The organism is Pectobacterium sp. S5 (genome assembly GCF_051707265.1).
GTDB lineage: Bacteria > Pseudomonadota > Gammaproteobacteria > Enterobacterales > Enterobacteriaceae > Pectobacterium > Pectobacterium polare.
Map to the genome: position 1 here is coordinate 230,686 of NZ_JAULSZ010000002.1, position 57,671 is coordinate 288,356.

Genomic DNA, 57,671 nt, shown 5'->3' on the forward strand with positions numbered 1-57,671 from the left:
GCTTAGATGAAAACGCACGGAATTAACGGCGTCAGGCCGTTCAGCGCACTGATCGATGCGTGCTGGCGCGAAAAATATACGCTACAACGTTTTACCCACGACATTATCGCTGGCGTGACCGTCGGCATCATCGCCATACCGCTAGCGATGGCACTGGCGATTGCCAGCGGCGTTCCTCCGCAGTACGGACTGTATACGTCAGCCATTGCCGGGATTGTCATCGCCGTCAGCGGCGGCTCACGCTACAGCGTCTCGGGCCCGACGGCCGCCTTCGTCGTCATTTTGTATCCGGTGTCGCAACAATTCGGGCTATCCGGCCTGCTGGTTGCCACCTTGCTGTCCGGCGTCTTTCTGCTGCTGATGGGGCTCTGTCGCTTTGGCCGCCTGATTGAATACATTCCGCTTTCCGTGACGCTGGGGTTCACCTCCGGGATCGCTATCACCATCGGTACCATGCAAATCAAGGATTTCTTCGGCTTGCAGATGGCGGTAGTCCCCGAGCATTACGTCGAAAAAGTGGCGGCGCTGGCGCAATCGCTGCCGACCCTGCACCTTGCTGATACGCTGATTGGCGCAACGACGCTGCTGGTTCTCATCGTCTGGCCCAGACTCGGTATTCGCCTGCCCGGCCATTTGCCTGCGCTGCTGGCAGGCGTCGCAGTGATGGGAATCATGTCGCTGCTCGGTGAAAATGTGGCCACCATCGGTTCCCGATTCAGCTATATGCTAGCGGACGGTTCGCAGGGGCAAGGGATTCCGCCTATCCTGCCGCAGCTCATTCTGCCGTGGGATATTCCGTCGCCGGATGGGAAGACGATGACGCTGGATTGGCAAAGTATTTCCGCGCTGCTGCCTGCGGCGTTCTCTATGGCGATGCTGGGGGCGATTGAGTCGCTGCTGTGTGCCGTCGTGCTCGACGGGATGACGGGCAAAAAACACAATTCTAATGCGGAGCTGATGGGTCAGGGTTTCGGTAACATCATCGCGCCCTTCTTTGGCGGCATTACCGCGACCGCCGCGATTGCCCGCTCCGCCGCTAACGTGCGCGCGGGGGCAAACTCGCCTATCTCCGCCGTGATCCATGCGCTGCTGGTGTTACTGGCGCTGCTGATCCTTGCGCCGTGGCTGTCTTATCTGCCGCTGGCGGCAATGGCGTCGCTGCTGCTGATCGTCGCCTGGAACATGAGCGAAGCACACAAAGTGGTGGATTTGCTGCGCCACGGGCCGAAAGACGACATTATCGTGATGCTGCTCTGTATGTCGCTGACCGTGCTGTTCGATATGGTGATCGCGATTACCGTCGGCATCGTGCTGGCGTCCCTGCTGTTCATGCGACGCATCGCGCAGATGACCCGCCTGAGCGAACTGCCAGACACCAAAATACCGGATCATCTGGTGCTGCGCGTTAACGGCCCGCTGTTTTTCGCGGCGGCCGAACGCATCTTCAACGATCTGACAGTGCGCAGCGAAGGCTATCAAAACATCATCTTACAGTGGGATGCGGTGCCGGTGCTGGATGCTGGCGGACTCAATTCGTTCCTGCGCTTTAGTGAAACGCTACCCGAAGGTAAACAGCTTATCATCACCGATATTCCCTTCCAGCCGTTAAAAACGCTGGCGCGGGCGAAGGTTCATCCGATTGAAGGGCGGCTCAGCTTCTACGGTTCATTAGCACAGGCGATTGAGGCGACGACGGTGCGCTCAGAAACAGAATAGAAATAGTGTGCAGGCCACGCCGTGCTAGTGCTGCACGGCTGGCATCTTAAATCGGACGGACAGGCGTTCGTCCCGCAGCGTTAAATCCAGCGCGTCGTCACATTCACTGCTAATGGCGCTCAGTTGCTCGTTCGTCAGCGAATAAGGCAGTTGGATATCAAACGCGGTCAGACCTTGCTGGCGTGCCAGCGTAATCAGCCTGGTGATATTGGTTTCGTCACTCACCTGCGTAGAAAGCACCTGTAGCGCCAGTCCCTTCAGCCGCTCTTTCGGCGCGATCTGCCGAGTCGGTGCCATCTTGGTTACCATGCCAAAAATCGGCATCACGCCGTACATCGCATCCACGAAACGCCAACGTTTCTTGCACAATGCTGCTAAATAATCCGTGTAGTCCAGACAGAGTGGCTCACTGGAACTTGTAGACTCAGGGGACTTTTCCATATTCCCTTTTCTCCTCTTCGCCAGTGGTTTGCCGCGCACTACCCTGACGGGTATAAAACCGTAAACAATATGATGGTTAATTCAGGTATATTGTCACGCTTCGCCCCCTTTTGACTAGCGTGTTGAGGAGACCTAATTGTGACAACTTTTTCTTCTGCTCCCGTGTTAATTACCGGCGGCGCACGGCGTATTGGCCTGGCGCTGGCGCATTCGTTTCTGGCCCAGTCGATTCCGGTCATCATCAGCTATCGCACGCCTTATCCTGAACTGGAGACGCTACAGCAAGATGGCGCCGTTTGTCTGATCGCCGATTTTTCCACCACGGAAAACATCTATGCGTTTGCGGGGCAAATCCAGGCGCTCACGCCGCAGCTGCGCGCCATTATTCACAATGCCAGCCGCTGGGAGCCTGAAAGCCCCACCACACCGCCAGAAAAAACGCTGGCCGATATGCTGCAAATCCATGTCTATACGCCCTATTTACTCAACCAACTGCTGGAACCCTGCCTGCGTGGGCAAGGCATCGCGGGTGCAGATATCATTCATCTGACGGATTACGTGGTAGAAAAAGGCAGCGATAAGCACATTGCCTATGCCGCCAGCAAAGCAGCACTGGATAACATGACGCGGTCGTTTGCCCGCAAGCTGGCACCCGAGGTGAAAGTCAACGCGATCGCCCCCGGCCTCATCCTGTTTAATGAAAAGGATGACGAATCCTATCGTCAGCAGGCGCTGGAAAAGTCATTGATGAAAATTGCCCCCGGTGAAGAAGAAATTGTCCGGCTGGTGGATTACCTGCTCAGCAGCCGTTACGTCACCGGGAAAACGCTAGGCGTTGATGGTGGACGGGCTTTGCGTTAATTCCCTGAGTATCAATGTGTGAGGATAAGCCAATCACCACCAGCGACGTTCGCCAGCAGCTTACTGCTCATTTGACGCGCCTGTGGCGCTATGGACTGGTGCTGTCGCGCAGCCATGAGGTTGCCGAAGAGCTCGTCCAGTCTACCTGCGTTCGTGCACTCGAAAAGAGCGGGCAATTTACCCCGGGCACTCGAGTCGACAGATGGCTGTTCTCCATTCTTCATTCGATATGGATTTCCGAACTGCGCGCCCGCCGCGTGCGTCTGGGGCAAGGGTTTGTCGAAAGCGAAGCCCTATTGGCCCCGGATACCCAAGAGCAGAATGATGATTGTCGGCATTACCAGAAAATCATGCAGCGCGTCAGCGCGCTTCCAGAAGCGCAGCGCAATACCGTCTTTTTAGTTTATGTCGAAGGATTTACCTATCAGGAGGCAGCGGACACGCTATCGGTACCCATCGGCACCATTATGAGCCGACTGGCCACCGCACGAAGTACGCTGGCAAAACCAGCTGATGCTCTGCCTGCTGCAAAGGAGAAACGGTCTTGAAACCCATGCGTTTTACGCCCCCCTACGGCGATGAAGCCATCGTTGCCTGGTTGGATGGTGAGATGGATGACGACGATGCACAACAATTCGCGACACAGTTGGAAAAAGACGAACAACTTGCCGAGCGCACCGCCGAGCTGATGAAAAGCCATCTCGATCTTGAAGAGGCCTTCGCGCCGTTACTCAACAAAGCGCCTCAGGCGAAAATGCAGGCTCGGCTTGAGGAACTGCTGACGACGGATCCGGCGTCCGTAGAACCGCCATCGCATGTCGGTGTCAGTCGCCGCTCGCTCATTGCAGCCTCACTCAGTTTCTTGGTGATTGGTTCAGGGCTAGGCTACCTTGCCCGTCCTGTTTCGATTGTTCGCAACGACAGTGAGAAAATTCGCGATCTTGAAGCGCAGTACATGTCACTGTACAGCCCCGAAACCCTGCTTGATGCGGACAGTTCCTTACCCACCTTACAGCGTGGGCTGTCTCGTGCCACTCAAGAGATTGGGCTGCCACTCAATGTACGGCAACTGACGCTTCAAGGTGCGGAGCTGAAAATAGTGCGTATGCTGCGCTACGACAGCACAGCCATTGCACAGATTGCCTGGATGCACGCCGAATATGGCCCAATGGCGTTGTGCATTTCTCCCGATCGGGGAGCAACCGCCTCTGCGCTTAACAATGAACAACGCCATGATATGCATGTCGTCTGGTGGCACAATCGTGGCTATCAGTTCGTATTAATTGGCCGTAACCCTGTACCGCAACTGACTGAAAGCGCGCTCAGGCTGCAAACTTCTCTGGCCTAGCCATTGGTGCTCCCGCCACTCGCTGCTCCCCTGAGTGGCGGGAAATGTTTATGCGGTGTGTCGCGCTTTCGCCTGGATATCAATACTGATTGCCACGCGGTCATCAACCACCCCGGTAAAGCGATCCATATTAAAAGCCGATCGAGAAATCGCCGTGGTGGCATGGAGAGACAACGCGTCTTCGCCAGATGCGTTTCCGTCATGTTCTTCGAGCGTGGCGTCCAGAATAACTGGGCGTTGAATATTTTTTACCGACAGTGAACCAAAAACCCGAAAATGGCCATGACCTAGTGCGACCACCCTGCTGCTAGTGAAGGTGATATCGGGATAGTGCTCAGCATCAAAAAACAGGCTGCTTTTTAACTGGTAAGTCAGCAAGCCGTTGGAAGCCTGTAGCGTCGTGATGGGGATTTTCACATCAATACGGTCATTTATTTCCTTTTCCGCATCCAGCGTGATGTTGCCCGTCACGCCGTCGAGAGAAGCCTGTGAAAGGTGACCAAATGCTTGCCATGAAAGCGCAATGGCGGTTTTATCCGTAGCAATGGTGTAGTTGAGAGGCATAGCGTGCAACAGTGGGCTGATGAGCAGCCCGGCGGCCAGAACGGGAACGATGCGCGTCATAACAGGGTTCTCCTAAAAAAAGTAGACAACGTGTAAACGCACCAACGAACGAATTTATTCGGCCAATACTTATTATTTTTCTCGATGCAGAGAAAACACCGAGCATTGAGGGTGGACGGGCTTTGCGTTAAAGCCCCGCCACAAAGACATGGCCGGATATTTCACGCCATGTCTTCTTCTCTTGCATCTTGTGCAGCCGTTAAGTTAATGCTCTTAACGTGAAGAGGACAAGTATAAAAATCAGGGACACACTACGTGATTTTTTCCTGAGTGATTAACAGGTTTTCAATATTTCTTGCTGACAGTGAGCGATAAAAAAACCACCCTTGAATTAAGCAATCTGCGTCAATCCCTCTGGCAATCGCTAATTGCTCAGCATCTTCAACGCCTTCAAAAACAATGTCTTTTCCCATATCTTTAATGAGCAAACAGATCGCATGCAATATCTTTTCTTTATTCTTGTTATCCAGATTTTTCATTAACGAACCGTCAAGTTTAACTTCATCAAATCTGAAACCGGTAAGCCATGCTAAGTTCGAATTTGCCACGCCAAAATCATCAATCGCTAGTTTGATGTTCATGTTTGCCACACGCTCGGCAAAAAGCTGGATTTCCTTTTGCGATAGCTGGCAGCGTTCTGATATTTCCAACTTTACCTGAGCAGGCTCAACACCATGTGAAGCACATGTCTCAATCAATCGGCTTATGAAAGTCGGTTCGTTAATTTCATGATCGGTTATATTTATAGACAGCGTCAGTTCTCTGTTTTCATTGAGAACAGCAGCCATTTCTTTCACTGACGTTTTTATTACAAAATCAGATATTTTTGCGTAAAACCCAATTTTTTCCGAAACCTTTATAAAGACCTCAGGAGAAACAAAGCCATGTACGCTATCACGCCATCTGACTAGCGCCTCAAGACCCGCTATTTTCCCATCAATGGCGTTCACCATCGGTTGATATTCAAGAAAAACATCCCCTCTCTTAATGGATTTCTTCAAGCGGGACTTCAGCGATTGTCTTTTATCGACAATATGTAAACAGAAGAAAGTCAAAAACCCACCCAGCATCAATGCAACCGCCATGACAAAAGACAGGAGACCAGATGTGAGCGACAGCAGTCCGCTGCGCGCATTTTGAGCCATCACGCAAAACAGCCATTGGGGACTACAAAGACTGGTGTTGGCGGTAAATATTTTACTCAGTAACGGATTACCCGAAGCAATATATTCCTTCGAATTCGATTCAAAATACTTTTGCGATTTATCCACTGATGTCATAACGAAATATCCATCAGCGGCCGTATTCAATATACTTTCATAGGTTCCTCGCGCGACGAATACCGCAGCATGACCTTGATAGAGGGCGATATTGTTATACAGCGTTTTGCTATTGTTTTTCACTTCAATTAATGCTGGCTTATTATTTTCCGTTTCATTTTTCACAGTAATAGGCAGAGGAGGATTCACTTCCCCCCAAAAGGCACTACAATAAATACGATTTTCTTTTAAAGAAGCAACATCTTCAATATTGAGATGACGCCATCTTATCATTCTTAATTGTTCAATGTAGTTTGGCGAACAAATATCATCATCAATAGCGTTAATATCACCCAACGCAGACAGTGCCTGTTCTGCTAACATTTCAGCCTGAAAACGTAACTTTTCAGAGCGCAATGTTAATTTACTTTCCTGATGGTTAACCAATAATTCATTTAATGAAAATAAAAAAGACAATGAGATAAAAGCCATCATGAAAATGGTTATTGTTATCTTTTTAAATCCTGAAAAACGCATCGCAGTCCAATGTCAGTTAATACTCAAAAGAGCATTTAAATCCAGGCCAGCGATAGTAACCAGATGAAATTTTCGTGTCCAGTTCTTTCAAAAACACACCGTTAAAATTAGCACGTTTTTATAATTCACCGCGGTTAATAAATCAGCTCCATTTTATTAAGCAATATCGATTAAAAAACCATGCAAGTAACCATTTGATTACATAAAGAAATAACCGACCAGGTACACATTAATGTATTTTATATACATTATTAGCGAGAATTATTGCACCACCGCAGTCCACTGGCATGCACGCGCCCGAAAGCACGTGCACCGAGATAGCAGGTATTATTTCGTCTCTTTTTTCTTCACTCGCGCCTTACGCTGGTACGCTTTATTATCGGCGACATACGCCAGATAAGCCGCACGTGTCAGCCCGCCAGTACGCTGGGCAAAAGCATCGTAGGTCGTATCCGATGGAAAACCAAACTCGGCCAGTGCCTGTTCCCATGCTTCACGATGTTCCGGGTTGTGCAGCGTTTTATCGTAGCCAGGGAAGCCTTTATCAGCGAAGCATTCGGCTGATACGCTGCTATAAGCCCCATTATTCATATAGCTACGCCCGGCTTTAAAAGCGGTATCCTGACTGGCTTTATTGATCGAGCAAGGTCCCCACGACAGACGATAGTCGCTTTGCTGTGCACTGATGCTTGGGCCATAGCCAACGGGGAACAGGATGTCATCTTCCGACAACGTTTTCGATCCCACATACTCATAGTTACCGCGCAGAAACGAGTTATCCATAACAATCCAGCACTTCTCAGACAAGGACGATGCCACAATCTCCGACAGAGGGAGATTACGCTCGGTTGTGCGAAGAAGATAAGGTCGGACAAACAGCGGCATCGTCATCACATCATTCCAGATGCTGTGTTCTGCAAATAGCTCGTCCTTTTGCATCTGACGCAGGTTACCAATCACCAAAACATACCCATCGGTATGTAAGTCTATTTCGACCCGGAAGATGTCGCCCGGAACCGTTTTATGCTGCTGATTCTTCATACTCATCAGCCGTTCCAGCTTGTGCGCATAATCAGCCGGTAATTGTTCGCGATAAGATCGCAGCCACTCGACAATCTCTGCTTTGCTGGTCAAATGACGGCATTCCGGCAACGGTAGTCCGATTGAGTTGCGGTAATTGCTGGCGCTGATATAACCGTAGCTGCCCGAATTCAGCGTTCTGACACCCGCAGAAAACACAATGCCATCGGCCGTGACGCTAGAAACACTGGTGTACGTCAGCTTTTTTTCTTTACCGCGCGCGGTTCTCGGCAGAATAACGTCACGGCCACGCGTGTGAATAATGACATCTTCTTCCTGATAATCTAGCTCGGTGGCGGTAATCCGTTTGCGGATCGTGTCGCCATCAAAGCAGATAAAATAGCCGTCACGTACGGTTAAAATATCCCATTCAGACGAGAGCGGTTCTAGCCCAAAATAAGGACGTAAGGCTTCCTGCATCCAGCTGTTTATCTGGTCAATCGGTTTCATCTTCAGCGCGGTTCCCAGTGGAATAATCGGTCATATGTCGTGACTGCTCTCGTTAAATACCGAGAGTCAGGTGCGATATCGCCTAAAAAAAGCGCGCCCCGCAGCTTATCTAATTTGGGCAAGTAAACAAACACTTAACACCCATTTACGCTTCATTTCTCGTTTATCGCCTATCATCAGGCTATGCTATCAACAGTGAGTTGGGGATAACGTAGATACCATGCATAAGATTGTTTTTATAGAAGATGATACCGAGGTGGGAAAATTGATCGCCGCTTACCTCGGCAAGCATGACATTGATGTTCAGGTTGAAGCGCGGGGCGATCAGGCATTGGCCTTTATTGAACAGCAGCAGCCCGACCTTGTGCTGTTGGACATCATGCTGCCCGGCAAAGACGGCATGACAATCTGTCGGGAATTGCGGCCACAGTATAGCGGCCCGATTGTGCTGCTGACCTCGCTGGACAGCGATATGAATCATATTCTGGCGCTGGAAATGGGTGCCGATGATTACATTCTGAAAACCACACCACCCGCCGTGTTGCTCGCCCGCCTGCGTCTGCATTTGCGGCAATACGCTGCGGTGCCACAGGCCGTGACGGAAAATGCTGCGCCCGCCGCGTTACAGGTGCACAAATCCCTGCACTTCGGCCTGCTCTGTATCGATCCGGTCAATCGGGAAGTGACATTAGGGCAAGAACACATCGTGTTATCCACCGCGGATTTCGATCTGCTCTGGCAGTTGGCGACTCATGCGGGTCACATCATGGACCGGGATGCGCTGCTGAAAAATCTGCGCGGTGTGACCTACGACGGCATGGATCGCAGCATTGACGTCGCGATTTCTCGCCTGCGTAAAAAACTGTACGACAACCCGCTGGAGCCGTTCCGTATTAAAACGGTGCGCAACAAAGGTTATCTGTTTGCCCCCAATACCTGGGAGAGCGTCACGCTATGAGAAAGCTGTTCGTCCAGTTTTTTCTATTACTGTTCGCCTGCTTTGTCGTCATGACACTTCTGGTTGGGCTGGTCTATAAAGTCACGGCCGAACGCGCTGGACGTCAGTCTATGGATGATCTGATGAAAAGCTCGCTGTATCTCATTCGTAATGAGCTGCGCGCGATTCCGCCTCGTGATTGGCATAAAACCATCAGCCAGCTTGATTTAAACCTGTCATTCAAACTGCACATCGAACCGGTGAGCAAATATGCGCTGAGCCCCAAGAATCGGCAACGTCTGAATCAGGGAGAGATTATCGCGCTGGATGACGAATACACATTTATCCAACGCATTCCCCGCAGCCACTATGTTCTTGCCGTCGGCCCTATTCCTTATTTGTTCTTCCTGCATGAAATGCGGCTGCTGGATTTACTGCTGGTGATGCTGATTGGCCTGTCGCTGGCGCTGCCGGTTTTCCTCTGGATGCGGCCACATTGGCAGGCCATGCTAAAACTGGAGAATGCCGCACAGCGCCTCGGGGATGGTCATCTGGAGGAGCGCATTCATTTCGATAGCACCTCAAGCCTGTACCGGCTTGGTGTCGCCTTCAACCGCATGGCGGATAACCTGAACCAGCTCATCAACAGCAAAAAGCAGCTGATTGACAATATTGCGCACGAACTGCGTACGCCGCTAGTCAGGCTGCGCTATCGGCTGGCCATGAGCGACAACCTGACAGAAGACGAGCAGCAGGCGTTAAACCGGGATATTGGTCAACTCGAAGCGCTGATTGATGAGCTGCTGACGTATGCCAGACTCGACCGCCCGCAGGTGACGCTGCATCTTGCTGATATCGATATTCCTTCGTGGTTACAGGCAAAAGTTGACGATTTCCGCCTGATCCACCCTGACAAACACATCTCGCTGGACATGCGCCATTCGGCACGGATTGGGGCGCTCGATTTACGCCTGATGGAGCGAGTGCTGAATAACCTGATCGGCAATGGGTTGCGCTTCTGCCACAGCCGGTTGCATATCAGTCTGACATCCGACGCCGGGCACATCGCGTGTCTGCAAGTCGAAGATGACGGCCCCGGTATTCCGCCCGACAGCCGGGAAAGCGTGTTTGAACCGTTTGTCCGTCTGGAAGCGGGTATCGAGAACAGCAGCGGCGGATGTGGGCTGGGGCTGGCGATTGTTCATGCTATCGCCCGGGCGTACGACGGCAGCATTACCGTGGATGACAGCCCGCTCGGCGGCGCCCGTTTCCGTTTTTGCTGGCCGGTAAAAACCGCAACAACGCAGGCCGCAATCGCCGTTCAGCACTAGCACCGAGACGGCGGTAACCCCGCCGTTTTCCCCTGCCTTTCCCACTTTTTCTGGCTTGTACATTAGGTTACACGCCGAAACCAATCACTCACTGAAGCCGTCCGCTGTTTCTCCTATTCTCTCTCTACCGGCCCAACTGAGGGCTACGAAACGTGAATGAGATAACGAGGAAATGAAGATGAATAAAGTATTAGTTATGATCGCAGGTGCGGCACTGGGTCTGTCCTCTGTAGCGTTTGCCGCGGATACCGTAACCAGCGCACCAGCTCAGCCTACGGCGACCACGTCTGCTCCGGCTAAAGCCGCTCACCATAAAAAACAGGTGAAGAAAGTCCAACCAGCTCCTGCCCAGAAAGCGCAGGCCGCTAAAAAACACGTGAAGAAAGCCAAGCCAGCCCCTGCTCAGAAAGCACAGGCTGCCAAGAAACACGTGAAGAAAGCCAAACCTGCTCCTGCCCAGAAAGCGCAGGCTGCTAAAAAACACGTAAAGAAAGCTAAACCAGCCCCTGCTCAGAAAGCGCAGGCTGCCAAGAAACACGTGAAGAAAGCCAAAACGGCAAAACCAGCGACCACTACGCCAGCAGCGTAATCGGTAAGCACCACGCCTTCCCTACGGGGAAGGCGTCACTTTCGGTTAGCCCTATTTGAAATCTATCGCTAAGAGCTTGCCGTAGAACAATCATTAAACACCCGGTTTACCGGGTGTTTATTTCATGGGGGGACGAGAGAATGATGCGGCGTTACTCATTTGAAATTATGTTATCCCTCGTTCTGCTCTGTGGCATTGTCACCCTGAGTTTTTTTCTCTAGTCACAGGGCTTGCATCACGCCGTGATTAATCGCACCGCTATTAATCATGAGGTTATTGAACGTTAAAAACCGTAAACGTCAAAAATGCAGACCACTAGCCAAATAAAGAGTGTAGAGCAGTAAAGTTTTATCACTCAGCGCCGTTTATATCATTACACTCCGGGCAATACCGAGAACTGTATAATGAAAAGAACCCTGCAAATATCTGCCCTATTGCTGAGCACGCTGGCTGCGACATCGTATACCTTCGCCTCTTCTTCTTCATCGTCCGGTATCATCCGCTTTTCGGGTGCCATCGTCGAACCGGTCTGTGATGTGACAACACGCTCAAATAATGTGACCGTCAGCTGTGAACGACAAGGTGAAATACAAACGCTACACATGAAAAACAGCTCGCAACACGCTGTTTTGCCGCAAGGCATCGGCTCGGTGAGTTCGAAAACGTTAAGTTCAGATGCGCGTGTCGTGATCGTCAGCTACGAATAAAACGGATGTCATTCGCTGTACTGTTGATGTAAAAACGCGACGCCACTTCAGATCGTGGCGCCGCGTTTTGAGCATAGAGGTATTATGATGAAATAAGCGCAGTGATGTTATCCGACGCCTTTTACACTCGATAACATTTTAATTCTCAGTCCCTCACCAACAAATACATCTATAGTTAATTCAACGCGCTATATTTAGCGCCTCAAGATGACTTCTCTCATAAGGTTTATTCACTGCATGCGCATATCAGCCTGGTTGTTATGTTCATTATCATTTATCGCCCCGCTCAGTTGGGCTGAATCCTCACCGACGGACACCGCCGCGCAGAAGCAGCAACAAATCTTATTTTTCAACCATGACGATCGGGATAGCGTTCCCGACACGGCGGTCTGGCCGTGGCAAGCGATTGGGCAATTGGAAACCGCCAGCGGCAACCTCTGTACCGCAACGCTGATTTCCCCGCATCTGGCGCTGACAGCCGGGCACTGCGTGGTTACACCACCGAAAGGTGAGATGGATAAACCCGTCGCGCTGCGCTTTCTGGCGACAGAAAATGGCTGGCGGTATGAAACAACGGAAATTGAAGTGCTGGCGAATAAAACGCTCGCCAAAAAACTGAAAGCCGACGGCGAGGGGTGGATCGTTCCGCCTTCAGCTGCACCGCTGGATTATGCGCTGATTCGGCTAAAGCAAACGCCACCGGACATTCGTCCGCTCCCGCTCTGGCAAGGCAGCCGCCAGGAATTGATGCAGGCTTTGAAGGACAACGGTCAGCGCGTCACGCAGGCCGGTTACCCAGAGGATCATCAGGAAACGCTTTATCGCCATCAAAACTGTTTGATCACCGGCTGGGTTCACACCGCCGTTATGTCGCACCAGTGCGACACGCTGCCTGGCGATAGCGGATCCCCGCTGATGCTGAATTCAGCAGCAGGCTGGGTGCTTATGGGCATCCAAAGCTCCGCGCCCGATGCCAGTGAACGCGATAGAGCCGATAATCGCGCCGTTTCCGTTACCGCCATTCGTCAGCAGTTAGAAGCGTTGGCAAAACAGCAGGCAACAAAGTAACGCTAACGCCCCACAGAACCTCACCGTCAGGCGGAAATCATTATTCAGGATACCGCCTGACCTCATCGTTTTCCGCCAATTTCATGGTATAAAAAAATATCTGTTCTATTCTTATCAGAGAGATAGGTTAATCATCCATATTGTCACCCTACAATGGGTATAACAATTATCAGGATGCTATTTTTATCTTATGGAAGCGACCATTTTTTATAATTGGATTCCCCCTTTATTTGCAGAGTACTTTCTCAGCCAGACCGTTTACCTCTACTTGTAACTTACTGGGAAATATCATAAATCCATACAGCACACTGAAAACCGAAAACATGATTTAAGACAAAAAAACGTCCGAACCTTAACGGAAAGATAAAGGCGATATAATAAGTTACCTCAATTTTTAGCCTCTATGTTATTGTGTCGCCGTTAAATTAAATTGATGTTGTCGCGATTATTATTGCGGAAAGGAAGAGTCTACATGTTAAAACATTTGAGCCATGACGAAAAAAAACGCATGCAGACTCTCGACGAATTACAGAAAACCGATATATCTCAAGACGATATTCTTCACAAACTCACGAAACTGGCCTGCCAACTCCTTGAAACCCCGACGGCTCTCGTGACGCTAACTGGTTCCAAATCTCTGCATGTTAAAGCGAAGACCCATTTTCCTTTGGATGATATGGATAAAATCGGTTCCTTCGACCATTTTACCGTACAAACGGGTCAATCCTTTATCTGCCCCGATGCCACTCAGGACGACCGTTTTAAAGATAGTCCTTACGTAACCGGCGAACCTTTTATCCGTTTTTACGCTGGGGTACCGCTGAAAACCAAAGACGGCTATTCCATCGGTACGTTCAGCGTCATCGATTATGTCCCACGCACCTTCAGCAAGGTCCAACTGCGGCTCCTGCATGATTTAGCGACCATTGCGATGGTGTTAATGGAATATCGCAACGCGATTGGGCTGATTGATGCCGTCACGCTGTTGCCCAATCGCCAGCGCCTGATTGACGACATTAGCCACATTACCGACATTCACGAGCCCTACCTGCTTATTCTGATTGATACCATCGACATTTCTTACGCCTATGAAATGGGATGTGCGCTGGGTATGCCGACCGTAGAAGGCCTGCTAAAAGATATCGGGGTCTTTTTACGTCTTAGCTTAAATTCATCAGACAATTTGTACTCTGCCGCCGTAGGCCGTTTCGCGCTACTGGTGAAGGCCGATAGGAAAGATCAAGTTCTGGCGGAACTCGACGCCTGTGCTGAGCGGATCCATGAAAGTATCGCCAGCCATATTCCGCTCAAACTGGAACTTTTTGTTGGCTACACCGAATTCCAGATTCCGGCCAAAGAGCCGCAGCAAATCTTGCGTGAATCAATGAGTGCACTGCGCACTGCCATCACCAAGAATATTCACCAGTTTGCCTACGACCCAGAGGCCGATAAAGCGCAGCAAATCGCCTTTACCTTGCTCAATGAGCTGGCCGATGTGCTACAGAACAAGAAGCAGGGTCTCTATTTGGTTTATCAGCCGAAATTAAACATCAAGACCAACACTGTCATTGGTGCTGAAGCGCTGATTCGCTGGCGTCACCCTGAGTTAGGTGAGATTTATCCCGACCAGTTTATTCCGCTCGCGGAAGGTACGACGCTGATGCGTCCGTTAACGGACTGGGTCACCCGAGAAGCGGCATGCCAAGTAAAGCAGTGGCGTCAGGAGGGGTTGAATTTTCCCGTGTCGATTAACGTTTCTGCCAGAAATTTTTCCGAGAATGACTTTATCCCACGCCTCATCACCATTCTGGAGAACCACGGCCTCACCCCTCAGGACATTGACATTGAGTGTGTCGAGACGCAGAAAATCATCGAAAGCACCGAAACGCTCGCCACCATCCAAACGCTGCAACAGCTCGGATTTACTATCGCGCTTGATGATTTCGGCACGGGATATAGCAACTTGAGCTATCTGCGCAATATTCCCTCTACGGTGATAAAGCTGGATAAATCGCTGATTAAAGATATAAAAACCGACCGCAAAAGCCGCGTCATTGTGCAATCCGTTATCAGCATGCTGCACAAATTGAATTACATTGTGCTGGCGGAAGGCGTAGAAAATAAGGAAACGCTCGAATACCTGGCTCATTTTGGGTGTGATGAAGTACAGGGTTACTATTTCTCCCGACCTATCCCACCCGAGGCTTTTACCGCCTGGTTAGCGGCGCGCTCGTCACAAACGTCTGCATAACAATCCCGTCAGGCAGCAATTCAACCAACGGTACGGAGAACGCGCATGACTCTTCTTACTCAGCAGGATGCGCTCGCCATCAGACAGGCCATGGCGCTGCTAGAAGCCCCCTCTTTTACCATACAGGCGGCGAATCTGGTTGGAAAACCGATTGAATGGAGCCTGTCGAAATTACCCGTCCTGGTGAAAAACAAAATACAGGATGTGGTTCATTCCGCGCTCTACAAAGCGGTAGACGCCGCACTCTATACGCTAGAGGATGCGCCTGATCGCGTAGCATCACCAAAAACACACAAGCTGGCCGTCGCCGCTTCCGGTGCAGTTAGCGGTTTTTTTGGCGCGGCGGGTCTGCTGGTTGAACTGCCTATCAGCACCACCATCATGATGCGTTCCGTGGCGGATATTGCCCGCAGCGAAGGTTTCTCCCTCACTGATTTTTCCGTCAAAGCCGCCTGTGTGGAGGTTTTCGCGCTCGGTGGAACACAAGAAAGCGACGACGCTGCCGATTCTGCTTATTACACGTCACGCGCCGTTCTGGCCGATATCACCCGACATGCCAGCCGCGAATTAATCGGCATTGCTGGCAAGAAAAGCGCAGGGAAAGCGTCTGCCCGAATGAGCACCTCACAGGCAGGAAAAACGCTGGCAAAATTGATTGATGCGGTCGCCACCAGACTGGGCGTAACCATGACGGAGAAAATGGCCGCACAGATTGTTCCGGTGATTGGGGCTGCCAGCGGTGCGGCCATTAATACGCTGTTTATTCACCACTACCAAAACATGGCGAAAGGTCATTTCATCATAAAACGTCTGGAACAGCAGTATGGTGAAGAAGCCATCAGGTCGGCTTACCTTGAGATCAAAAAGCAGCCCTTGCCGACCTGATGTGATACCAAGGGAATTACCCTTCTACCTGCTCCATCGCCTGCAATACGCGCTTATCCGAGATCGGGAACGGCGTTCCTAGCTGCTGAGCAAAGTAGCTGACGCGCAGCTCTTCAAGCATCCAGCGCACCGCTTTCACATCGTCGTCGTCACGTCGCTCCGCAGGCAGTTTATTCCACCACTGTTGCCACGCCTGTTGAACGTGCTCCACTTTCAGCATCTGCGCTCGATCACGGTGGACATCCTGCGCCAGTTTCTCCAGACGCCGCTCTATCGCTTGCAGATAACGCAGCACGTCCGGCAGACGCTGCCAGCCGTTTGCGGTCACAAAACCACGGAACACCAGACCGGTCATCTGGCTCTTGATATCGCTTAACGCCAGCGCCATCGCCATATCGACACGCCCTTTCAGACGCTTGTTAATGGTGAAGACCGCGGTCAGGATTTGCTCAACCTGTTTGGCGATCTCAACCACCGTATCGTTCAGCTCCGCACGCACTTTTTCATGCAGTTGCTGGAAGGCCTCTTCCTGCCAGACCGGGCCACCGGATGATTCAATCAGCTTATCCACCGCGCAAGCGATGCAGTCGTCGATGAGATCCAACACTTTGCCGTACGGGTTGAAATAGAGGCCGAGTTTCGCCTTGTTCGGCAGCTTTTCATGCAGATATTTAATCGGCGACGGAATGTTCAGCAGTAACAGACGGCGCAGCCCTTGCCGCATGACCTGCTGCTGTTGGTGCGGCGTGTCAAACAGACGAATCGCCACGCTATCCTTTTCATCCACCAATGCCGGATAGGCTTTAACCGAGTAGCCGCCACGCTTCTGCTCATAGCAATCCGGCAGCGAACCGAAGCTCCAGACGTGCAGACCGCGCTGCTCCAGCCCGTCATCCACTACGGATGACAGCGTTTGCTGCACTTTATCCTTGAGCTGACCTTTCAGCGCATTCAGGTCTTTGCCTTCCCGCTGCGTCCGATTCTTCTCATCAATAACGCGGAACGTGATTTTCAGATGATCGGGCACCTGATCCCACTGCCATGCCTCGCGTGGTACCGTGACGCCCGTCATCAGCCGCAGTTCACGCTCCAGCGCATCCAATAGCCCTTTCTCTAATGGCGTGGTACGAGCCAGAAACGCTTCGGCATAGTTCGGCGCGGGGACGAAGTTACGACGTAACGGCTTAGGCAATGACTTAATCAGCGCGATCGTCAGTTCGCGGCGCACGCCGGGAATCTGCCACTCAAAACCTTCTTCACGCACCTGATTGAGAATAGGCAGCGGAATATGTACCGTGACGCCATCGGCGTCCGCGCCCGGTTCAAACTGATAGGACAGCCGCAATTTCAGGCTGCCCTGATGCCAGAAGTTCGGATAATCCAGCGCGCTCACCTTCTCCGCGCCGTCTTTAATCAACATGCTCTTTTCAAAATTAAGCAGGTCGGCATTATCCCGGCTGGCGGCTTTCCACCATGTGTCAAAATGGCGTGACGACACAACATCGTGCGGCAACCGCTGGTCATAGAAAGCAAACAGCGTTTCGTCATCCACCAGAATGTCGCGGCGGCGCGATTTATGCTCGAGATCTTCCACTTCCGCCAGCAATTTGAGGTTGGCGCGGAAAAAGGCGTGATGCGTTTGCCAGTCACCTTCCACCAGCGCGTGGCGAATGAACATTTCACGCGACAGCGTCGGATCGATTTGGCTGTAGTTCACCTTGCGCGCCGCGACAATCGGCAGCCCGAAGAGTGTCACCTTCTCCTGCGCCATCACCGTGCCCTGCGCTTTCTCCCAGTGAGGATCGCTGTAGCTCCGTTTAATCAGATGCTGGGCCAGCGGCTCGATCCATTCGGGCTCAATACGCGCGGCAATACGACCCCACAGGCGGCTGGTTTCCACCAGTTCAGCGACCATCGTCCACTTAGGCGGTTTTTTGAATAACCCGGAGCCAGGAAAAATCGCAAACCGTGCGTTACGCGCACCGCTGAACTCCTGTTTCTCAATATCTTTCTGCCCGACATGCGACAACAAACCGGTAAGCAGCGCGCAGTGAATACTCAGGTAATCGGCGGGCTCGCTGTTGACCGGCAGCCCCAGTTCTTTCACGACCTGACGCAGCTGCGTGTAGATATCCTGCCATTCACGCACGCGCAGGTAGTTAAGGAAATCCATGCGGCACTGGCGGCGGAACTGGCTGGAAGACAGCGCTTTTTGCTGGTCACGCAGATAATCCCACAGATTGACGAAAGCCAGAAAATCGGAGTCTTTATCGGCAAAACGGCGGTGTTTCTCATCCGATGCCTGCTTCTTATCCATCGGTCTTTCGCGCGGATCCTGAATCGACAGCGCCGCGGTGATGATCATCACTTCACGCACACAGCCGGTCTTACGCGCTTCCAGCACCATTCGCGCCAAACGTGGATCGATCGGCAATTGCGCCAGCTGTTGCCCCTGCGGCGTCAGGCGGTAATGCCCGTTCTCTGCCAGATTAATCGCACCTAATTCCTCCAGCAACCGCACGCCATCCTGAATATTGCGTTTATCCGGCGCTTCAACAAACGGGAACGCGGCAATATCGCCGAGTCCCAATGACGTCATTTGCAAAATAACGGAAGCCAGATTGGTGCGAAGAATTTCGGGATCGGTAAATTCAGGCCGCGACAGGAAATCCTGTTCGGAATAGAGACGGATACACACCCCAGCGGCGACACGTCCACAGCGTCCTTTACGCTGATTCGCCGACGCCTGCGAGACAGGTTCAATCGGCAGGCGCTGTACCTTGGTGCGGAAACTGTAGCGGCTGATGCGCGCGGTGCCCGGATCGATGACATAGCGAATCCCCGGCACGGTGAGCGAGGTTTCCGCTACGTTGGTCGCCAGCACGATACGGCGGCCGTGATGTGACTGAAAGACGCGGTTCTGTTCCTGATTCGACAGGCGCGCGTACAGCGGGAGGATCTCGGTATGCGGCAAGTCCAGACGGGTCAGCGCCTCTGCCGTATCGCGAATTTCACGTTCACCGCTCATGAAGACCAGAATATCCCCCGGCCCTTCGCGCGTCAGTTCATCGACTGCATCAAAAATCGCCTGTAGCTGATCGCGCTCGCTGTCATCAGCGTCTTCCACCACGGGACGATAGCGCACGTCCACCGGATAGGTCCGGCCGGACACCTCAATGATTGGCGCATTATTAAAATGGCGAGAGAAACGCTGCGGATCGATGGTCGCCGATGTGATAATTACTTTTAAATCAGGACGTTTTGGCAACAGCTGGCACAAATAGCCCATGATAAAATCGATATTCAGGCTGCGTTCGTGCGCTTCATCGATGATCAGCGTGTCGTACTGCATCAACAGGCGATCCTGCTGAATTTCCGCCAGCAGAATACCGTCGGTCATCAGTTTGACCAGCGTATTGTCACCCACCTGATCGTTAAAACGGACTTTATAACCGACACTGCCACCCAGCGGCGTTTCCAGCTCGGCAGCAATGCGGTCAGCAACGGTTCTGGCAGCCAGACGACGCGGCTGCGTGTGACCAATCAGACCGTGCACCCCGCGCCCCAGTTCGAGACAGATTTTCGGCAACTGCGTGGTTTTACCCGATCCCGTCTCACCCGCGACGATAATCACCTGATGATGACGCAGCGCATCCAGTATCTCGTCTTTTTTCTGGCTAACGGGTAGCTGTTCAGGATAGTGAATCGTCGGACAACTCGCCCGTCGGTTCTCGACTTTCTGGCGCGCGGCAGCGATTTCCCCCTCTATTTCCTGAGCGATCGCCGCCTGAGCCTGCGGGCTGCTGACCTTCGCCGCACCTTGTAAACGGCGGCGCAGACGTTGCCGATCGCGAAGCATTAGCTCACTTAACTGCGTAGATAATGCACTGAGAGGTGATTTCACGTTGCTCTTCCTTAATCGTTTTCTCTAATTCTTGTCTCTGCCGGGGCGATGCTCGCCGCCGAATCTGGCTCGATGGAGCCTAATCTACTTTCAAGGCACGAAATTTTTAAGCCGTGGATAGTAGCACATTGTCATAAACGGCTCTAATAGAGCCATTTTGTCTTATTCAAGAAAATCGAATAAAGACCTCGAATATTTGCACTTTTCTCTTTGCAGATCACCGCATAAGATGTGACGCATCAAGGGGCGTTATGTTGTCGCCCACTTCTAATCACTAAAGGAATTGGCAATGAGCAAAGTATTGGTTCTGAAATCAAGCATTCTGGCAGGTTATTCTCAGTCAAACCAACTGGCCGACCACTTCACCGCCGAGTGGCAGTCTGCACATCCAAGCGACAGTATCACCGTCCGCGACCTGGCAGCTCAACCGATTCCGGTTCTTGATGGCGAATTAGTCGGCGCACTGCGTCCTTCCGATGCTGCCCTGACCCCACGTCAACAAGAAGCCCTGACACTGTCCGACGATCTGATCGCCGAACTGCAAGCACATGACATTATCGTGATCGCCGCACCAATGTATAACTTCAACATTCCTACCCAGTTGAAGAACTACTTTGACCTGGTTGCCCGTGCTGGTGTGACGTTCCGCTACACCGAGCAAGGCCCGGAAGGTCTGGTGAAAGGTAAACGCGCTATCGTATTAACCAGCCGTGGCGGCATTCATAAAGGCACGCCAACCGATCTGCTGGAACCGTACCTGCGCGTCTTCCTGGGCTTCCTCGGCCTGACCGACCTTGAGTTTGTGTTCGCTGAAGGCTACGGCTACGGCCCGGATGTGGCACAGAAAGCCACCGACGCGGCGAAAACTCAGCTGTCTCAGCTGGTCACCGCATAAAGAATCCTTGTTCATACGAATAAGTGTTACCGACCTTGCCATTGATTGACTTGGTTTAATTATTGCGCGCCTTCCGGCGCGCTTTTCTTTATCTCATCGCCAGCCGCATTGTCCGACCTTTGCAGCAATTGCGTCGCCTCTTTATCCGCTTTGATGTGAATCTCATGCTCGATCTTCACGTTCATATTGATGGTGATCGGCTCTTTGGGCGCAGCCACTTCGATACGCGGCACGCATCCCGTCAGGAACGCGGCCGTGCAACCTACCGCCAGCAATGTCTCGCACTTGTTCATTGTTCTACCTTGAATTTATTCATTGGCCTGCTGCTCCAGCGTATCCCGCAAGTTATCGCCAAAACGCAAGCTGCGCCATAGCTGGAAGATATTCTCCTGATGGCGATAGTTAAGAATCACCTGGCGTTTCGCACTGAGCTGCGGGTTTTTCCCCTGCACCTGCGACGTTAATGTCAGCTCGCCCTGATTAGTCAGGTCAAGCGTGGCATAGGAACGCCCAATCTCCAGATAGCGCAGCCAGCCAATCGCCGCCCCGCCTGCCAGATTTTTACTCGCTAACTCATCGGCCAGTTGGTTATCCAGCCGCAGCGTCAGAAAACCATCATTGGTAATCCGTCCGCCTTCAATCAGCGTGGTCGGGTGATTAAAATTCAGCGGAAGCGTGCCGCTCACGCGCCCGGACAGGGCAAACTGCTTTTGCTTCAGCACCGTCATGAGTTCGCTAAGATCCACACTCTTAACGGTGAATAGCGCGGGTTCCCGCTGTGGCCAGCGTAGCGTAGACAGACCAATATGCCCATCCAATACATCCATATCGGCCTGAGACATAACCAGCGGCTGTCGCTCACTGTACGGGTAAAATCCCTGGAGATCGACGCGGATATTGCTCATCCGAAACAGGTTGTCCAGCACGTCAATTCGCAGCGCGACGGGCTGCTTGACGCCCAGTTGCCAACGCTGATCTTTCAGACGGTAAGGCAGGACAAAGTTGACGCCGCTCACCTCACCATCCTGTAGCCATAGTCCGCCATTTTTCACCACCCAGTGTCCGCCCGCACTGAATCCTTCTTTACGTGCGGCGGAGAATGCCGCCTGCGCGTAAAATTGTCCGGCACGAATGTTCATTTTTAGTAGCGGAGAAAGCAGAGGCTGAAACACCTTAAGCGGCTGTGTCGGCCACCACGCGCCCCCGCGCAGTCGCTCCCCATCCCAGCGGCCACGCAGCCTGACCGGCCCGATATCTTCAGCCTGTAACTGCCCCTGTAGCTGGAAATCATCCGGGCTACGCCCCTGCATCGCCAGCGTTAGCAACGAAGGCGGCAAGTAGCCCCCGTTGCTGAAGTGTGCCCGTTCGGAAGCCAGTTGCAGCGCGCCTTGAAAATGTTCACCGGAACGAGCACGCTGCCACCGGATCGGCTCAGTGATCGTCAGGCGGGGCTGGTGTACCGTCACAATGCCATAGCCCAACTGATCGAGGCCGCTCGACAGCTGGGTGACTTCTATCAGGGTATCCTGCCACTGGCCTCGACCGGCTACGTCCCACTGACCTTTCAGCGGCGGTAGCTGGCCATTGCCCCAATAACGCCATTGCCACTGCCCTTGATCCGGCCAGAAATCCTGTGCCTGACCGTCAAGGTGCAAACTGAAACGCCCCCAGTATGCTTCCCGCGCTTTCACAATCGCCTGTAGTCGCCCATTCACACCCGTTGCACTGACTCGGACGCCCGCCAGCGGCCAGCGTGCTTCTTCAAGATAAATTTGCGGCGCAGGCGTTCCCCAGGCACGCAGCAGCGCCCCGGGTAAAAGAGAGAGTTCGGGATTGAGAATAGAGCCCTGCAACACCCCCGGCAGCGTCGCCGTCAGGGAGAGTGCGGGTAAGTTTGCCTGCCCGGTAAGCTGAAAGCGTAATTCGCTGTTAAGCAGGCCAATATTGCCCGGTCCCAGCACCAACACGGCGTTCGCCTTGCCATTATGCCCTTGGGTCAGCATGTTCAACCGCGCATTAATCGTGGTGGCATCCAGCCCTTGTCGCCAGTGCTGTAATGTCATGGCTATCTGTCCGGAGAGGGGCTGATCGGCATAAGGCCAGCGCCAGACGCCGTTAGTCACCTGAATCACCTCATCCGTCAGTTGCCACGGCAGCGATATCAGCGGTGTCTCATCATTCGCCGCATTCAGTACCAGCTCACCCGCTTGATGATGCCAATCCAGCAGGAGCGAAAGCGGATCCGGCGTTTGCCCTGAATCCAGTTTTCCGGTGAGCCGCCCCTGCACCGGTGCGGCATCCAGCGTATCGGCCAGTTCCATCTCACCACTGACTAGCAGGCGCGCGAACCCCGCTGGCGTTGCGATTATGCTCTCATGCAGGGTCAGACGTTTATCGTTCAGTTCTGCCTTAAACGCCAGTTGATCGCCCTGATAGTCCAGCGTTTGTCGCCGCTTGCCGTCGCTGCTGAGTTGCACCTGTCCGGCGTAATCCTGCCAGGGCTGTAGCGTAAACGCCTTCACATCAATATCGGCAGCAGGCAATTGCTGCTGCCATTGCGCCAACTGCGCCGCTGGCTCGGTGCTGCTACTTGCTGGCACATACTGTAGGCAGTCGCTGTTTAACGTCACGGCATCAATATCGACATGCCATCGCCAGCTCTGCCAACGCAGCGTCATATTCCGTACGTCAACGAGCGTGCACTCCCCGGCCATAAGACTGAACCCCGCGCTATGCAGCCCACTGCCCTGCCAGCCAGGCGTCCCATTCACGGTCAAAGACATCTCCGTCGGGAGCCAGATGTTGGCAAGGCGCGGTAGCCACTGCGGCAGTGCTCGCCAGGAAAGAAACAGCAAGGCGGCGAGCAGGAAAGCAACTGAAAGTGCACGTTTTTTAATCATTGGCGCGAGTTAAGCATCCTGTTCAATAGCGGTAAAATTCGTCCTGTATGACTCTGCCGATTATTCATTCACAAATCGCTCTTTTTGTTAACAAACAATCCTATCCAACTCACATTTACCACTATTGTGCGTACTTACTCATTACCCTTTCGTGGTAAAATGTTTAAGTGAGGTTATATTTTGTAATGAATCACGTTATCTCATCATGAACAAAGCGTTTACGGGTGGATATCAGGATTATCTCCTTCTGCCCGCATCGCCTTAAAAAAGCAATGAGCAACCTGAACCATTACCGCTATCCGCTGATTCATTGTCGTGGGTATGCCTCATGTTAAATCAGTATTCGGACACAGCATATCAAGGACTGCTTTATGCGTAATAACACCCCTGTAACCGATCGCCAGCTCCCTCTTTCTGAAAAAACCAGACTCATGTCGGTCACCACGCCAGAAAGTCATATTACCTACGCGAACAAAGATTTTATTGATGTCAGTGGCTATACCACTGATGAGCTGATGGGGCAGCCCCATAATCTTATCCGACACCCGGATATGCCACCAGCCGCCTTCGCGGATATGTGGAAAACGCTGCGCGCGGGCAATATCTGGACGGGAATTGTGAAAAATCGGTGCAAAAATGGCGACCATTACTGGGTAAAATCCAGCACCACGCCGCTGAGAAAAGGCGGTGAAATTGCGGGTTATATGTCTGTGCGGACCGTTGCTTCACCCGAAGAGATTCGTCAGGCCGAGGCGCTCTATGCCAGTGCAAACGAAGGTAAACTGAAATATCGCACCTTCCATCATGGCCTGCTGATTTATACCGGGCCATTGCGCATCCTGAGTCTTTTTAAAACCATGCCGTTACGCTGGCGCATCCGCAGCTATTTTCTGCTCTTTAGCCTGCTTCCGCTCATCGCCGCCTATTCCCTGCTGGCGGGAACCGCATTGGCTTCCGTCCTCTTCCCGCTGCTTATTGCCTGCTGTTTTGTCAGTGGCGAACTTCTGGTGCACCATGTTGCCCGTCCTATCGAGCAAATTCTGGCTCAGGCCATGCGTTCCGCCGCCGGACAGGCAGACAACCTGACGCAGCTTAATCGCGTGGATGAAATTGGTATGTTAATGCGCGCGGTAAACCAGTCCGGTATGAATTTCCGCACCTTCGTGGACGATGTGAACACCAATCTGAGCGAGCTGAAAAACGCCTGTAATGAAATCGCGCAAGGCAACCATACGTTGGCACAGTGCTGCGAGGAAACGGAAGAAAGCCTGCAACAAACCGCCGCCTCCGTGGAACAGCTGACTGCAACAATAAAAAGTAATGCGGAAGCCTCACTTCAGGCCTCACTCTATACGCAGGATGTGAATCAGGCGGTGAACTCTGGTGAGCAGGCTGTCAGCCAGGTCTCCGATACGATGGAGACGATCACCCGTTCCAGCGAACGGATTACGGATATCGTCAGCGTGATGGATAATCTCGCGTTCCAGACCAATATTCTGGCCGTGAACGCTGCTGTTGAAGCTGCTCATGCCGGAGAACAGGGTAAGAGCTTTGCGGTGGTCGCCAGTGAAGTGCGTTCGTTGGCACAGCGTAGCGCTTCTTCCTCCAGCGATATCTCGACCATCATTGACGAAACGCTGAATAGTATTCGTACTGGTGAACAGCAGGTTTCGCACACGCATAAATCGATGAGCAATATTCTGTTGCAGGTTCAACACGTCACCAATTTGATGAATGAGATCAGCCTCGCAACGCAGGAACAATCTCAGGGGCTAGATCAAATTAATGAAGCGGTAAACCGCATCGATGAACTCACGCATCAGAATACCGCGTTAGCCAGTCAGTCGCATTCGGCCACCGATCACCTGCAACAGCAGATATCAAGCATGGTGCAGGCCGCCTCTGTCTTCAGCCTTTCCCGCTAGCTAATCTTATTCTCACGGGCGCTCACATCAGGGCGTCCGTCGCCCTGTTTCTTCATCATTTTCCCTTTCTTTAACATGCGTTGGCCACAGTGCAAATTCGCAGAGTCATAATATACTTAACAAATGAATGCTTTTGGTCAGCGGCGCGTGCTCTGGTAGCGAGTTGGGTTAGGCAACGACTTTTCTAAACAAAAATAACGATTTCATAAAGAAAAAATAACGGGCGAAACTAGTAAGAATATATAAGTCTACTCGCTAAGTATTTCGTGAAGATTGCCGTTAATTAAATAGCACCCATCGCTTTCCGTTAGTTAATGGATCTAAAAAAATTACGTTTATGCTTGCTTATACTAAAAGGATCAATAAATGCGTAAGAATTTTCCGGTCAGTGATATTCAGTATTTATTAGATGAAAAAGCCAAACTGATGTCGGTTACCACCACCGATAGCCATATCACTTATGCCAATGACGATTTTATTGATGCCAGTGGTTACGACTTTGAGGAAATCCTCCACCAACCTCACAATATCGTGCGCCACCCAGACATGCCCCCGCAGGCGTTTGCCGACATGTGGGCGACGCTGAAGGCAGGTAAAATCTGGACGGCCGTCGTCAAGAACCGCCGCAAGAATGGCGATTATTACTGGGTAAAAGCCAGTACGACACCGCTAATGAAAGAAGGAAAAATAACAGGATATATGTCGGTACGAACCCGAGTTTCACAGGAAGAAATTCGGCAAACTGAAGCGCTTTACCATCAAATGAATGAGAATAAATTAAAGAACCGCCGACTCTTTCAGGGATTGCTGATTTATAAAGGACCGCTAAAACTTCTTAGCTTATTTAACGTTATTCCCGTACGTTGGCGGATAAGAAGCTACGTATTCCTTTTCATGCTATTCGCGCTACTTTTCTTACTGGCTACCCTCCCACTCACCACACCGCTATTAATTTTTGTTTTGGCGCTACTCGCTGGCGCGGTAATAACCAGTGAACTATTAGTTCAACATCTGGCAAAACCACTGGAAAAGATTCTACGCCAAGCGATTAATTCCGCATCCGGGCAGGCGGATAACTCGTTTCAACTTAATCGCGTGGATGAAGTTGGCATGTTATTACGCGCCGTCAATCAATCCGGCATGAATTTCCGTACGTTTGTCGATGATGTCAACGGCAAGCTGGCCGAACTGCGCCACGCCTGCGGCGAAATTGCTTCCGGGAATTACACGCTAAGCCAGCGCTGTGAAGATACCGCGCAAAGTTTGCAATCCACCGCATCATCAATGGAAGAACTGACAGCGACGATCCAAAGCAACGCCTCGGCTTCGCAGTTGGCGACACGCTGTGCGAACGATGCCAATCAGGCCGTCGATGCGGGTGAGAAAGCGGTTAATCAAGTAACGGATACCATGGCGATCATGACCCGTTCCAGCAAAGAGATCACCGACATCATCAGCGTGTTGGATAATCTGGCGTTCCAGACCAACATTCTGGCGCTCAATGCGGCAGTAGAAGCCGCTCACGCCGGAGAACAGGGCAAAAGTTTCGCCGTGGTTGCGGGGGAAGTCCGTATTCTGGCACAGCGTAGCGCCGCTGCCGCCAAAGACATCGCGGCGATTATCGACACCACAATCGCGAACATTCACACCAGCGATAAATTGGTCAACCACACTAGCCAGTCGATGCACAATATATTGACTCAGGTGCAGCAGGTTACGCAGCTTGTGAATCAAATCAGCCTAGCGACACAAGAACAATCGCAAGGGCTGGGGCAGATTAACTCGGCGGTGAACAACATTGATGAATTGACGCGTCAGAACACCATTTTGGCGACACATTCCAGTTCTGCCATTAACAGCCTGGAACAGCAGATCTCCACGATGTCCGAAGCCGTGTCGGTTTTCAGTACGTCTCGCTAAAATCGGTCTACGCTATTATTGCCTCTCAATTTCAAACCGTTACTGTCAGTCAGGTAACGGTTTGTCACCGCCCGATTTTCTGATAGCTTAACCTAAGGATTTTTCGGAGAAACTATCAATGAAACTGGCAATTTACAGCACTAAGCAGTATGACCGTAAATATCTGGAGCAGGTCAATCAGCAGTTTGGCTATGAGCTGGAGTTTTTTGATTTCATGCTGACATCGCGAACCGCGAAAACCGCCGCGGGCTGTCAGGCCGTCTGCATCTTTGTGAACGATGACGGTAGCCGCGAGGTGTTGACTGAACTGGCTGCATTGGGCATTAAAACGCTGGCGCTGCGCTGTGCGGGCTTTAACAATGTCGATTTGGAAGCCGCTAAGGAACTGGGTATTAGCGTGGTGCGCGTTCCCGCGTATTCCCCTGAAGCTGTCGCCGAACACGCCGTCGGCCTGATGCTGACGCTTAACCGCCGCATTCACCGCGCCTATCAGCGTACTCGCGATGCAAACTTCTCTCTGGAAGGATTGATTGGCTTCAATATGCACAACCGGACAGCCGGCATCATCGGCACAGGAAAAATCGGTATCGCCACGATGCACATCCTGAAAGGCTTTGGCATGCGGTTGCTGGCTTTCGATCCCTATCCGAACCCGCAGGCCTTGGAATTAGGGGCGGAGTACGTCGATCTCAAAACGCTGTACGCCAACGCGGACGTCATCTCCCTGCACTGCCCGCTGACGCCAGAGAATCATCATCTGCTGAATCAGGCGGCTTTTGCGCAAATGAAAAACGGCGTCATGATCGTCAATACCAGCCGTGGTGGACTGATCGACTCACAGGCCGCTATCGACGCGTTGAAGCAGCAGAAAATTGGCGCACTGGGAATGGATGTTTATGAAAACGAGCGCGATCTCTTCTTTGCCGATAAATCCAACGATGTGATTCAGGACGATATTTTCCGCCGCTTATCCGCGTGCCACAACGTACTGTTTACCGGACATCAGGCGTTCCTGACAGAAGAGGCGCTGATCAGCATTTCCCAAACCACGCTACAGAACTTGAAAGACATCAGCCAGAACTCACCTTGCGCAAATCTGGTTACATCTTGACCTTCTATACCCTAAATAATTCGAGTTTCAGGCAGGCGGCAAGCGAGGGAGTCCCGATGAGCTTACTCAAGTAAGTGATTCGGGTGACAAATCTGCCGGGAGCAGATTTGAACGCTGCTAGCAGCGGCCCTTCAGGGCAAGGCCCACGACGGGCCGAGTATTTGAACGCAGCCAACGCACATGCAACTTGAAGTATGACGGGTATATTGCGGCAGTGCTGACTGCCGCAACATTCACCCTGCCGGGCAACTTCCATTCATCAGCGACTGTTCGCTACAGCGTTTACCGTTGGCTAACTGACAGGCTCCCACGCTCGCACCATCAAGCTGCCGGGAAATCGCCATTGTTCCACCAATCAGCGTACAGTTGACGTCAACCGGCGAACTGCTTTTCAGCAACACCACCGTGCTTGTGTCATCATTTTGCGTGGCGTTTTGCTGGGTAGCGGCAGCGTTCTCACTATGATTACTGCATCCCGCCAGCAGAAGCGCAGCGGCAGTACATAGCCATGGCAATAATTTCATGTTTTGGCCTCGGATCGAGTAGAGCGAAGGTTCTGACGCCACATTTGGCATCAACACCTATCGAATAGACTTTTCAGACAAAGACTATATCTATCACACCTCGCGCCGACAACACAGGGCTCAATGCGGATAAACGGGGAAAAGATCAAGGAAATGGTGGGTTACATAGGAAGTGGGACAACGATAAAGCACAAGCATTATGGTCTGTCCCAAAAAGTTGGACACCCGTTTTGGGCAGCGTTTATGGGAGAGTCGATATACATAATTTTTTGCAGCGTGCCGTTCTGGGGAACACCACATGTTTTGATAATGTTCCCTTCTTTATGAAGGGAACATATTTTGCCATTTTAAAGATCCAAGCTTAAAAAAGTCGGAATCAGTTCCACCTCTGCCAGTCTTCAAAGAAGACTTTGTGCGCTTTTTCTTCATCTTCCAGGAGCTCTTCTACCCCTGTTCGAATAGTACAGTCACTTTGAGGATATGCTGAACAGGTTAATATAAATCTAACTTTCTGCCCATCGCTTAGAAACGTACCATCCGATTGATCAACGAGACCGGTAATCAGTAGAGCAGCACATGAAGAGCATGACCCAGCACGGCATGAATAAGGTGAATTAACACCAGCCTTTTCAAGTGAATCCAAAATGTAAACATCATCAGGAGCCTGAATTTCAGCCCCCGTGGTTAAATCTCTAATTGTATAAGTATATCCCATCACTTGTATCCTTTTCTAGATGTTGATATTTACTTTATCGTGCGCAAAAACACTTCGCGCGATTGCACCCAGGCCGTCTTTTATTTGAGTCATCAGCGCGATTTTCTTTATCAACGGCCTCCTCTTTTTTATTCATGTCTTCTGACACATGTTCATTTCCCAAACGTTCATTGTTTTCTTTTTCCATTGCTCCCTCTTTATTAAATTGATTCGTGAACATGGCAGAAAATTCCGCTCAACCAATGACAGCTGTCACAGCGCGAGAGATATATTACGTTTAATACCTATTTTGTTATTTTAAAGCACTTTACTAATCAGACGGTTGCTGGCCCGCACTGAGACGGCAATATCATGAGGAGGGGGAAAAGAAACCGCGCTCAGAACGTAACGTGATTAGTCGATGGCTTGTTGCATAAGCTTTTATATATTTATATCAAAACATATAATCACACATATAATTATTTCAATGATTATAAATTTTATCTTTAAAGACATCACTCACTGAAAAACATAATAAATATTATTATTTTATTTTTTGATATGCTTTCATGTTATTCATATAAAGAGAATAGCGATCCTCCTTGTCAAAGAAAACCAAATAACCTAGTCTCATTTCACTGCCCTGTGAATATATTAACAGGGCAATACAGCGATAGATTATCAATCAAATTAAATGAGGTGAAATAATGTCAGATCAACTTGCTGGTGGATGGACTGCTTTCCGTGATTTGAATGATGCTGATAAATCACTTTTTAAATCTACCGTACATTTAGTGGGCGTGGCTTATACGCCGCTATTTGTTGCAACACAGGAGGTATCAGGCACGAACTACTCGTTCCTGACCAAAGGTACGGTAACCTCACCAGAGGCACCACTAAAAATTGTCAAAATTCATATTTATAAATCGCTGAGCGGCGATGCGCACATTACTAAAATTGAAGAAGTCCTGCCGCAATAAATAGTCCAATCAATGACGCTACGGCTAGTGGATTTAACCTACTAGCCGTAGCGTGGTTGTATATCTCCTACTTCCCTGCTTTGCCAGACACGCCCCCTGCCTTACCTGAATTTCCGCCTGAAGATGAAGGAGCATTACCTCTATTACCACCCGATGGATTTCCAGTTGTGCTAGGCCAGTTCCCTCCTTGTTGAGGGTGACTTGACGATGCTCCTCTTGATGCACCTTTACTCATGATATTTTCCTCTTTTGGTTGAAGACTCCTCTATCAGGATAGTAATAAGCGACACCTTTGCCAAAAAATGGCTTCATTTCACGATTACAGCCAAACAGAAAACGGTTTCGGGAAGCGAACATGCTGATCGCCAATTCATGCATGCCAGCTCAACGCCAAAAGCGCCAGCGATAGCCCTGCGATTTTGGCGTTCAGGTTGCGAAAGGTTTCTTACCACCACAGCTTCCGCTCCGTCCGATCTCTATCGGCAGCTATCTGATAGAAGTTTTCGGCTTTATCGAGCCAGCCCTTTTCGACGTTGAAGCCCATTTTTCGGCTGGTTTCGGCGTCTATTACTGGATTGCCAGAGCGCGAGTACAGCGTCTTGTTCTTGCGGATATCAGCGGAAGAGAGTATATTTTTCCCTGAACCTTGCTCCGGTGAACCGCGTTTGAGCAATTGAAGCTCTTGGGCCGTACCGGACATAGGTTCAGAACCCTGAACGGTGTTCTCCTTGGGCAATTGGAGCCCTCTGGAACGAAGCCATTCAGGGTTTTGTTTTTCTCGTCGATACAGTGCCAGCCCAGCGTTTTCCATTCCTTGGATTTTCGCCATACCTCCAATAGCGCCATAAACTGACGCAACCCGATTTACCTCCAAGCGGTCACGTTTTGCATTCATATGTACCGCCGACACCACCGGATCCCCATTTGTATCTTGCGCCTCAAGTAAAATCACTACGGCATCGTTTTGGGTAGATGAACGATATACAGCAATGGGATCGTGCATAAGTTCAGGAAGATTTTCGATCACCGATAGAGGCACATCATGCTTCACCCCATTGGTGGCTTTGCGCACGGTATCACGGTTAATAAACATATTCAGATTAGGCGCCCCCAGTGCCCTTAACACTGGCGGTGTTCTACCTAATTTCACCGACACATCACCAGATTTCAGCGACCGCATAGCTCGGTCAAGATCGGCACGGTACTGTTCAGCCTCCTGCGGCAATGGCTTTAACGGGTCAACATCATCTGCTTTTGAATACAGCGCATCGGTACGCAAGAAAGTGTCATCGAACCCGCGGGCGCCTGGCTGTTCGTTGGCATACATCGCCGTTTTCTGGAAGCGGCCGGTGATTGTACGCAGAATGTTGCGGATCTCCACTGGCGTGATATCCATGGGATTCAGCACGCCCGCTTTGCGTAACGCAGTAGTCAGCAACGTAACGAAACGATCCCAGACACCACCCAGCTTAGTTAACTCTGTGCGCTCGGCCATATGCGCCAGAAACTCATTCGCCTGTGTTTCTAATGACTCCTGCCCGTAGGATTGTTCGACTTTCCGCCAGACATCCTGAATGGTTTTATTCTGGCTGTCCCGCGTCTGGTGTAACACACGCATAATGCGATCGTATTCCACATCGCCAATCACTGACGCTAAGCCATGGTGCGCAATCACTTCATGACGCAACTTGGCACGCAGTTCACGAGCGTTGGCGATGTTATCGGCGATGACAATCACACGGCTCAACTCCGGCTGGTAAATGGCATGAACTATGCCGAATTCCTCAGGAATGCCGTTAGGCATCATCGCAGCAGCTTCGGCCTGCGTCTGCACCGCCTTCACCTTAATTTTGGCCGCACCGTTCAGGTGAGAGACAAAGCCGTCCGCAGCAAGCTGTACGCGGTCGCGCAACATACCAGTATCAGGCTTACTACCATCACGGCTAAAGCTGCCATCGTGAATGATGTTGCCGCCACCAATATCAGCACCAGAAACAGAAACGCCCCCAGATTTGGAGGCGTTTGGCGGGAGTAGAAAGCTGTTCCCTTATCAGTTTCTCTGGTCTTTATCGTTCGGAAGAGTTTATCGAACGCCTCGCGAATACCGCCATCCAATTCCGCATTCGTTGGATAAGCATAACTTTGCGGAGCTGCATGCTCATCAGCCTTTCGGATATTAACCAGGTAATCATTGCTGATACCCTGCGCGTGGACTTTATCCAGCACGTAGCGTTCGAAAGAACGGGCGGAAAGCTCGACCACCGTAGACCTGTAGGGCTGACCTCGTGCGCTATCCAGCCTTTCAGTACGTTCAACCATTCCGCTATTACTGATGGTTCGCATCACCTCCTGGAATGCATTGCAGACATCTTGTCGAACCGGGTACTCACCTCCGGCCTTGCCATGGCTCCTGATAAAATGGAAATAAAAAAGCCTGCTGGGCGAACCATGCAGGCTTGAGGACTGACCAATAAAAAACCGGAGCAGCTTTTTAAGGCATACTCCGGTATCTTTCGCGAATTTAGCGCGTATAGGCGATTAGGTCAATCGGGTTTCTGTAGTAATCCGGCGTCTTTTAATGCCAGAACAACATCCATTTGCCCATTTTGATTTTTCGCAGCCTCATCAAAATATTCCGTCGCTTTTTTCCATAAATCAGATTTAGAATATTCTCTGGTTGGTTCACGTAATAACCGTTCAGCAGCGACTACAGCGTATGCTTTATTTGGGCTGTCTGGCGGTAAATAACTTCCTTTCGGAATGCCTTTTACATAACCATCCTGACATAGCCCAAGAAATGCAGATTTGGGGCAGCCCTTTTTTTGGCTTTCTTTGCTGCCCGTAAAATGTGTTATTGAATATTCCCAGCACTCTTTTGGATCTGGTTTATTAAAATTGTCGAATGCAGTTACCACGGCCACCGCTGTTTCACCATAAATCCCCATGTCATGTCTCCATTTCGTCATGAATTTTATTGCTGAGGGCGTTAACCGCCTGAGACTCTTCAACATACAACCAGCGCATGCAGCGTTTAACCAGATCCAGATATTCCGGCCATTCACCGGCAGATATCACAGCCCCTATGATAGCCAGTGATTTACGCAAATGCTCAAACGTCGCCGCAATATGCCCGTTACCGCCACACTCATTACACACAGCAATGGCTGGGCGTAGCGTTTTCCCCGTTCCGTTACAGCGCGGGCAGACATTCAATTGTGCCGCCTGGTACTCTGACCATTCCCGTAACACTTTACGCTCATGACCAATTCGCTCATTTAGCTCGGCGATTTCTATCCCTGCGCTGATGTAATCGGCGTGGCTCACCTTCTCGCGGCAGCGCTGCCTTTCAAGCCGCTTTATCTCCGCACGTAACGCATCAGTATTCTTGCGCGACTGCGCCGCTTTAGCGCCGTATCTGCGCAGCATCCCGGCGATATGATCGATTTGCGCAGGAAGATTGCGCTCAAGCACCATGCTTAGCGCCAACTGACAGGCAGGGTCTGAGTGCACAAGGTGCGTTCGAGTGTTTACCCAGTGAGAAATAGCCGCTCGAATACGCTGTTCTGCCTGGCTATCGTGACGATATTTTGCCATTAGCAAATCAAAGCCAATGGAATGGCGGTGCTGCGTGATGGCAAAAACACCAACGATCTGATCTTTGGAAAGAATACCTTGCCCGCGCCCTACGTTCAGTGATTCAATGCTCATACAGCACGGATCGTGCATCTTGATAAGCTGTTCTATGATTATGGTCATTTGGTCAGTCCTTTTAGGAAAAGATAGTATCTTAATATTGTGAAAAAAAATCTCTATAAAAAGTCAACCGTAAAGTCAATCGGAGGAATAAAATTGATAACAGAAAATGAAAAGTTGGATCAGATCAGGACAAATGCACTTTCCGCTGAATATATATACTCAGAAAAACTAAGACAGATAAATAAAATATCACTAACCATAACAGTATTAACAACACTTACTCCTATTGCAGTTCTTTGCTCTCAGTTGGTTACTAAAGGAGAACCGTATGGGAAGTTTGTTGATACTATAGCGATAATTATCTCATGCGTGCTATTTTGCCTTACAATCCTTTCTCTAATTCTTCGGCTCGAACAAAAAAAAGAAAGCTACCTTCAAGGGCGTAGAGATAACATATACATTAGTAATGAAATTGATAGTTTTAAATCAAACTCAAACTTAGATAAAACTTGGTTTTATAAGTTCGTATCCGAACAAGATAAAAAAGATTTAGAAAACATTGCACATATAGATAAAAAAATGCAACAAAGCGCATATCGACATGCTCTTAAGAAGCTTATTCCCGGAAATGCAAATGTTGTTTGCGCATTTTGCAAAAAGTCTCCTTTTATATTTATAGAAGGAGAATGCGACGCATGTGGTAACACAAGTAAAAAAGGAGAGGAAGATGAGCAATAAAGAAAAGTTTGACATATGGTTTAATCTATTAAGTAAGGATGAACAAGAAGAGTTATTGATGCATATATTTGCGCATAAAGTCGTCTCAATGGAAGGTTTATTTACTGGACCATCAGGCGAAAAAATTAATGAAGGTTATTTCACTTCTCCTTCAGGAAAACCAGTACTAAAAGGCTTATTTACTGCACCAACTGGTTCAACTGGAGTTCAGTTTTGTCCGACCTGCAACAGGAAAATATAAAAATAGTTAGATTGAAAGTAAAAAGACACATCGGTAAAGCACTGCCGATGTGTCTATACCATCCTAATTTTTAACTACTTTCATCTATTAAAACTTCCCTTCAGTAACCTTTAAAAATAATAACCAAGATCCGAAAAACACCGTTAACAATAGAAGTGAATACACTTTCTTATATTAGGGCGTAACTTATCCAAATTGTTTCTCTCTCATTTCTATATTTTAAGGTAAATCAGACCATTGCTTTATGGTCAGATACAGAGCCTGAAGCAAAACCTCTTCCTTCTCCCCCACCCGCCAGCCATATGGCACACGCCCATCGATCACATCGTGACAAGATGAGCAGCCGTATACAGCCCAGAAGTCATCACCTTTATAACCCATACCGTGTGTTGGGCTGGGAAGATGACATAATACTGTCGTTTCGGGATTGCCGTTACAGATGCCAGGAATCTGCAATGTACAAGCCTGCCCACGTGCAGAATCACGTAACGCTTTACTTCTGAAAGCAGGAGATTTTCTTATCATAATCAAAAGCTCATCAGTTGGCTAACAGCTTGTTCCATTTCATATTGATCAGCAAAATACTGGCTCAGCGTCTCATTCCAGATCATTCCAAATACGCCGCGGTAAACCTTGTCGAACTTCTCTTGCCCCATATTGATGAATGCAATGCTCCAACGCTGTTTAAGCGTTCCGCCATCAGGATTAGGTGCCAGATCATAGAATCCGGCCTTTACCATGACGTGGTTCAGGTAAGCATCTTTGGTTTTAACTGCCTCTGGATCAAAGCGGCGTTTAAGCTGCGCCGTTAGCCGCTCCAGAACTCTTTCAGCAATAATCCTCGTAACGTTGTCATACAAAGAAGGATCACCCGCCTCCTGAGCGACTTCTTTAGAAACCTCATGAGCAATCCATTTCTCCCGATCGCTGACAAACGACCACGCAGGTTCCCAATACGAAAATCCCAGATCCAGCAACGCCCAGAATTTACGGTGATGTTTGATGTTGCGCCGGTCGCCGAGTGGTGTTAACGAGATCGGAGTGCCGATTGGCACCCCTTTCATTACGTCGCGATCGTGATCGGTACAATATTTGATGCCGCCGCCGGGCAACAGAACGCCCAGCGCTTCGGTTTTGTGCTTCTTCGGTGATTTGGTGCGGGTAGCGGTTGTCATGCGGCCACCTCTTCAAGCTCAGCGCACATTTCTGGCATGTTGGCGCGTACCAATGCTTCGGCAAACGGAGGCGGAACAGCATTACCACAACGCGCTACCTGCTTATCTTTTGCGTATTTAACGCCGCGATAGTCTTGGTCGATGATGTACCAATCAGGGAAGCCCTAAGCTGCGTAAAGCTCATGCGGCTGCAACATACGCATACCAATATCGACGATCTGATAATCGATACCCTCAACGGTAACCAGCCCGAAACGGTGAGCAAAAAATCAGTTACGCATGCGGCACCATGGGATCATTGTGGAACACCGCTGTAAAACGATCTGGCATTCGTCGCCGTAATCCGTACCATACACGCCATGATCGTGCAGACCGTATTGGCGTCTGCGCTGAACCGTTTTCCATCCGCAACGCCTTTTGCAACGAGCACAGATAAAAATGTCAGAAAATCAACAAACTAACCAGAAACAACAATACAATTTGAACAAATTGCAAAAGCGCCTGCGGCGTAACGTCGGTGAAGCTATCGCTGATTTCAATATGATTGAAGAAGGCGACCGCATCATGGTGTGCCTGTCCGGCGGGAAAGATAGCTTCACCATGCTGGAAATTCTGCGCAATCTGCAACAGAGCGCGCCGATTAATTTTTCTCTGGTTGCGGTGAATCTGGATCAGAAGCAGCCGGGGTTCCCGGAGCACGTTCTGCCGCAGTACCTTGATAGCATCGGTGTGGAATACAAGATCGTCGAAGAAAATACCTACGGGATTGTGAAAGACAAGATTCCTGAAGGGAAAACCACCTGTTCACTATGTTCACGCCTGCGCCGCGGGATTTTGTATCGTACCGCGACGGAGCTCGGCGCAACGAAAATCGCCCTTGGCCACCACCGTGACGATATCCTGCAAACGCTGTTCCTAAACATGTTCTACGGCGGAAAACTGAAAGGCATGCCGCCGAAGTTGATGAGCGACGACGGTAAGCATATCGTCATCCGCCCTCTCGCTTACTGCCGTGAAAAAGATATCGAACGCTTTGCTGAAGCTCGCCAATACCCGATTATTCCGTGCAACCTGTGCGGTTCGCAGCCAAATCTGCAACGTCAGGTGATTAAAGATATGCTGCGCGATTGGGACAAGCGTCACCCCGGCCGTATTGAGACCATGTTCAGCGCCATGCAGAACGTTGTGCCTTCTCATCTTGCCGATCATGCGCTGTTCGATTTTAAAGGCATTCGTCACGGTAGCGACGTGGTAGATGGTGGCGATCTGGCTTTTGATCGTGAAGAACTGCCGTTGCAGCCCGTTGGCTGGCAGCCGGAAGACGATGACGACGCGCCGTCAATGACCCGCCTTGACGTACTGGAAATAAAATAAGCGCGATATTCCTGTGAGGGAATGGCATTACCATAAAGAATAGAGACACGGTGGCAAGAAGCAGCGGTTGCTGTTTCACCACCGTGTTTTTTATTGCCGTTTTCTACCGCATAGCGCGCCGCTATCGATCTTGCGGTGGTTCAGTGACAGGTTCGTGTTCCGGCCCTGTCGGCGGTGGATCAGGAATGGGCGGTGGATCGGGAAGCGGACGAGGTGTCGGATCGTTCGGTATAATGGGAATCGGCTCAACAGGAACCGTGTCAGCTTGCAGGTAATCCGTTGCGTCTTGAGTGAGCATATTTTCCTCCTCGGTGTTGGATAATGTTGAGGCAAATCCAGCTACTGAAGTAGTACAGACATGCGTTACGGCTGGTCAAACAGCACCAGCGGTTCCCTTTAAGCATAGTAAGCTAATGAATAAAATGCCAAAGGCATTTTACAACGTCGCCTGCGACGGCCCGAAGAGTGTGGCGCGATGGCCCACCATAATAAAATGCCAAAGGCATTTGGCAACCTCGCTTAAGGGAGAACGGAAAAGGTCAGGATCGAGGGACAAAAAAATGCCGACAAAACTGTCGGCATGGTGTGAATCAATTGTGCTATGCAGTAATTCAAAAAAGGAAGTAAGACAATATGGAGCGCAACGCCCATCGCTTGACGTTGCATTCACCTGCGGAAATGATAGTGCCGCACAACAGGGTGAAAAATGTTGATATTGCTCAATTTACGCGTGGTTTTTTAGCCGTTCGCGACAGTTTGTGATTACCTGCGCACCCACTCGCCGCAAGTCGTTATAGCCATTTACTGCGTTTTAACCACCATGCAACGCCGCCCACCAATATCACCAACATCAGGCAGAACGTGAAAAAACCAAACGGCGCATCGCCGCCGGGAATTCCCCCTAAGTTGACGCCAAATAAGCCGGTTAAGAACGTCGTCGGCAGGAAAACCATCGCCAAAAGCGACATCGTATAGGTACGGCGGTTCATCGCTTCAGTCATCAACGCAGTAATTTCATCCGACAGTACCGTGGTGCGCGCAATACTGGCGTCCAAATCCTCCAGACCGCGTCCTAATCGATCGGCTATTTCCTGCATTCTGCGGCGATCGTCATCCTGCATCCAAGGCAATTTCTCGCCGGAAATACGTGAGAAGACGTCGCGCTGTGGCGTCATATAGCGGCGTAACACGATAAGCTGCTTGCGAATCAGCGCCAGCTCGCCGCGCGGCGGAATTTTTTGCTCCAGCAAATCCTCTTCCAGATCGATGATTTTCTCATGCAAATCATCAATAAACTCGCTGGTATGATCGGTCAACGATTCCGCAATGGAGACCAGCCAGCTTCCGCTGTCCGTCGGGCCATTGCCTTCTTTCAGATCGGTAAGAATCTCGTCGATAGCCAGAATCTTACGACGTCGGGTAGAAATAATCAGTTTATCGGTAATAAACACCCGAACGGCCACCAGTTGATCCGGTCGCGCATTGGCATTCAGATTAATGCTGCGCAGCGTGATTAACGTACCTTCCCCTAAGCGCGTGACTCTGGGGCGAGCGCTTTCCCCCGCCAACGCATTGCGTACGCTATCCGGCACCAGCGTCGTTTTATTCAACCAGCGCACGCTGGCAGGCAAGGTAGAATCCAGGTGTAGCCAGCAGGGTTTCTCGCTGTTAACCACATCCTGCTCGCCAATCGGGGTCACGCCCCCCTTTCCATCCAACTGATACGCATGAACCGCACCGCTGTGTTGCAACTCTTTTCCTGCTAGGGATTCCACGTCTTGCCTCCAACGGTTTTGCTATCAGCTTTTTTGCTATCAGTGTTGCTCTCTGCTAGCCGGAGTGACCATCACGATCGCGCCGGCTTTATCGCCACATCATTCGATGTATTAATACGGTACTTAATGCTTTTCGATGTAAAGCATGTGGCTGTATGCCACGTCTTCAGGGTTAGTAATCGGGTAGCCCTTCACCCACGGTTTGATCAGGCGTCCGTTGGTGTATTGATAGATCGGCGCAATCGGTGCTTCATCCATCAAGATTTGCTCTGCCCGGTTGTAGTCCGCATTCAGCGCCTGCGGGTTAGTCTGATTACCCGCTTCATCTAGAACGCGATCGTAATTCGCGTTTTTAAAGCGCGCGATATTCCCGCTGTGGTGCGAAGCCAACAGTGAGAGAAATGTCGACGGTTCGTTGTAGTCGCCGACCCAGGACGCTCGCACGACGTCAAAATTACCGCTATTGCGGCTGTCGATATAGGTTTGCCACTCTTGATTGGACAAACGCACGTCTACGCCCAGCGTTTTCTTCCACATGGAGGCCACGGCAATCGCGATTTTCTGGTGGCTTTCCGACGTATTGTACAGCAGCGATAATTTCAGCGGATTATTGGGACCGTAACCTGCGGCTGCCATCAGCGCTTTTGCCTGCGCGTCCAGCTCATCCTGAGAATATTGCTGCAACAGGCTTTCCGTCGGTTTGAAGCCCGCGGTGACATCTGGCGTAAAGTGCCAGGCCGGTTTTTCCCCCGTGCCCAATACTTTTTCCGCAATCACTTTACGATCGATGGCGTAAGACAGCGCTTTTCGCACTCGTACGTCATTGGTCGGCGCACGCTGCGTGTTAAACGCGTAATAATAGGTGCCAAGCTGGTCCGGCGTATAAACCTGGCCGGGCAAGTCTTTCAGCAGCTTCTGGTACAGGTTTTTAGGAAACGACTCGGTGATATCGATATCGCCGGACAGGTAGCGCTTCGTCGCGTTCGATTCCTGATTGATCGGAACAAAGGTCACCTTTGTCAGGCGCGTGTTAGCGTTATTCCAATAATATGGATTCTGCGTGAGCACCAGCTTCTCATTGACGACGCGCTGATCCAGCTTAAACGCGCCATTTCCGACTAGATTGCCCGGCTTCGTCCAGTCGTTCCCGAATTTTTCTATCGTAGCCTGATGCACCGGAAACAGGCTGAAATTCGCCGTCAGGCTGACAAAATAAGGCACAGGCTTGCTGAGCTGCACTTTCAGCGTGTGGTCATTGACGGCCGTCACGCCAAGCTGATCGACGGGCAGCTTGCCCGCGAGAATCTGCTCGGCGTTTTGAATCCCCGCCAGTCGAGCAAACCAGGCAAACGGCGAGCTATTTTCAGGAGTGACCAGACGACGCCAGCTGTAGACAAAATCCTTTGCCGTAACGGGCTCACCGTTAGACCAGCGGGCATTATCACGCAGGGTAAAGATAAACGTACGGTTATCGGTCGTCTGCCAGCGCAGCGCTACGCCTGGGACCAGGTTCCCCTTCGCGTCCTGATTGACCAGTCCTTCAAACAGATCGCGTGCCACCTGAGCTTCCGGCAACCCCACCGCTTTGATTGGATCGAGAGAAGCCGGTTCATCTTTAATGTGGCGGACGATTTCTTGTTTCTCAGCCAGAACCGTTCCCGCCGGAACCTGCGCCGCAACGGCATTGCCCGTCATGGCCGCCATCAACGCGGCATAAAATGCAGAATATCCATAGTGCATGATGATTTGACCTGAAAGCGTAATGAATTGATTGAAGAATATAATAGTCAGAAATCAGCGCTATCATCCAGCGATACCCCCGCAATTTGTCAGCTTGCATCGCCGTTTGCGTCTCCGGGCCGATTTTTTTATGATGAAACGCATAGGTAACCACAGGGCGATAATATGGAAAACCCGATCATTCCTCTTCAGGCACGCCAGCAACGAGGCAATTTACCTTCGCTGGGCGAACCGTATGGGAAATCGCTGCTGGGCGCGCCGCTGCTGTATTTCCCAGCCGAATTAGCCCCTTCAGAGAGCGGACTGATTATTGCCGGAACACACGGCGATGAAACCGCAGCAGTCGTGGCGCTTTCCTGCGCGCTGCGCACCCTCTTTTCAGGCCAGCGCCGCCATCACGTGATTCTTGCGGTGAACCCGGATGGCTGTCAGTTGGGCCTGCGTGCCAATGCTAACGGTGTCGATCTCAATCGCAATTTTCCGGCCAGTAACTGGCAACCGGGGAAGACGGTCTACCGCTGGAATAGCGCCGCAGATGAACGCGATGTCGAACTATCCACGGGCGAAACGGCAGGTTCAGAGCCAGAAACAAAAGCCCTTTGCACGCTGATTGAGAAACTTAATCCTCACTGGGTTGTCTCTTTTCATGAGCCACTCGCGTGTATTGAAGATCCACATCATTCCGAACTCGGTCGCTGGTTGGCGCAGCGGTGCGAATTGCCGTTAGTATCGAGTATCGGTTACGACACGCCTGGCTCTTTCGGAAGTTGGTGCGCCGATCGCTCGCTTCATTGCATTACCGCTGAGCTTCCGCCAATCTCGGCTGATGCTGCCAGCGAATGCTATCTGAAAGCGATGGTGGCGTTGCTAAGCCAGCAATTTTAATCGTAATTTTTATACCAATGTTGCTAATGTTGCCCTAAACTGAGCAGCGTGTTAATCACCTGTAATTAAGGACGCAAACATGTCACAGAACGTACATTTTCAAGGCAATCCTGTGCCAGTAGCAGGGTCATTCCCAGCCAAAGGAAGCAAAGCCCCGGCATTTACTCTGGTGGCTAAAGATCTGTCCGATACCCCGCTGAGCAACTATGCTGGCAAACGCAAAATCCTGAACATTTTCCCAAGCATCGATACTGGTGTTTGTGCCACGTCCGTGCGCAAATTCAACCAACTGGGTTCTGAGCTGGATAATACCGTTGTTCTGTGTATCTCTTCCGATCTGCCGTTCGCGCAGTCCCGTTTTTGCGGCGCAGAAGGTCTGAACAACGTCGTTGTACTGTCTACCCTGCGTGGCGGTGAGTTCAAAGAAAACTATGGCGTTGCTATCGCCGATGGCGCGCTGAAAGGTCTGACTGCTCGTGCGGTTGTTGTACTGGATGAAAACGACAACGTGCTGCACAGCGAACTGGTGAACGAAATCACCACTGAACCAGACTACGACGCAGCACTGGCTGTTCTGAAATAAGCTAAGCTACGCTGAAATTACGTGAAAAACGGCTGCGCAAGCAGCCGTTTTGTTATTTATTCCTCGTCATCCCCTGCCGATTTGCGTTGGCTGAGTCCATATTCCCGCAGTTTGTTGGCTATCGCCGTGTGCGATACGCCTAACCGTTTCGCCAGTTTACGTGTGCTTGGATAAGATTGATAAAGGCGGGTCAGCACGGAACGCTCGAAACGTTTGTTGATGTCGTCCAGCGAGCCATCAAGCAGGGTTTCATCTTGTGGGGCATCAATCGAAAACGCCGGGAGATCGATGTCCTGCATATGCAGTTCGTTGCCTTCCAACTGCGTCAGTGCGCGATAAATGGTATTTCGCAGCTGCCTAACGTTACCCGGCCAGCCGTACTGCGGCAGGAAATGCTCCACATCTGCGGCCAGTTTGGGGCGAGGAATCCCCTGTTCGTCGGCAAAGCGCGCCACGAACAGCTCGGCCAGCGGCATAATATCCGCCGGACGCTCACGCAGCGGCGGTAACGTCAGTGAGAGTACATTGAGACGATAATAAAGATCCTCCCGAAACTCACCGCGCTGCACCAGCTCCAACAGGTTTTTCTTGGTCGCGCAAATCACCCGCACATCGACATGGACTTCATGATCTTCACCGACGCGGCGGAATGTCCCGTCATTCAGGAAACGCAGCAATTTAGTCTGCATCTGTGCCGACATTTCACCGACTTCATCCAGCAGAACCGAACCGCCGTTCGCTTGTTCGAAGAAGCCTTTTTTGCCTTCCTGCGCGTTGAGATACGCGCCGGGCGCATGGCCGAACAGCTCACTCTCCATCACGTCATCTGGTAACGCCGCGCAGTTCAGCGCCAGGAAAGGATTTTTGCCACGCGGCCCGCGCAGGTGGCAGGCACGTGCCAGCATATCCTTACCCGTCCCTGTATCGCCCACAATTAGCAGCGGCGCGTCCAGCATCGCTAATTTGCGCGCCTGCTCAACCACCTGACGCATTTTCGGGCTAACAGCCACGATATGATCGAACTCATTTTCATCATTCACGGCGAGGTTCTGTAACTGGCGACCCATGCGAGCGGCCGATTTCAGCATCACCAGCGCGCCCGCCGTTGCCACTTTACCAGCATCATCTTCCAGACGGACGGGCGTCATTTCCAGCAGGAAATCCTGACCGCGAATAACCACACGCTCCGCCACGACGGCGCTGCTCTTCTCCAGCCAACTGGCGAAATTGAAACCGGGGATCATGCTGCCAATCGTCAAGTCGCTGATGGTCTCTGCCGATTGTTCAAACAGCGCCAGCGCCGCGGGGTTAAACAGCTCCAGCTTCCCTTTCATATCCAGCGAGAATACGGGTTCAGGCATCGATTCCAATAGCGCATTCAACGCCCGATGCTCACGCTCAGACGGCATGAATGCCACGGTACGCACATCGCTGACGCTGTCAATACGGCGGATTTCCGTCATCAGCAGACGGAAATCATCAAAGTCGAGGGTGGCAAAATTGAGGTAGATACGACCAATAGACGCAATTTCAATGCCGCGTAAATCAATATTGCGTGACGCAAGTAGATCTAACAATTCACGGACCATACCAATGCGGTCTTCACAAATCACTTCCAGATGCATCAACGGCTACCTTCTTCAAGAGACACGATATGGCTATTGCTACTGATAATACCCTTTCGTTTGCACCGGATGAAGTAAGGTGGCAGCAAAAGTTGACACATCTGTACGTTTTTTCCACGTCAATGACGAAACGGGGTTAAGACAGCGGCGTCGTCGCCATCGCCACAATGGTTCGAATACCTTCCAGATAGTTACCGAGGCGTAAATTCTCATCAAAACTATGCTGATTATTGTCGGCATTCACCAGAGGAACGATGACGTAAGGCACTTTCAATACGCTGACCGCGCCGCTCATCGGCAGCGTCCCGCCCATCATACGATTCTTCTCCGGTGCGATGCCGCGCGGTGCGGTTGTCGTCGCAACCGCCCAGTGACCCAGCGGGGAATCGATCTCGGTTCTGGCCGCATAGGCGCTGCTCGGATAGGCCGTCAGGCTAAGGGAAATCAGATGCGGATACTGTTCGCGTTCGGCCTGCGTAGGCGCTTCACCGGCAATGATATGAAAGCCTTTGCTGGCGATATACTGGCGTAACAGCGCATACATATCATCCGGCGGCGTCTCCGGCACGGTGCGAATATTCACGCTGGCCGTCGCGGTTGACGGAATGGCGTTCGAAGCCTTTTTGCCCGTGTCGCCCGCTTTAATGCCGAGAATATCCAGCGAAGGATATTGCACCGCCTCTGCCGCATTGCTGGCGACCTTCTCTAACTGAGCAACACCAAAGCGTTTCTCCAGCGAACCCGCGGGCGGTGCAGTTTCCGCTACCTGTTTTTTATCGCTCTCGCTAAGCGTGACGCGGTCATAGTAACCAGGGATCGTGACCTTACCGTCCGCATCTTTCATGCTTGCCAACAGCGTGGCCAAATTTTGCACCGGATTGGGAATGACATTGCCATAACCGCCGCTGTGCGCCGCCGCGTTCGCACCGAAAACCGTCATATCGATCTGGATTGATCCACGATTACCAAAGTTGATGCCAGGACGATTGCTGGACGGCATCGCGCCGTCATAAATCACCATACCGTCACTTTTCAGCAGCGTCAGATTGTCGGCCATGACCTTTGTCAGGCCGGGCGAACCTTTTTCCTCTTCAGAATCCAGCAGCACTTTGATGTTGACCGCAGGCTCAACGCCTTTATCTTTCATGGCGTCCATGGCGGCGAGAAACATCACGATCGGCCCTTTATCATCGGCCGATGCCCGGGCAAAGAGGCGCCATTCCGGATTGATATCCCCTTTCAGAAGACGCGACTCAGGCAGCGTCTGCCATTTACCCGTAGCGTCTTTTTCTTTCAACACGGGCTGCCACGGCGGCGTTTGCCATTCGGCGGGATTCACGGGCTGTCCGTCAAAATGCATGTAGAACAAGATGGTTTTACGATCGGCTTTTGGCGTGCCCAGCTCAGCATAAACCAGCGGCTTATCACCATTTGTCAGTTGTTGCGTGGTGAAGCCACGCTTCTGAAACGCCTTTTCCAACCAGTCGGCATTACGCTGGATATCCGCAGGCACGGCAGCATCATTTGGCAACGTGAGTAGTTCGAGATATTCAGGGAAGCTGTGTTGCGCGTAACGTTCCGCATCGGCGGGTGCCAGTACCAGCTGTGCGCTGGCAGGTAAGCAGAGTATGGCTGCCGACAGCGACAGCGCTGCCAGCGTCAATTTTTTACCGGGAATCATAAAAACGTCCTGTTATACAGAAATGAGGAGTTTTTATCCTACACACGATTTTGTAACAAGGGTACTGTCTACCAAAATAGCACGCGGCTTGTACTGCATTTCATTGTTAAGCCACGATAAAACAACGATGGCACATTGTCTGTACCATCGTCTTCACCCCTAACGCCCTTTTTGCAGCGTTTCTTTCACCTGACCAATCAGTTCGCGGCGGAAATCGCCGAGGCGTGGTTTGTCATCCAGCCACGGCAGCGGGCGGCACAGCTCCATCGCTTTGATACCCAGGCGCGCGGTCAGCAGCCCTGCACCAATGCCCTGTGCAGCGCGAGTTGATAGCCGAGCGGCCAGATCCTGCGACATCCAGTCCATGCCAATTTCCCGCACCAGCTCCGAGGCACCGGCAAACGCGATATTGACCAGCACCAGTCGGAACAGGCGAATGCGGCTGAAATAGCCAAGTTCGATACCGTACAGCGCGGCAATACGGTTAATCAGGCGCAGATTGCGCCAGGCGATAAAGGCCATATCCACCAGCGCCAGCGGGCTGACGGCGATCATCAAGGTGGATTCCGCCGCCGAGCGGCTGATTTCACGCCGCGCCTGAGTATCCAGTACGGGCTGAACCAGACGCGCATAAAGCTCCAGCACTTCGCGGTCGTTGTGGGTTTCATGGAGTGAAGCCTGCCAGCGCTGTATCGCCGGATGACCACTATCCAGCCCCGCCTGACGTGCCAGCTTTTCACAGAATTCGCGCCCGCGCCCCACGCCATGGCTATGTAACAGATCGCGGGCCACGTCGCGCTCTTCCGCCCGTTCCCGCAAGCGGTAGAGGCGTCGCCACTCAACAGCCAGCGAGCCGACGCCCGCCGTCACAATCAGGCTGCCTGCGGTAATGCCGCCCAGCGCGATCCAATCCTGCTGTACCCAGGCGTTATGCAGTGACTGCACGCCCTGTGCCAGCGCGCTAACACCAAACAGCCCGATTCCCGCCATCACCATACGCCGCCACAGGCTGCGCTTAGGACGCAGCGCTGCGCTGATCGCCTCTTCTGCCGCGCCTTCTTCCGGAACTTCTTCTTCGCGGCTGATCGGGGAAAACGGCGTGCCGCTCTGCTCATCAAATGCTAACCCGGCACGCAACTGCGGCTGTGGCTCTTGCGGTGAAACATTATCGAACGTGACGCGGGGTTTCAGTGGCTCGTTCATCGCAATTTATCCTTTAACAGAAAGTCCATGACCGTATCCAACCGGATATGCGGCAACGGCGTGTCTACCGTCATTTCTCGCGGACGAAATTGATCGAAATGGAAGCCCTGCGTTTGCCAGAATGCCGCTCCCGGTAAACGCGCAGGCACTTCACCGGGATAGACCGTCAACGGCTGGCCGTCGCTGAGCCGATGCCCTTTCAGTGCCGGAATTTTCTGTCCCTGATGATCGACCACCCCGCTCTGCGTTGACTGGATCGACGCAATGCCTTCGCAGCGCATGTCGATGCCTTCAAACGCCGCGTTCTGCCACGCTTCCTGCACCAGTTGCTGAAGCAGCGACACCAGATTGGCGTGCTGGTCGGCGGTAATGTGATCCGCTTTACTCGCCGCAAACATCAGTTTGTCGATGCAGGGCGAGAACAAGCGCCGGAACAGCGTGCGCTTCCCGTAATGAAAACTTTGCATCAGTTGGGTGAGCGCCAGCCGCATATCGTTAAACGCATGGATGCCGCTATTGAGTGGTTGCAGGCAATCGACCAGAACAATCTGCCGGTCGAAGCGCACAAAGTGATCCTTATAAAATCCTTTGACGACCGACTGACAGTAATAATCAAAACGCTTGCGCAGCATGCCGATGTTGGTTTTCTCATCCGCCTGCGCCAGCTTAGCTTCACCGATCTGATTCACCTGCGGCCACGGGAAGAATTGCAGCACCGGCGCGCCCGCCAGATCGCCCGGCAATACAAATCGACCCGGTTGAATAAAGTGCAGCCCTTCCTGTTTGCAGCGATGCAGATAGTCGGTGTAAGCCTGCGCCACCTCGGCAAGCTGGTTTTCATCCGCCGGAGCCAGCGGATCGACTTTCTCACACAGCGCCAGCCAGGGTTTCGCCCACTCGGTGCGTCCCCCTTGCAGCAAACCGCCCATCTGCTGCGACCAGCTCAAATAGGTTTGCTCCAGTAGCGGCAGATCCAGCAACCATTCGCCGGGGTAATCGACAATTTCCAGATAGAGCGTCGAGGTGTCTTTGAAATGACGCAGCAACGAATCCTTAGAGCGATAGCGCAGCGCCAGACGAATCTCACTCACGCCGCGCGTCGGCGTTGGCCAAGCCGGCGGCGAGCCATACAGCGCAGCCATGCCTTCATCATAAGCAAAACGCGGTACGCCCAGATCGCGCTGCGGCACACGTTTCACCCCCAGCAAACGCTCTTCGCGCACGGGGGAAAACATCGGCAAATGCGCACCGCTGTGGGTATTCAATAATTGATTGACGAACGCGGTGATAAACGCGGTTTTGCCACTGCGGCTCAACCCAGTGACGGCAATCCGCAGGTGGCGATCTACGCCGCGATTGACCAGAGAGTTAATTTCGTTCTGTAGTCGACTCATCGAATGAACCATCACTCCTTTGGTTGAGAGATATACTGTTGGGAACTCTATGTAGTTGAAAACTGTATGTAGTTGAAAACGATATATCGCTGAGAGATATATCGTATCAATATAATAAAATCAGACAAACGCTTCACGCCAACATAAGTTCAACCGCGCTCACCTATCTCATACCGTATTTTTACCGCCAAAATGTAAAGAAACGATAATTTTAAGACAACTCTGAGCAAGCAATAAGACAACTCTTAGCAAACAAATTGTTAACGTATATAACCTGAAATTGTACCAAGTAACCAATTGTTTCTGGAAACGAATGGTGTCCCAATAACAATTAATAATTCAGGTTAATTAATTATGCTACGGAATGCGTCATTCACTGACGGGTATCAACCTGCGCGTCTCAGCCCGCTTGCGCTATTTATTTTATTGACCACCTCATTAAGCAGCTGGGCGGCAGATAATAATCTGACGCCTCTTGCCGCACCGAACCGGGTGGATGAACAGCTAAATATCAACCAGCAGGATCGCCAGCGTGCGATGCAGCAGCAATTAGCGCCGCAAACGCCTGATGTGCGTTTGCAGCCCCCTTCCTCATTCTTTACTAAGTTGCAATTCCCGCAGGAGCAACAGTGCTTTACGCTGTATCACATCATACTGACCGGCAAAGACGATTTCCCCTCCTGGCTGCGTATCCCGCTGCAACAGCTGGCCGATCAGGGTAAAGGTCAGTGCCTGGGCGCTCAGGGTGTCAACCTGCTGATGAGCGCACTGCAAAACCGTTTGATCGACCATGGCTACGTCACCGCACGCGTAATGGCGCCGCCGCAAAACCTGAAAACTGGCACCCTGCATATCACCCTGATTCCGGGAAAAACGCGCCAGATCAAACTGACCAAAGAGAGCGATCGCTACGTGAGCCTCTGGAGCGCCCTGCCTGCGCGTGAAGGCGAACTGCTGGATTTGCGTGACATTGAGCAGGGACTGGAAAACCTGCAGCGCGTGCCCACCGTACAGGCAGAGATGGCGATTGTGCCGGGCGAACAGCCCGGCGAAAGCGACATTGACGTCACCTGGAAACAGGAAAAAATGTGGCGTCTCGGCGCGACACTCGATGATTCAGGCACCGAAACCACCGGTCGTTATCAGGGCGGCCTGACGCTGTATATCGATAATCCCTTCGCACTCAGCGACCTGTTCTACATTTCCGGCAACCATGACCTTGAATCCGGCAGCGAAAAAGGCAGCAAGAACTACATGCTGCACTATTCCGTACCGTTCGGTTACTGGATGGCGGGCGTCACCGCCAGCGGCTACGACTACAACCAGAATGTCGCGGGCGCGTATGAAGACTACAACTACAGCGGCAACAGCAAAAACCTTAACTTCCAGCTGAGCCGCGTGCTGCACCGCAGCGGCAGTCAGAAAACTTCAATGAGCTATGAAATTCTGACGCGCGAATCGCAGAACTTCGTCAACGATACCGAAGTGGATGTGCAGCGGCGTAAAACCAGCGCCTGGCGTCTGGGTCTGCAACATCGCCACTACTTCGGTGCCACCACCCTTGATGCCGCAGTGAGCTACCAGCGCGGCACCCGCTGGTTCGGCGCTATTCCGGCGCAGGAAGAGTATTTCGATGAAGGCACCGCGCTGGCGAAAATTATCCAACTCAATGCACAACTCGATATGCCGTTTACGCTGGGCAATCAGACCTTCCGCTACAACGTGCAGTATCTGCGCCAGATCAACCATACCAAACTGACGCCACAGGATCAGCTGTCGATTGGTAACCGCTGGACCGTGCGCGGCTTTGATGGTGAACGCACCCTGACGGCCGACAACGGCTGGTTCGTGCGCAACGATCTGGCCTGGCGCACCCCGCTACCTAACCAGGAACTGTATCTCGGCGCTGACTACGGCGAAGTAGACGGCACGCGTGATTACCTCGCTGGAAAACATCTGGCGGGTGGCGTGCTTGGTCTACGCGGTAACGCCTTTAACACCGGCTACGACCTGTTTGTCGGTGTGCCGTTCTCCAAACCGGAAGGTTTCCACACCAGCCCGGTTACCCTCGGTTTCAACCTTAGCTGGCAGTACTAAGGAGGCGCGTGATGAAGATTCCTGTTAATGGCTATCAGTTAACCGCCCCGCTGCTCGGCGGTCAGTTCAGCGAAGCGGAAGCGCTTGGCGCGGCAGTCTGGCTGTGGATGCATTCGGAACAGCACCGCGATATTCCGCTCAGTGTGCTGCCGACGCTGCTGCTGCCCGCCATCAAACATCAGCAGTTTGTTATTGCCAGCCGCGATGACAAACCCATGTTTTTCCTCAGTTGGGCGTGGATGGACGAAGAAGCGGAACAGCGCTACCTCACCGGCCCCGGCATCCTGGTACAGCCGCAGGACTGGACCAGCGGCAACCGCCTGTGGTTCCGCGACTGGGTCGCGCCCTTCGGCGATCAGCAGGCATTTCGTCGCATCGTCGGCGGCACGCTGTTTCCCCACTTATGTGGCCGTGCGCTGTACCACAAAGGGGCGGAACGCGGACAACGGGTACTTCAATTCCGTGGCGATGACGTCACCCAACAACAATTCAGACTCTGGCAGCAGAACACGCCGCTGGTTGCTTAACATCACTTTTAGCAGGGATAACTTTTCGTGAATAAGAACCTCTATCGCATCATTTTCAACAAGGCTCGCGGCCTGTTAATGGTGGTTTCCGAAATCAACCGCGGCCAGGGTAAAAGCGGTGCCAACGGCGTCGGCCATACGCTGAGCCAGCTGATTGGCCGCATGAAGCCTACCGCCTTCCTGACCATGACCGCACTCGGTCTGGTCACGCTCGCGCCACAGGCGCTGGCGGCCGGAATTGTCGCCGACAAGAGCGCCCCGGGCGGCCAGCAGCCGAATGTGATGCAGAGCGCCAACGGCACGCCGCAGGTCAATATCCAGACGCCGAGCGCCGGTGGCGTTTCGCATAACAAATACACCCAGTTTGACGTCGATAACAAAGGCGCGATTCTTAATAACTCGCACAAACAGGTGCAGACTCAGATGGGCGGCTGGGTGGCGGGTAACCCATGGCTGGCGAAAGGCGAAGCCAAAATTATTCTTAACGAGGTCAACTCGCGCGACCCGAGCAAGCTGAATGGTTATGTCGAAGTGGCAGGCCGTAAGGCGCAGGTGGTCATCGCCAACCCGGCGGGCATCAGCTGCGACGGCTGTGGCTTTATTAACGCCAACCGCGCCACGCTGACCACCGGCACACCGCAGATGGCCAATGGTGAACTGCGCGGTTACCGCGTGGGCAAGGGTGAAATCGTGGTGGAAGGCGCTGGCATGGACAGCAGCCGTCAGGATTACACCGACCTGATTGCCCGCACCGTGAAGGTCAATGCCGGTATCTGGGCGAAAGATGTGGCCGTCACCACCGGTAAAAACGAGGTGGCCACCGATAACAGCACGGCCACAGCCAGCAGCGCGACGGATAGCGACAGCAGCGACGTCAAACCGACGCTGGCGATCGACGTCGCCCAATTGGGCGGCATGTATGCCGGTAAAATCCGCCTGGTGGCGACCGAGCAAGGGGTCGGCGTCAGCAACAAAGGGACGCTTGGCAGTCAGGCGGGTGACATCACCATTAACGCCAATGGCGATATCGTCAACAGCGGTACGGTCAATGCCGGTCAGGATCTGCTGCTGGGCGGTAAAAAAGTTGACAACAGCGGCACCCTGTTTGCCCAGCGCGATCAGAGCACGACCGCCAGCGACGAGGTGACGAATGCCGGCCTTATCGCCGCCAAAGGCAATACCCATGTGCGCGGTGCCAGCATCCGCAACAGCAAAGGCGCGGCCATTGCCGCCGGGATGAAAACCGATGGCACCCTAGCCGACAGCGGCAATCTGACACTCGCCAGCGACGGTAAACTGACCAGTAAAGGTCAGGCGTTGGCCGGTGGCGATCTGAACGCCAGCGCCAGCCAGATTGATCTCAGCGGCAGCGATACCGCCGCGCATCACACCACGCTGACCAGCAGCAGCGATATCATCACCGACGACGCACAACTGCTGGCGAGCGGCAATTTGAAACTCTCCGCCGCCGGTAAACTCAGCAACGATCGCGGCGTGATTAACGCCAATGCGCTGCAGGTCAGCACCCCGGTTATCAGTAACCGCGGTGGCCAGTTACTGCAGAGCGGCGACAGCAATCTGCAACTCAGCAGCGACAGCATTGATAACCAGAATGGCCGCATCGCCGCCAATGCCAAAAAATTCAGCGTACAGAGCGCCAGCCTGAATAACCAGGGCGGCACCATTATGGCGGCCGGTTCCGGCTCGCTGAATGTTGCGGCCAGCAGTGAACTGAATAACCAGAACGGTACGCTGGCCGCCGCCAGCGATCTGGCGATCGCCACGCCGGTGCTGAACAACAATCTGGGGCAGATCTCCGCCAATAAACAGCTGACGCTCGATCAGCAAAACAGCAGCGCCCTCGCCCGCACCGCAGCCACCAGCAGCGATCTGCGTATCAGCAATGAAGGTGGCCGTCTGGTGGCAGGTCAGCAGTTGATCTTCCGCGGTCGCGAGATTAATGGCAGTGGTGAAATTCTGTCGCTTGGCGATATGGATCTCAGCTTCACCGACGGCTTCAGCAACACCGGCAAAACGCTGGCAAATGGCGATCTGACGCTGAACGTCAATAACAGCCTGATCAACACGGCGCTGCTTGGCGCAGGCGGTAAGCTGAATGTGCAGGCCAGCAACATCGACAACCAGACCACTGGCGAACTAAGTTCCCAACAGACCACGCTGAACGCCAGCGATACGCTGAGCAACCGCGGCCTTATCGACGGCGTGTTGACCCGCATCAACGCCAGCACCGTGAATAATATCGGCACCGGCCGTATTTATGGCGACGGCCTGGTGATCGGCGCAGCGACGCTGAATAATCTGGCGGAAAATAACAGCAGCGCCACCATCGCGGCGCGTCAGCGTCTGGATCTGGGCATCGGTACGCTGAATAACCGCGACCACTCCCTGATCTACAGCAATGGTGATATAGCCATCGGCGGCGCGCTGGGTGCGGACGCGCTGGCGACCGGCAAGGCAGACGAAATTAACAACCACAGTTCGACTATCGAATCTGTGGGCAATATGGCGCTGAGCTTCACCACGCTGAACAATATCAATGACAACTTCGCCACCAGTATGGTGCAGTTGTCCCAACGGCAGAAAGATGAGTACATGGTGGTGGACTTGAATAATGGCGTCCACTACAGCCCTGACGACTACAACATCAGCTTCTACAAAAATGAAGTGCGCCATATCTGTATCGAAGGCGTGGTGTGTGGTCGCGACCATTACTATCAGTACAGCTATACCGAGACCATCAGCGAAGAGCAGATCGCCCAGAGCGACCCGGCGAAAATCATCGCGGGCGGTCAGATTTCGCTCTCCGGCGATAAGCTGCTGAACGACAAGAGCCAGATTATTGCCGGTGGCACCCTGCTGACGGCAGTGAAGGAACTGGTGAATACCGAAGTCACTGGCCAGAAACTGACGGAGAAAGTCGGTCAGGTCATCGAATGGGATCGTATCCATAAAAAAGGCAAAGACAGCCAGAAAGCACGCGCTTCGGCCTATACACCGCCAACGGAAATTCAGTCCATCAGCCTCAGCCCGACCGTGATGAAGGAGAATACCCAGGCGACCAGCAGCGCACCAGCGCTGGCTGAGTATGCCGCGCAGCGCGTGGACGTGGCCGGACAGAACACTGATGTCATTCGTTCGATGACACCGGATGCTTCCCTGCCAACCGGCAGCCTGTTCACCTCCCTGCCGGATGCCACCAGCAACTATCTGATCGAAACCGATCCGCGCTTCACCAATCAGAGAATCTGGCTGAGCTCCGACTATATGCTGCGCCAGTTACAGACCGACCCGTCGATCACGCAAAAACGCCTCGGCGATGGTTTCTATGAGCAACGTCTGGTACGCGAGCAGATCGTTGAGCTGGTCGGCCAGCGCTATCTCGCCGACTACACCAGCGATGAAGAGCAGTATAAGGGCCTGATGGAAGCGGGCGTCAGCTTCGCGAAGCAATTCAATCTGGTGCCGGGCGTGGCGCTCACCGCCGAACAGATGAAGCAGATCACTCAGGATATGGTGTGGCTGGTGGCGCAGGATGTGAAGATGCCGGATGGCACCACCCAGAACGTGCTGGTACCTCAGGTGTATGCACAGGTGCAGCAAGGCGATATGGACGGCAGCGGTGCGCTGCTGGCCGGTAAGAACGTCAGCATTGGCGTCAGCGGCGGCATGCTGAACAGCGGACGCATCAGCGCCACACAGCTGGTCAGCGTTTCCGGCGACGATATCGTTAACGTCGGCGGCATCATTGCGGGTAAATCCGTGTCGCTGCAGGCGACCAACGATCTCACTAACACCGGCGGTACAATACGTGCCACCGATACCCTGCTGGCGCAAGCCGGACGCGATATCACCGTTGCCAGCGAGACCAACCACGCGGAAAGTCAGAACGGTAGTAACCGCTTCAGCCGCGACAATATCGACCGCGTGGCAGGCATGTATGTGCAGGGTGACGATGGCAAACTGCTGCTGCAGGCAGGCCGTGATGTCAATCTGCAGGCCGCACAGGTGGTCAGCTCCGGTGAAAACAGCCAGACACAGATCGCTGCTAACCGCGATATCACTATGACCACCGTCACCACCGACAGCCGCGACAAAGTCGTGTGGGATAAAGATAACCACGTCACGCAGACGCTGACTCAGGTACAAGGCAGTGAAGTCACCAGCGACGGCAATATCTCGCTGAATGCCGGCAATAATATTAACGCCCAGGCGGCGAAGCTGAATGCCGATCGGCAGCTTGCGCTGACCGCCACCAATGATATCAACCTCGGCAGCGCCAGCAGCCAGGAATATCTGGATATGAATTCGAAGGTGAAAGGTTCCGGCTTCCTGTCGAAACGCACCACGACCACCCGCGCCGGCTACGATGCCACGCTGGCGAACGGCAGCAGTCTGGGCGGGGAAAATATCTCCATCAGCGCGGGTAACAATCTGAATATCACCAGTAGCGATGTGGCGGCTGATCGGGATCTGGCACTGCGTACCGGTAACGACCTCAACGTCACGGCGGCAGAAGAGAGCCGCGACAGCTGGTCGATGAAAAAAACCACCAAATCGGGCCTGATGAGCAGCGGCGGCATTGGCTTCTTTGTCGGTTCGATCAAAGAGAGTTCGACCTCCGATACTGCGGCGCTGACCCACAACAACAGCACGCTGGGCAGCGTCAATGGCGATACCAGTCTGGTGGCGGGCAATAATATCGCCGTGCAGGGCTCCGATGTGATCGCCGGTAACGACATCAATATGGTGGCGAACAATATCACCATTGATGCCGCGAATAATCAGAGCACCACCGACACCACCTATGAGCGTAAACAGACGGGTCTGACGCTGGCGCTGTCCGGCGCGGTAGGCAGCGCGATTAATGCCGCTTACACCAGCGCGAAAGCCGCCGATGAGCAGCAGGATGGCCGTATGGCGTCACTGCAAAAGCTGAAATCCGGTCTGGCAGGCGTACAGGCCGCTCAGGCAGCGGTACTGGCTTCGCAGAATACCGCCGATCAGAATGCCATTGGCGTCAGCCTGTCGCTGAGTACCTCAAAGTCGAAGAGCGAGAGCCATAGCGAAGCGGTTAACGCTTCCGGCAGTACCGTGCAGGCGGGCAACAATATCAACCTGGTGGCGACCGGTTCAGAAAATGGCGCAGATGGCGATCTGACCATCGGCGGCAGCCAGTTGAAAGCAGGCAACGATGTGCTGCTGTCGGCGAACCGCGATATCAACCTGCTGTCGGCGCAGAATACCCAACTGCAGACCGGCAAGAACAGCAGCAGCGGCGGCGGCGTGGGCATCAGCATCGGCGCAGGCCAGGGCGGCGCGGGGATCAGTGTGTTTGCTAACGCCAGTAAAGGTTCCGGCAACGAAAATGGCGATGGCCTGACCCACACCGAAACCACTGTCGATGCAGGGAATAAGCTGACGGTTAACAGCGGACGCGACACTACCCTGCGCGGCGCACAGCTGAGCGCCGATCAGGTGGTAGCGAATGTCGGGCGTGATCTGACGCTGCAGAGCGAACAGGACGTCAATAACTATGATTCGAAGCAGAAGAACAGTTCGGCAGGCGCCAGCTTTACCTTTGGCAGCATGACCGGCAGCGTCAGTGCCAGCGTGGCGAAAGATAAGATCCACAGCACCTACAACAGCGTGCAGGAGCAGACCGGTATCTTTGCCGGTGACGGCGGTTTCGATATCACCGTCGGCAACCACACGCAGCTGGATGGCGCAGTGATTGGCAGCACCGCCAGCGAAGATAAAAACCGTCTCGATACCGGCACACTGGGCTTCAGCAATATCGACAATAGCGCAGAGTTTGAAGTATCGCACAGCAGCGTCGGTATCAGCACTGGCGGTCTGGGCGCGCAGGATCTGCTGAAAAATGCCGTACAGAATCTGGCTGCCAATGGTCTGGGAGCAGGTGGCAGCGATGGGAATGCCTCCGGCACCACCTATTCCGCCGTTTCGCCGGGATCGCTGATT

General features: G+C 52.3%; 47 protein-coding genes and 2 pseudogenes (1 of these 49 running past the window's edge). 25 read left to right on the forward strand and 24 right to left on the reverse strand.

Annotation, left to right across the window (positions count from 1 at the left end):
- The first annotated feature begins 6 nt into the window (after positions 1–6).
- The gene (gene dauA, locus QWJ20_RS10590) at positions 7–1,716 is read left to right on the forward strand and encodes a C4-dicarboxylic acid transporter DauA (RefSeq protein WP_433992506.1); all 1,710 of its coding nucleotides are present in this window, start codon (positions 7–9) and stop codon (positions 1,714–1,716) included.
- 24 nt (positions 1,717–1,740) lie between these two features.
- On the opposite strand, the gene QWJ20_RS10595 is transcribed toward dauA, so the two are convergent.
- Positions 1,741–2,157 carry a hypothetical protein gene (locus QWJ20_RS10595; protein ID WP_433992507.1) on the reverse strand — a complete coding sequence of 139 codons (417 nt, stop codon included), beginning with the start codon at positions 2,155–2,157 and terminating at the stop codon, positions 1,741–1,743.
- Positions 2,158–2,295: 138 nt separating this feature from the next.
- On the opposite strand from QWJ20_RS10595, the gene folM reads away from it, so the two are divergent.
- From folM to QWJ20_RS10610, 3 genes are read left to right on the forward strand one after another with little or no spacing between them, the layout of a single operon-like run.
- A complete protein-coding gene (gene folM / locus QWJ20_RS10600) occupies positions 2,296–3,018 on the forward strand; it encodes a dihydromonapterin reductase (protein WP_433992508.1) in 723 nt (240 codons plus the stop codon).
- Between the two features lie 14 nt (positions 3,019–3,032).
- Entirely contained in the window at positions 3,033–3,566 is a 534-nt protein-coding gene (locus tag QWJ20_RS10605; protein ID WP_433992509.1) for a sigma-70 family RNA polymerase sigma factor, read from the forward strand.
- Entirely contained in the window at positions 3,563–4,366 is an 804-nt protein-coding gene (locus QWJ20_RS10610; RefSeq protein WP_433992510.1) for an anti-sigma factor family protein, read from the forward strand. Before QWJ20_RS10605 ends, QWJ20_RS10610 begins: the two co-directional genes overlap by 4 nt.
- 48 nt (positions 4,367–4,414) lie before the next feature.
- Here QWJ20_RS10610 and QWJ20_RS10615 read toward each other — a convergent pair whose 3' ends face one another.
- The 3 genes from QWJ20_RS10615 to QWJ20_RS10625 all read right to left on the reverse strand — a co-directional run bounded on the left by QWJ20_RS10615 (position 4,415) and on the right by QWJ20_RS10625 (position 8,316).
- Positions 4,415–4,990 carry a YceI family protein gene (locus tag QWJ20_RS10615; protein ID WP_240585492.1) on the reverse strand — a complete coding sequence of 192 codons (576 nt, stop codon included), beginning with the start codon at positions 4,988–4,990 and terminating at the stop codon, positions 4,415–4,417.
- 251 nt (positions 4,991–5,241) lie between these two features.
- Positions 5,242–6,786: an EAL domain-containing protein gene (locus QWJ20_RS10620; protein WP_433992511.1), complete on the reverse strand. Its 1,545-nt coding sequence runs from the start codon at positions 6,784–6,786 to the stop codon at positions 5,242–5,244.
- A 327-nt stretch (positions 6,787–7,113) separates the two neighbouring features.
- On the reverse strand, positions 7,114–8,316 hold the full coding sequence (locus QWJ20_RS10625; protein WP_433992512.1) for an immunity 26/phosphotriesterase HocA family protein: 1,203 nt from the start codon (positions 8,314–8,316) through the stop codon (positions 7,114–7,116).
- A 220-nt stretch (positions 8,317–8,536) separates the two neighbouring features.
- On the opposite strand from QWJ20_RS10625, the gene rstA reads away from it, so the two are divergent.
- The 7 genes from rstA to QWJ20_RS10660 all read left to right on the forward strand — a co-directional run bounded on the left by rstA (position 8,537) and on the right by QWJ20_RS10660 (position 16,084).
- Positions 8,537–9,274, forward strand: a complete 738-nt coding sequence (rstA, locus tag QWJ20_RS10630; protein WP_174869688.1) for a two-component system response regulator RstA — start codon at positions 8,537–8,539, stop codon at positions 9,272–9,274.
- The gene (rstB, locus tag QWJ20_RS10635) at positions 9,271–10,584 is read left to right on the forward strand and encodes a two-component system sensor histidine kinase RstB (protein WP_433992513.1); all 1,314 of its coding nucleotides are present in this window, start codon (positions 9,271–9,273) and stop codon (positions 10,582–10,584) included. The genes rstA and rstB overlap by 4 nt, the downstream gene beginning before the upstream one ends.
- Before the next feature lie 178 nt (positions 10,585–10,762).
- Positions 10,763–11,173, forward strand: coding sequence for an acid resistance repetitive basic protein Asr (gene asr / locus QWJ20_RS10640; RefSeq protein WP_433992514.1), 411 nt, complete (start codon positions 10,763–10,765; stop codon positions 11,171–11,173).
- A gap of 404 nt (positions 11,174–11,577) precedes the next feature.
- The gene (locus QWJ20_RS10645; protein ID WP_109411157.1) at positions 11,578–11,880 is read left to right on the forward strand and encodes a hypothetical protein; all 303 of its coding nucleotides are present in this window, start codon (positions 11,578–11,580) and stop codon (positions 11,878–11,880) included.
- A gap of 237 nt (positions 11,881–12,117) precedes the next feature.
- Positions 12,118–12,948, forward strand: a complete 831-nt coding sequence (locus QWJ20_RS10650; protein WP_433992515.1) for a trypsin-like serine peptidase — start codon at positions 12,118–12,120, stop codon at positions 12,946–12,948.
- A 472-nt stretch (positions 12,949–13,420) separates the two neighbouring features.
- A complete protein-coding gene (locus QWJ20_RS10655) occupies positions 13,421–15,199 on the forward strand; it encodes a sensor domain-containing phosphodiesterase (protein ID WP_433992516.1) in 1,779 nt (592 codons plus the stop codon).
- Between the two features lie 45 nt (positions 15,200–15,244).
- A complete protein-coding gene (locus QWJ20_RS10660; RefSeq protein ID WP_433992517.1) occupies positions 15,245–16,084 on the forward strand; it encodes an EcsC family protein in 840 nt (279 codons plus the stop codon).
- A 16-nt stretch (positions 16,085–16,100) separates the two neighbouring features.
- Here the strand turns inward: QWJ20_RS10660 and hrpA are convergent, their stop codons facing one another.
- A complete protein-coding gene (hrpA, locus tag QWJ20_RS10665) occupies positions 16,101–19,988 on the reverse strand; it encodes an ATP-dependent RNA helicase HrpA (RefSeq protein ID WP_433992518.1) in 3,888 nt (1,295 codons plus the stop codon).
- Between the two features lie 289 nt (positions 19,989–20,277).
- Here hrpA and QWJ20_RS10670 point away from each other — a divergent pair, with 289 nt between their 5' ends.
- The gene (locus QWJ20_RS10670; protein WP_433992519.1) at positions 20,278–20,883 is read left to right on the forward strand and encodes an FMN-dependent NADH-azoreductase; all 606 of its coding nucleotides are present in this window, start codon (positions 20,278–20,280) and stop codon (positions 20,881–20,883) included.
- A 59-nt stretch (positions 20,884–20,942) separates the two neighbouring features.
- On the opposite strand, the gene QWJ20_RS10675 is transcribed toward QWJ20_RS10670, so the two are convergent.
- Together QWJ20_RS10675 and QWJ20_RS10680 are read right to left on the reverse strand one after the other, a co-directional pair.
- Positions 20,943–21,176: a YnbE family lipoprotein gene (locus QWJ20_RS10675; protein ID WP_095699647.1), complete on the reverse strand. Its 234-nt coding sequence runs from the start codon at positions 21,174–21,176 to the stop codon at positions 20,943–20,945.
- 15 nt (positions 21,177–21,191) lie between these two features.
- On the reverse strand, positions 21,192–23,783 hold the full coding sequence (locus QWJ20_RS10680; protein ID WP_433992520.1) for a YdbH family protein: 2,592 nt from the start codon (positions 23,781–23,783) through the stop codon (positions 21,192–21,194).
- A gap of 371 nt (positions 23,784–24,154) precedes the next feature.
- Between QWJ20_RS10680 and QWJ20_RS10685 the strand changes: the two genes are divergently transcribed.
- From QWJ20_RS10685 to QWJ20_RS10695, 3 genes are all read left to right on the forward strand, one after another.
- Positions 24,155–25,708: a methyl-accepting chemotaxis protein gene (locus QWJ20_RS10685; RefSeq protein WP_095699649.1), complete on the forward strand. Its 1,554-nt coding sequence runs from the start codon at positions 24,155–24,157 to the stop codon at positions 25,706–25,708.
- Positions 25,709–26,074: 366 nt separating this feature from the next.
- On the forward strand, positions 26,075–27,628 hold the full coding sequence (locus tag QWJ20_RS10690) for a methyl-accepting chemotaxis protein (RefSeq protein WP_433992521.1): 1,554 nt from the start codon (positions 26,075–26,077) through the stop codon (positions 27,626–27,628).
- Positions 27,629–27,746: 118 nt separating this feature from the next.
- Positions 27,747–28,739 carry a 2-hydroxyacid dehydrogenase gene (locus tag QWJ20_RS10695; RefSeq protein WP_433992522.1) on the forward strand — a complete coding sequence of 331 codons (993 nt, stop codon included), beginning with the start codon at positions 27,747–27,749 and terminating at the stop codon, positions 28,737–28,739.
- A 233-nt stretch (positions 28,740–28,972) separates the two neighbouring features.
- Here the strand turns inward: QWJ20_RS10695 and QWJ20_RS10700 are convergent, their stop codons facing one another.
- The 3 genes from QWJ20_RS10700 to QWJ20_RS10710 all read right to left on the reverse strand — a co-directional run bounded on the left by QWJ20_RS10700 (position 28,973) and on the right by QWJ20_RS10710 (position 30,198).
- The gene (locus QWJ20_RS10700; protein ID WP_095699652.1) at positions 28,973–29,263 is read right to left on the reverse strand and encodes a putative hemolysin; all 291 of its coding nucleotides are present in this window, start codon (positions 29,261–29,263) and stop codon (positions 28,973–28,975) included.
- Between the two features lie 376 nt (positions 29,264–29,639).
- Entirely contained in the window at positions 29,640–29,978 is a 339-nt protein-coding gene (locus QWJ20_RS10705) for a 2Fe-2S iron-sulfur cluster-binding protein (RefSeq protein ID WP_433992523.1), read from the reverse strand.
- A 34-nt stretch (positions 29,979–30,012) separates the two neighbouring features.
- Positions 30,013–30,198, reverse strand: a complete 186-nt coding sequence (locus QWJ20_RS10710) for a hypothetical protein (RefSeq protein ID WP_433992524.1) — start codon at positions 30,196–30,198, stop codon at positions 30,013–30,015.
- 466 nt (positions 30,199–30,664) lie between these two features.
- Between QWJ20_RS10710 and QWJ20_RS10715 the strand changes: the two genes are divergently transcribed.
- The gene (locus QWJ20_RS10715; RefSeq protein WP_433992525.1) at positions 30,665–30,937 is read left to right on the forward strand and encodes a hypothetical protein; all 273 of its coding nucleotides are present in this window, start codon (positions 30,665–30,667) and stop codon (positions 30,935–30,937) included.
- Positions 30,938–31,382: 445 nt separating this feature from the next.
- Here the strand turns inward: QWJ20_RS10715 and QWJ20_RS10720 are convergent, their stop codons facing one another.
- The 4 genes from QWJ20_RS10720 to QWJ20_RS10735 form a co-directional block, all read right to left on the reverse strand.
- Positions 31,383–32,852, reverse strand: a complete 1,470-nt coding sequence (locus QWJ20_RS10720; RefSeq protein ID WP_433992526.1) for a hypothetical protein — start codon at positions 32,850–32,852, stop codon at positions 31,383–31,385.
- Positions 32,801–33,280 carry an LPD1 domain-containing protein gene (locus tag QWJ20_RS10725; protein ID WP_433992527.1) on the reverse strand — a complete coding sequence of 160 codons (480 nt, stop codon included), beginning with the start codon at positions 33,278–33,280 and terminating at the stop codon, positions 32,801–32,803. Before QWJ20_RS10725 ends, QWJ20_RS10720 begins: the two co-directional genes overlap by 52 nt.
- Before the next feature lie 200 nt (positions 33,281–33,480).
- Positions 33,481–33,882 carry a DUF6979 family protein gene (locus QWJ20_RS10730; protein ID WP_433992528.1) on the reverse strand — a complete coding sequence of 134 codons (402 nt, stop codon included), beginning with the start codon at positions 33,880–33,882 and terminating at the stop codon, positions 33,481–33,483.
- 1 nt (position 33,883) lies between these two features.
- The gene (locus tag QWJ20_RS10735; RefSeq protein WP_433992529.1) at positions 33,884–34,693 is read right to left on the reverse strand and encodes a TIGR02642 family protein; all 810 of its coding nucleotides are present in this window, start codon (positions 34,691–34,693) and stop codon (positions 33,884–33,886) included.
- Between the two features lie 93 nt (positions 34,694–34,786).
- On the opposite strand from QWJ20_RS10735, the gene QWJ20_RS10740 reads away from it, so the two are divergent.
- Together QWJ20_RS10740 and QWJ20_RS10745 are read left to right on the forward strand one after the other, a co-directional pair.
- The gene (locus tag QWJ20_RS10740; RefSeq protein WP_433992530.1) at positions 34,787–35,371 is read left to right on the forward strand and encodes a mobilome CxxCx(11)CxxC protein; all 585 of its coding nucleotides are present in this window, start codon (positions 34,787–34,789) and stop codon (positions 35,369–35,371) included.
- Positions 35,361–35,612, forward strand: a complete 252-nt coding sequence (locus QWJ20_RS10745; protein ID WP_433992531.1) for a hypothetical protein — start codon at positions 35,361–35,363, stop codon at positions 35,610–35,612. Before QWJ20_RS10740 ends, QWJ20_RS10745 begins: the two co-directional genes overlap by 11 nt.
- Positions 35,613–35,831: 219 nt before the next feature.
- Here the strand turns inward: QWJ20_RS10745 and QWJ20_RS10750 are convergent, their stop codons facing one another.
- The 3 genes and pseudogenes from QWJ20_RS10750 to QWJ20_RS10760 all read right to left on the reverse strand — a co-directional run.
- On the reverse strand, positions 35,832–36,137 hold the full coding sequence (locus tag QWJ20_RS10750) for a DUF1364 domain-containing protein (RefSeq protein ID WP_433992532.1): 306 nt from the start codon (positions 36,135–36,137) through the stop codon (positions 35,832–35,834).
- Positions 36,138–36,139: 2 nt separating this feature from the next.
- Complete coding sequence (locus QWJ20_RS10755) at positions 36,140–36,787, reverse strand: DUF1367 family protein (protein ID WP_433992533.1); 648 nt, start codon at positions 36,785–36,787, stop codon at positions 36,140–36,142.
- Positions 36,784–37,044, reverse strand: a pseudogene (locus QWJ20_RS10760) (DNA cytosine methyltransferase); the annotation flags it as partial. The gene QWJ20_RS10755 and the pseudogene QWJ20_RS10760, both read right to left, overlap by 4 nt.
- Between QWJ20_RS10760 and QWJ20_RS10765 the strand changes: the two are divergent.
- Together QWJ20_RS10765 and ttcA are read left to right on the forward strand one after the other, a co-directional pair.
- A pseudogene (locus QWJ20_RS10765) lies at positions 37,041–37,148 on the forward strand (site-specific integrase); the annotation flags it as partial. The pseudogenes QWJ20_RS10760 and QWJ20_RS10765 sit on opposite strands and share 4 nt — an antisense overlap.
- Positions 37,149–37,225: 77 nt before the next feature.
- Complete coding sequence (ttcA, locus tag QWJ20_RS10770) at positions 37,226–38,161, forward strand: tRNA 2-thiocytidine(32) synthetase TtcA (protein WP_095699655.1); 936 nt, start codon at positions 37,226–37,228, stop codon at positions 38,159–38,161.
- 121 nt (positions 38,162–38,282) lie between these two features.
- Here the strand turns inward: ttcA and QWJ20_RS10775 are convergent, their stop codons facing one another.
- The 3 genes from QWJ20_RS10775 to QWJ20_RS10785 form a co-directional block, all read right to left on the reverse strand.
- Positions 38,283–38,459, reverse strand: a complete 177-nt coding sequence (locus tag QWJ20_RS10775) for a hypothetical protein (protein ID WP_162847964.1) — start codon at positions 38,457–38,459, stop codon at positions 38,283–38,285.
- Positions 38,460–38,952: 493 nt separating this feature from the next.
- A complete protein-coding gene (gene zntB, locus QWJ20_RS10780) occupies positions 38,953–39,936 on the reverse strand; it encodes a zinc transporter ZntB (protein WP_109411166.1) in 984 nt (327 codons plus the stop codon).
- Positions 39,937–40,059: 123 nt separating this feature from the next.
- A complete protein-coding gene (locus tag QWJ20_RS10785) occupies positions 40,060–41,676 on the reverse strand; it encodes a peptide ABC transporter substrate-binding protein (RefSeq protein WP_433992534.1) in 1,617 nt (538 codons plus the stop codon).
- Positions 41,677–41,841: 165 nt separating this feature from the next.
- On the opposite strand from QWJ20_RS10785, the gene mpaA reads away from it, so the two are divergent.
- Entirely contained in the window at positions 41,842–42,561 is a 720-nt protein-coding gene (gene mpaA / locus QWJ20_RS10790) for a murein tripeptide amidase MpaA (RefSeq protein ID WP_014915684.1), read from the forward strand.
- A gap of 79 nt (positions 42,562–42,640) precedes the next feature.
- On the forward strand, positions 42,641–43,144 hold the full coding sequence (gene tpx / locus QWJ20_RS10795; RefSeq protein WP_014915685.1) for a thiol peroxidase: 504 nt from the start codon (positions 42,641–42,643) through the stop codon (positions 43,142–43,144).
- A gap of 56 nt (positions 43,145–43,200) precedes the next feature.
- On the opposite strand, the gene tyrR is transcribed toward tpx, so the two are convergent.
- The 4 genes from tyrR to QWJ20_RS10815 all read right to left on the reverse strand — a co-directional run bounded on the left by tyrR (position 43,201) and on the right by QWJ20_RS10815 (position 49,047).
- Entirely contained in the window at positions 43,201–44,769 is a 1,569-nt protein-coding gene (gene tyrR, locus QWJ20_RS10800) for a transcriptional regulator TyrR (RefSeq protein WP_039467693.1), read from the reverse strand.
- 136 nt (positions 44,770–44,905) lie between these two features.
- The gene (locus QWJ20_RS10805; protein ID WP_039501269.1) at positions 44,906–46,450 is read right to left on the reverse strand and encodes a M20/M25/M40 family metallo-hydrolase; all 1,545 of its coding nucleotides are present in this window, start codon (positions 46,448–46,450) and stop codon (positions 44,906–44,908) included.
- A gap of 159 nt (positions 46,451–46,609) precedes the next feature.
- A complete protein-coding gene (locus QWJ20_RS10810; RefSeq protein ID WP_433992535.1) occupies positions 46,610–47,653 on the reverse strand; it encodes a TIGR01620 family protein in 1,044 nt (347 codons plus the stop codon).
- Complete coding sequence (locus QWJ20_RS10815; RefSeq protein WP_014915688.1) at positions 47,650–49,047, reverse strand: YcjX family protein; 1,398 nt, start codon at positions 49,045–49,047, stop codon at positions 47,650–47,652. The genes QWJ20_RS10810 and QWJ20_RS10815 overlap by 4 nt, the downstream gene beginning before the upstream one ends.
- Before the next feature lie 354 nt (positions 49,048–49,401).
- Between QWJ20_RS10815 and QWJ20_RS10820 the strand changes: the two genes are divergently transcribed.
- The 3 genes in view from QWJ20_RS10820 to QWJ20_RS10830 are tightly spaced (at most 27 nt apart) and all read left to right on the forward strand, a layout consistent with a single transcriptional unit that may run on beyond the window.
- Positions 49,402–51,144, forward strand: a complete 1,743-nt coding sequence (locus QWJ20_RS10820) for a ShlB/FhaC/HecB family hemolysin secretion/activation protein (protein ID WP_433992536.1) — start codon at positions 49,402–49,404, stop codon at positions 51,142–51,144.
- Between the two features lie 11 nt (positions 51,145–51,155).
- Entirely contained in the window at positions 51,156–51,671 is a 516-nt protein-coding gene (locus tag QWJ20_RS10825) for a toxin-activating lysine-acyltransferase (RefSeq protein ID WP_010295854.1), read from the forward strand.
- Between the two features lie 27 nt (positions 51,672–51,698).
- Positions 51,699–57,671, forward strand: the 5' portion of a protein-coding gene (locus QWJ20_RS10830; RefSeq protein ID WP_433992537.1) for a hemagglutinin repeat-containing protein. It continues 1,401 nt past the right edge of the window; only the first 5,973 of its 7,374 coding nucleotides appear in the window; it begins with the start codon at positions 51,699–51,701; its stop codon lies off the right edge, out of view.

Coding starts and splice junctions, on each gene's coding strand:
- QWJ20_RS10705 (WP_433992523.1), bottom strand. CDS start 29,978: ATGGGATATACTTATACAATTAGAGATTTAACCACGGGGGCTGAAATT.
- QWJ20_RS10715 (WP_433992525.1), top strand. CDS start 30,665: ATGTCAGATCAACTTGCTGGTGGATGGACTGCTTTCCGTGATTTGAAT.
- QWJ20_RS10695 (WP_433992522.1), top strand. CDS start 27,747: ATGAAACTGGCAATTTACAGCACTAAGCAGTATGACCGTAAATATCTG.
- QWJ20_RS10730 (WP_433992528.1), bottom strand. CDS start 33,882: ATGGGGATTTATGGTGAAACAGCGGTGGCCGTGGTAACTGCATTCGAC.
- QWJ20_RS10810 (WP_433992535.1), bottom strand. CDS start 47,653: ATGAACGAGCCACTGAAACCCCGCGTCACGTTCGATAATGTTTCACCG.
- QWJ20_RS10815 (WP_014915688.1), bottom strand. CDS start 49,047: ATGAGTCGACTACAGAACGAAATTAACTCTCTGGTCAATCGCGGCGTA.
- QWJ20_RS10595 (WP_433992507.1), bottom strand. CDS start 2,157: ATGGAAAAGTCCCCTGAGTCTACAAGTTCCAGTGAGCCACTCTGTCTG.
- QWJ20_RS10655 (WP_433992516.1), top strand. CDS start 13,421: ATGTTAAAACATTTGAGCCATGACGAAAAAAAACGCATGCAGACTCTC.
- rstA (WP_174869688.1), top strand. CDS start 8,537: ATGCATAAGATTGTTTTTATAGAAGATGATACCGAGGTGGGAAAATTG.
- QWJ20_RS10605 (WP_433992509.1), top strand. CDS start 3,033: ATGTGTGAGGATAAGCCAATCACCACCAGCGACGTTCGCCAGCAGCTT.
- QWJ20_RS10700 (WP_095699652.1), bottom strand. CDS start 29,263: ATGAAATTATTGCCATGGCTATGTACTGCCGCTGCGCTTCTGCTGGCG.
- QWJ20_RS10680 (WP_433992520.1), bottom strand. CDS start 23,783: ATGATTAAAAAACGTGCACTTTCAGTTGCTTTCCTGCTCGCCGCCTTG.
- rstB (WP_433992513.1), top strand. CDS start 9,271: ATGAGAAAGCTGTTCGTCCAGTTTTTTCTATTACTGTTCGCCTGCTTT.
- QWJ20_RS10660 (WP_433992517.1), top strand. CDS start 15,245: ATGACTCTTCTTACTCAGCAGGATGCGCTCGCCATCAGACAGGCCATG.
- QWJ20_RS10755 (WP_433992533.1), bottom strand. CDS start 36,787: ATGACAACCGCTACCCGCACCAAATCACCGAAGAAGCACAAAACCGAA.
- QWJ20_RS10625 (WP_433992512.1), bottom strand. CDS start 8,316: ATGAAACCGATTGACCAGATAAACAGCTGGATGCAGGAAGCCTTACGT.
- QWJ20_RS10670 (WP_433992519.1), top strand. CDS start 20,278: ATGAGCAAAGTATTGGTTCTGAAATCAAGCATTCTGGCAGGTTATTCT.
- QWJ20_RS10775 (WP_162847964.1), bottom strand. CDS start 38,459: ATGCTCACTCAAGACGCAACGGATTACCTGCAAGCTGACACGGTTCCT.
- QWJ20_RS10735 (WP_433992529.1), bottom strand. CDS start 34,693: ATGACCATAATCATAGAACAGCTTATCAAGATGCACGATCCGTGCTGT.
- QWJ20_RS10825 (WP_010295854.1), top strand. CDS start 51,156: ATGAAGATTCCTGTTAATGGCTATCAGTTAACCGCCCCGCTGCTCGGC.
- QWJ20_RS10710 (WP_433992524.1), bottom strand. CDS start 30,198: ATGTTCACGAATCAATTTAATAAAGAGGGAGCAATGGAAAAAGAAAAC.
- ttcA (WP_095699655.1), top strand. CDS start 37,226: ATGTCAGAAAATCAACAAACTAACCAGAAACAACAATACAATTTGAAC.
- dauA (WP_433992506.1), top strand. CDS start 7: ATGAAAACGCACGGAATTAACGGCGTCAGGCCGTTCAGCGCACTGATC.
- QWJ20_RS10750 (WP_433992532.1), bottom strand. CDS start 36,137: ATGATAAGAAAATCTCCTGCTTTCAGAAGTAAAGCGTTACGTGATTCT.
- mpaA (WP_014915684.1), top strand. CDS start 41,842: ATGGAAAACCCGATCATTCCTCTTCAGGCACGCCAGCAACGAGGCAAT.
- QWJ20_RS10805 (WP_039501269.1), bottom strand. CDS start 46,450: ATGATTCCCGGTAAAAAATTGACGCTGGCAGCGCTGTCGCTGTCGGCA.
- tyrR (WP_039467693.1), bottom strand. CDS start 44,769: ATGCATCTGGAAGTGATTTGTGAAGACCGCATTGGTATGGTCCGTGAA.
- QWJ20_RS10690 (WP_433992521.1), top strand. CDS start 26,075: ATGCGTAAGAATTTTCCGGTCAGTGATATTCAGTATTTATTAGATGAA.
- QWJ20_RS10645 (WP_109411157.1), top strand. CDS start 11,578: ATGAAAAGAACCCTGCAAATATCTGCCCTATTGCTGAGCACGCTGGCT.
- QWJ20_RS10720 (WP_433992526.1), bottom strand. CDS start 32,852: ATGTTGCGCGACCGCGTACAGCTTGCTGCGGACGGCTTTGTCTCTCAC.
- QWJ20_RS10685 (WP_095699649.1), top strand. CDS start 24,155: ATGCGTAATAACACCCCTGTAACCGATCGCCAGCTCCCTCTTTCTGAA.
- QWJ20_RS10675 (WP_095699647.1), bottom strand. CDS start 21,176: ATGAACAAGTGCGAGACATTGCTGGCGGTAGGTTGCACGGCCGCGTTC.
- QWJ20_RS10745 (WP_433992531.1), top strand. CDS start 35,361: ATGAGCAATAAAGAAAAGTTTGACATATGGTTTAATCTATTAAGTAAG.
- QWJ20_RS10785 (WP_433992534.1), bottom strand. CDS start 41,676: ATGCACTATGGATATTCTGCATTTTATGCCGCGTTGATGGCGGCCATG.
- QWJ20_RS10615 (WP_240585492.1), bottom strand. CDS start 4,990: ATGACGCGCATCGTTCCCGTTCTGGCCGCCGGGCTGCTCATCAGCCCA.
- QWJ20_RS10650 (WP_433992515.1), top strand. CDS start 12,118: ATGCGCATATCAGCCTGGTTGTTATGTTCATTATCATTTATCGCCCCG.
- tpx (WP_014915685.1), top strand. CDS start 42,641: ATGTCACAGAACGTACATTTTCAAGGCAATCCTGTGCCAGTAGCAGGG.
- asr (WP_433992514.1), top strand. CDS start 10,763: ATGAATAAAGTATTAGTTATGATCGCAGGTGCGGCACTGGGTCTGTCC.
- QWJ20_RS10620 (WP_433992511.1), bottom strand. CDS start 6,786: ATGCGTTTTTCAGGATTTAAAAAGATAACAATAACCATTTTCATGATG.
- QWJ20_RS10820 (WP_433992536.1), top strand. CDS start 49,402: ATGCTACGGAATGCGTCATTCACTGACGGGTATCAACCTGCGCGTCTC.
- QWJ20_RS10725 (WP_433992527.1), bottom strand. CDS start 33,280: ATGCGAACCATCAGTAATAGCGGAATGGTTGAACGTACTGAAAGGCTG.